General features: G+C 69.2%; 51 protein-coding genes (2 of these 51 cut by a window edge). 29 read left to right on the forward strand and 22 right to left on the reverse strand.

Annotation, left to right across the window (positions count from 1 at the left end; genetic code table 11):
* Positions 1–1,068, reverse strand: the 5' portion of a protein-coding gene (locus R8F63_01045; GenBank protein ID MDW3217170.1) for a serine hydrolase domain-containing protein. 123 nt of this gene lie to the left of the window's left edge; only the first 1,068 of its 1,191 coding nucleotides appear in the window; the start codon lies at positions 1,066–1,068; its stop codon lies off the left edge, out of view.
* 80 nt (positions 1,069–1,148) lie between these two features.
* The gene (locus R8F63_01050; protein MDW3217171.1) at positions 1,149–1,415 is read right to left on the reverse strand and encodes a DUF4404 family protein; all 267 of its coding nucleotides are present in this window, start codon (positions 1,413–1,415) and stop codon (positions 1,149–1,151) included.
* Positions 1,416–1,544: 129 nt separating this feature from the next.
* On the opposite strand from R8F63_01050, the gene R8F63_01055 reads away from it, so the two are divergent.
* A complete protein-coding gene (locus R8F63_01055; GenBank protein MDW3217172.1) occupies positions 1,545–2,552 on the forward strand; it encodes a hypothetical protein in 1,008 nt (335 codons plus the stop codon).
* Between the two features lie 9 nt (positions 2,553–2,561).
* Here the strand turns inward: R8F63_01055 and R8F63_01060 are convergent, their stop codons facing one another.
* Together R8F63_01060 and R8F63_01065 are read right to left on the reverse strand one after the other, a co-directional pair.
* The gene (locus tag R8F63_01060) at positions 2,562–2,990 is read right to left on the reverse strand and encodes a PilZ domain-containing protein (protein MDW3217173.1); all 429 of its coding nucleotides are present in this window, start codon (positions 2,988–2,990) and stop codon (positions 2,562–2,564) included.
* Between the two features lie 77 nt (positions 2,991–3,067).
* Entirely contained in the window at positions 3,068–4,159 is a 1,092-nt protein-coding gene (locus R8F63_01065) for a hypothetical protein (protein MDW3217174.1), read from the reverse strand.
* Positions 4,160–4,271: 112 nt separating this feature from the next.
* Between R8F63_01065 and R8F63_01070 the strand changes: the two genes are divergently transcribed.
* On the forward strand, positions 4,272–4,688 hold the full coding sequence (locus R8F63_01070; GenBank protein MDW3217175.1) for a MarR family transcriptional regulator: 417 nt from the start codon (positions 4,272–4,274) through the stop codon (positions 4,686–4,688).
* 59 nt (positions 4,689–4,747) lie between these two features.
* Positions 4,748–6,073, forward strand: a complete 1,326-nt coding sequence (locus R8F63_01075) for an oxygenase MpaB family protein (protein MDW3217176.1) — start codon at positions 4,748–4,750, stop codon at positions 6,071–6,073.
* A gap of 3 nt (positions 6,074–6,076) precedes the next feature.
* On the opposite strand, the gene heR is transcribed toward R8F63_01075, so the two are convergent.
* Positions 6,077–6,838 carry a heliorhodopsin HeR gene (gene heR, locus R8F63_01080; protein ID MDW3217177.1) on the reverse strand — a complete coding sequence of 254 codons (762 nt, stop codon included), beginning with the start codon at positions 6,836–6,838 and terminating at the stop codon, positions 6,077–6,079.
* Between the two features lie 81 nt (positions 6,839–6,919).
* Between heR and R8F63_01085 the strand changes: the two genes are divergently transcribed.
* Positions 6,920–7,993, forward strand: a complete 1,074-nt coding sequence (locus tag R8F63_01085; GenBank protein ID MDW3217178.1) for an adenylate/guanylate cyclase domain-containing protein — start codon at positions 6,920–6,922, stop codon at positions 7,991–7,993.
* 52 nt (positions 7,994–8,045) lie between these two features.
* Complete coding sequence (locus R8F63_01090) at positions 8,046–8,975, forward strand: aldo/keto reductase (protein ID MDW3217179.1); 930 nt, start codon at positions 8,046–8,048, stop codon at positions 8,973–8,975.
* Here the strand turns inward: R8F63_01090 and R8F63_01095 are convergent.
* Positions 8,964–9,344, reverse strand: coding sequence for a hypothetical protein (locus tag R8F63_01095; protein ID MDW3217180.1), 381 nt, complete (start codon positions 9,342–9,344; stop codon positions 8,964–8,966). The genes R8F63_01090 and R8F63_01095 overlap by 12 nt on opposite strands.
* A gap of 38 nt (positions 9,345–9,382) precedes the next feature.
* Between R8F63_01095 and R8F63_01100 the strand changes: the two genes are divergently transcribed.
* A complete protein-coding gene (locus R8F63_01100; protein ID MDW3217181.1) occupies positions 9,383–11,449 on the forward strand; it encodes a DEAD/DEAH box helicase in 2,067 nt (688 codons plus the stop codon).
* A 36-nt stretch (positions 11,450–11,485) separates the two neighbouring features.
* The gene (locus R8F63_01105; GenBank protein MDW3217182.1) at positions 11,486–12,271 is read left to right on the forward strand and encodes a hypothetical protein; all 786 of its coding nucleotides are present in this window, start codon (positions 11,486–11,488) and stop codon (positions 12,269–12,271) included.
* 23 nt (positions 12,272–12,294) lie between these two features.
* Here R8F63_01105 and R8F63_01110 read toward each other — a convergent pair whose 3' ends face one another.
* Positions 12,295–13,671, reverse strand: coding sequence for a hypothetical protein (locus R8F63_01110; protein MDW3217183.1), 1,377 nt, complete (start codon positions 13,669–13,671; stop codon positions 12,295–12,297).
* A 75-nt stretch (positions 13,672–13,746) separates the two neighbouring features.
* Complete coding sequence (locus R8F63_01115; protein ID MDW3217184.1) at positions 13,747–14,034, reverse strand: hypothetical protein; 288 nt, start codon at positions 14,032–14,034, stop codon at positions 13,747–13,749.
* Between the two features lie 248 nt (positions 14,035–14,282).
* On the opposite strand from R8F63_01115, the gene R8F63_01120 reads away from it, so the two are divergent.
* Positions 14,283–14,528 (forward strand): hypothetical protein, encoded by a 246-nt coding sequence (locus R8F63_01120; protein MDW3217185.1) that lies wholly within the window; start codon positions 14,283–14,285, stop codon positions 14,526–14,528.
* A gap of 45 nt (positions 14,529–14,573) precedes the next feature.
* Here R8F63_01120 and R8F63_01125 read toward each other — a convergent pair whose 3' ends face one another.
* Together R8F63_01125 and R8F63_01130 are read right to left on the reverse strand one after the other, a co-directional pair.
* On the reverse strand, positions 14,574–15,692 hold the full coding sequence (locus R8F63_01125; protein ID MDW3217186.1) for a PASTA domain-containing protein: 1,119 nt from the start codon (positions 15,690–15,692) through the stop codon (positions 14,574–14,576).
* Positions 15,689–19,450: a GDSL-type esterase/lipase family protein gene (locus R8F63_01130; protein MDW3217187.1), complete on the reverse strand. Its 3,762-nt coding sequence runs from the start codon at positions 19,448–19,450 to the stop codon at positions 15,689–15,691. Before R8F63_01130 ends, R8F63_01125 begins: the two co-directional genes overlap by 4 nt.
* 68 nt (positions 19,451–19,518) lie before the next feature.
* On the opposite strand from R8F63_01130, the gene R8F63_01135 reads away from it, so the two are divergent.
* Complete coding sequence (locus R8F63_01135) at positions 19,519–20,157, forward strand: hypothetical protein (protein ID MDW3217188.1); 639 nt, start codon at positions 19,519–19,521, stop codon at positions 20,155–20,157.
* Positions 20,158–20,182: 25 nt separating this feature from the next.
* Here the strand turns inward: R8F63_01135 and R8F63_01140 are convergent, their stop codons facing one another.
* Positions 20,183–20,824: a rhomboid family intramembrane serine protease gene (locus R8F63_01140; protein ID MDW3217189.1), complete on the reverse strand. Its 642-nt coding sequence runs from the start codon at positions 20,822–20,824 to the stop codon at positions 20,183–20,185.
* 66 nt (positions 20,825–20,890) lie between these two features.
* Between R8F63_01140 and R8F63_01145 the strand changes: the two genes are divergently transcribed.
* Complete coding sequence (locus R8F63_01145; GenBank protein MDW3217190.1) at positions 20,891–22,804, forward strand: hypothetical protein; 1,914 nt, start codon at positions 20,891–20,893, stop codon at positions 22,802–22,804.
* Positions 22,797–24,035 (forward strand): hypothetical protein, encoded by a 1,239-nt coding sequence (locus R8F63_01150; GenBank protein ID MDW3217191.1) that lies wholly within the window; start codon positions 22,797–22,799, stop codon positions 24,033–24,035. The genes R8F63_01145 and R8F63_01150 overlap by 8 nt, the downstream gene beginning before the upstream one ends.
* Before the next feature lie 18 nt (positions 24,036–24,053).
* Here the strand turns inward: R8F63_01150 and R8F63_01155 are convergent, their stop codons facing one another.
* From R8F63_01155 to R8F63_01175, 5 genes are all read right to left on the reverse strand, one after another.
* A complete protein-coding gene (locus tag R8F63_01155; protein MDW3217192.1) occupies positions 24,054–26,951 on the reverse strand; it encodes an Hsp70 family protein in 2,898 nt (965 codons plus the stop codon).
* A gap of 36 nt (positions 26,952–26,987) precedes the next feature.
* Entirely contained in the window at positions 26,988–28,184 is a 1,197-nt protein-coding gene (locus tag R8F63_01160; GenBank protein ID MDW3217193.1) for a hypothetical protein, read from the reverse strand.
* A 79-nt stretch (positions 28,185–28,263) separates the two neighbouring features.
* Positions 28,264–28,737, reverse strand: coding sequence for a YbjN domain-containing protein (locus R8F63_01165; GenBank protein ID MDW3217194.1), 474 nt, complete (start codon positions 28,735–28,737; stop codon positions 28,264–28,266).
* A gap of 76 nt (positions 28,738–28,813) precedes the next feature.
* Positions 28,814–30,646 (reverse strand): dynamin family protein, encoded by a 1,833-nt coding sequence (locus R8F63_01170; GenBank protein MDW3217195.1) that lies wholly within the window; start codon positions 30,644–30,646, stop codon positions 28,814–28,816.
* Positions 30,643–32,160, reverse strand: a complete 1,518-nt coding sequence (locus R8F63_01175) for a dynamin family protein (GenBank protein ID MDW3217196.1) — start codon at positions 32,158–32,160, stop codon at positions 30,643–30,645. The genes R8F63_01170 and R8F63_01175 overlap by 4 nt, the downstream gene beginning before the upstream one ends.
* A 112-nt stretch (positions 32,161–32,272) precedes the next feature.
* On the opposite strand from R8F63_01175, the gene R8F63_01180 reads away from it, so the two are divergent.
* Both R8F63_01180 and R8F63_01185 read left to right on the forward strand, forming a co-directional pair.
* Positions 32,273–32,809 (forward strand): RNA polymerase sigma factor, encoded by a 537-nt coding sequence (locus R8F63_01180; GenBank protein MDW3217197.1) that lies wholly within the window; start codon positions 32,273–32,275, stop codon positions 32,807–32,809.
* A 73-nt stretch (positions 32,810–32,882) separates the two neighbouring features.
* Positions 32,883–33,311, forward strand: a complete 429-nt coding sequence (locus R8F63_01185) for a hypothetical protein (GenBank protein MDW3217198.1) — start codon at positions 32,883–32,885, stop codon at positions 33,309–33,311.
* 20 nt (positions 33,312–33,331) lie between these two features.
* Here R8F63_01185 and R8F63_01190 read toward each other — a convergent pair whose 3' ends face one another.
* Complete coding sequence (locus R8F63_01190; GenBank protein MDW3217199.1) at positions 33,332–34,081, reverse strand: SDR family oxidoreductase; 750 nt, start codon at positions 34,079–34,081, stop codon at positions 33,332–33,334.
* 54 nt (positions 34,082–34,135) lie between these two features.
* On the opposite strand from R8F63_01190, the gene R8F63_01195 reads away from it, so the two are divergent.
* The 3 genes from R8F63_01195 (at position 34,136) to R8F63_01205 (ending at position 37,032) form a co-directional block, all read left to right on the forward strand.
* A complete protein-coding gene (locus R8F63_01195; GenBank protein MDW3217200.1) occupies positions 34,136–34,507 on the forward strand; it encodes a VOC family protein in 372 nt (123 codons plus the stop codon).
* A 151-nt stretch (positions 34,508–34,658) separates the two neighbouring features.
* Positions 34,659–35,939: a PASTA domain-containing protein gene (locus R8F63_01200; protein ID MDW3217201.1), complete on the forward strand. Its 1,281-nt coding sequence runs from the start codon at positions 34,659–34,661 to the stop codon at positions 35,937–35,939.
* A gap of 118 nt (positions 35,940–36,057) precedes the next feature.
* Positions 36,058–37,032, forward strand: a complete 975-nt coding sequence (locus tag R8F63_01205) for an IS481 family transposase (GenBank protein ID MDW3217202.1) — start codon at positions 36,058–36,060, stop codon at positions 37,030–37,032.
* A gap of 3 nt (positions 37,033–37,035) precedes the next feature.
* Here R8F63_01205 and R8F63_01210 read toward each other — a convergent pair whose 3' ends face one another.
* Complete coding sequence (locus tag R8F63_01210; GenBank protein MDW3217203.1) at positions 37,036–37,968, reverse strand: hypothetical protein; 933 nt, start codon at positions 37,966–37,968, stop codon at positions 37,036–37,038.
* An 88-nt stretch (positions 37,969–38,056) separates the two neighbouring features.
* Here R8F63_01210 and R8F63_01215 point away from each other — a divergent pair, with 88 nt between their 5' ends.
* From R8F63_01215 to R8F63_01225, 3 genes are all read left to right on the forward strand, one after another.
* On the forward strand, positions 38,057–38,971 hold the full coding sequence (locus R8F63_01215) for a hypothetical protein (protein MDW3217204.1): 915 nt from the start codon (positions 38,057–38,059) through the stop codon (positions 38,969–38,971).
* A 94-nt stretch (positions 38,972–39,065) separates the two neighbouring features.
* On the forward strand, positions 39,066–40,358 hold the full coding sequence (locus R8F63_01220; protein ID MDW3217205.1) for a DUF6777 domain-containing protein: 1,293 nt from the start codon (positions 39,066–39,068) through the stop codon (positions 40,356–40,358).
* A 73-nt stretch (positions 40,359–40,431) separates the two neighbouring features.
* On the forward strand, positions 40,432–41,787 hold the full coding sequence (locus R8F63_01225) for a sigma-70 family RNA polymerase sigma factor (protein ID MDW3217206.1): 1,356 nt from the start codon (positions 40,432–40,434) through the stop codon (positions 41,785–41,787).
* A gap of 3 nt (positions 41,788–41,790) precedes the next feature.
* On the opposite strand, the gene R8F63_01230 is transcribed toward R8F63_01225, so the two are convergent.
* Positions 41,791–42,084 carry a hypothetical protein gene (locus tag R8F63_01230; GenBank protein MDW3217207.1) on the reverse strand — a complete coding sequence of 98 codons (294 nt, stop codon included), beginning with the start codon at positions 42,082–42,084 and terminating at the stop codon, positions 41,791–41,793.
* 138 nt (positions 42,085–42,222) lie between these two features.
* Between R8F63_01230 and R8F63_01235 the strand changes: the two genes are divergently transcribed.
* Entirely contained in the window at positions 42,223–42,675 is a 453-nt protein-coding gene (locus R8F63_01235) for a nitroreductase family deazaflavin-dependent oxidoreductase (protein MDW3217208.1), read from the forward strand.
* A gap of 8 nt (positions 42,676–42,683) precedes the next feature.
* The gene (locus R8F63_01240; protein ID MDW3217209.1) at positions 42,684–43,973 is read left to right on the forward strand and encodes a hypothetical protein; all 1,290 of its coding nucleotides are present in this window, start codon (positions 42,684–42,686) and stop codon (positions 43,971–43,973) included.
* 26 nt (positions 43,974–43,999) lie between these two features.
* Here R8F63_01240 and R8F63_01245 read toward each other — a convergent pair whose 3' ends face one another.
* On the reverse strand, positions 44,000–44,857 hold the full coding sequence (locus R8F63_01245) for a hypothetical protein (GenBank protein MDW3217210.1): 858 nt from the start codon (positions 44,855–44,857) through the stop codon (positions 44,000–44,002).
* 123 nt (positions 44,858–44,980) lie between these two features.
* Here R8F63_01245 and R8F63_01250 point away from each other — a divergent pair, with 123 nt between their 5' ends.
* From R8F63_01250 to R8F63_01265, 4 genes are read left to right on the forward strand one after another with little or no spacing between them, the layout of a single operon-like run.
* Positions 44,981–45,433 (forward strand): hypothetical protein, encoded by a 453-nt coding sequence (locus tag R8F63_01250; GenBank protein MDW3217211.1) that lies wholly within the window; start codon positions 44,981–44,983, stop codon positions 45,431–45,433.
* The gene (locus R8F63_01255; GenBank protein ID MDW3217212.1) at positions 45,430–46,248 is read left to right on the forward strand and encodes a hypothetical protein; all 819 of its coding nucleotides are present in this window, start codon (positions 45,430–45,432) and stop codon (positions 46,246–46,248) included. Before R8F63_01250 ends, R8F63_01255 begins: the two co-directional genes overlap by 4 nt.
* A complete protein-coding gene (locus R8F63_01260) occupies positions 46,241–46,828 on the forward strand; it encodes a sigma-70 family RNA polymerase sigma factor (GenBank protein ID MDW3217213.1) in 588 nt (195 codons plus the stop codon). Before R8F63_01255 ends, R8F63_01260 begins: the two co-directional genes overlap by 8 nt.
* Positions 46,829–46,858: 30 nt before the next feature.
* Positions 46,859–47,671: a hypothetical protein gene (locus tag R8F63_01265; protein ID MDW3217214.1), complete on the forward strand. Its 813-nt coding sequence runs from the start codon at positions 46,859–46,861 to the stop codon at positions 47,669–47,671.
* Between the two features lie 45 nt (positions 47,672–47,716).
* On the opposite strand, the gene R8F63_01270 is transcribed toward R8F63_01265, so the two are convergent.
* Positions 47,717–50,284, reverse strand: coding sequence for a penicillin acylase family protein (locus tag R8F63_01270; protein MDW3217215.1), 2,568 nt, complete (start codon positions 50,282–50,284; stop codon positions 47,717–47,719).
* A gap of 91 nt (positions 50,285–50,375) precedes the next feature.
* Between R8F63_01270 and R8F63_01275 the strand changes: the two genes are divergently transcribed.
* Both R8F63_01275 and R8F63_01280 read left to right on the forward strand, forming a co-directional pair.
* Positions 50,376–51,653 carry an AAA family ATPase gene (locus R8F63_01275; GenBank protein MDW3217216.1) on the forward strand — a complete coding sequence of 426 codons (1,278 nt, stop codon included), beginning with the start codon at positions 50,376–50,378 and terminating at the stop codon, positions 51,651–51,653.
* Between the two features lie 40 nt (positions 51,654–51,693).
* Positions 51,694–53,304, forward strand: coding sequence for an ATP-binding cassette domain-containing protein (locus R8F63_01280; protein ID MDW3217217.1), 1,611 nt, complete (start codon positions 51,694–51,696; stop codon positions 53,302–53,304).
* Positions 53,305–53,313: 9 nt separating this feature from the next.
* Here the strand turns inward: R8F63_01280 and R8F63_01285 are convergent, their stop codons facing one another.
* Entirely contained in the window at positions 53,314–54,159 is an 846-nt protein-coding gene (locus tag R8F63_01285; GenBank protein ID MDW3217218.1) for a DUF3097 family protein, read from the reverse strand.
* A 103-nt stretch (positions 54,160–54,262) separates the two neighbouring features.
* Here R8F63_01285 and R8F63_01290 point away from each other — a divergent pair, with 103 nt between their 5' ends.
* Together R8F63_01290 and menD are read left to right on the forward strand one after the other, a co-directional pair.
* Positions 54,263–56,317, forward strand: coding sequence for an isochorismate synthase (locus R8F63_01290; protein MDW3217219.1), 2,055 nt, complete (start codon positions 54,263–54,265; stop codon positions 56,315–56,317).
* Positions 56,314–57,046: the beginning of a 2-succinyl-5-enolpyruvyl-6-hydroxy-3-cyclohexene-1-carboxylic-acid synthase gene (gene menD / locus R8F63_01295; GenBank protein ID MDW3217220.1), read on the forward strand. It continues 1,070 nt past the right edge of the window; the window shows 733 of its 1,803 coding nt (coding positions 1–733); it begins with the start codon at positions 56,314–56,316; its stop codon lies off the right edge, out of view. Before R8F63_01290 ends, menD begins: the two co-directional genes overlap by 4 nt.

The following is a 57,046-nucleotide window of genomic DNA, read 5'->3' on the forward strand; positions in this document are numbered from 1 at the left end:
CCAGGCGCCGGAGCCTCCGAAGCCGTAGTGGCCGAACGCCCGGGAGCCGGCCCGACCCGTGCCGAGCACGCGGTGGTAGCCGAGCCGCCACTGCATCGGCATGACGAGCACGAGGTCGCGACGGTTGTTCTGTTGCCGTTCGATCTGCCGCAGGAGATCGGGGGACAGCATCCGCACGCCATTCACCTCGCCCCGACCGGCGAGGACGCCGTACATCGTGGCGAGCGAGCGGGCGTCGAGGAATCCGTTCACCGCGGGGATCGAGGCATCCATGATCTCGGGTGAGACGAGCACGTCCTCCATGCCGCGGGGGAGGAGAGCATTGATCATCCGGCGGGTGTTGATCGGGGCGCGGGCGAGGCTGAGCGCGGTGTTCACCCCGCCCACTGCGAGCCGTTGGATCTGGCGGATCGGGGCCGGGCCTCGTTCGAGAATGCTCCCGAGCGGCGCGAGCGGAGCAACGCGATGGCGCTCCTCCGGTGGGCATCCCAGGAAGAGGCCGGCAAGGCCGAGCGGCGCGGCGATGTCGTCCCGCACGACGTCTGCCAGATCACGACCGGTGACCCGCCGGACCAATTCGCCGACCAACCAGCCGTAGGTGATCGCGTGATAGCCGGTCTTGGTGCCGGGTTTGTACGCAGGAGCTTGCCGGGCGAGGGCATCCACCATGTGGTCCCAGTCCAGCATCTCGGTGGCATCGTCGATCACGGTGCGGAGCCGGTGCAGGCCGGCGGAGTGGCTGAGCAGGTGGCGGACGGTGACGCTGCTCTTGCGGTTCTGTGCGAACTCGGGCCAGTACTCGGCGACCGGTTGGTCGTAGTCGATGAGACCCGCCTCGACCTGGAGGTGCAACGCCAGCGACACGACCCCCTTGGTCGTGCTGTAACACATCGCGATCGTGTCGGACTGCCACGGGTCGCCGTCCTCGGTGCGGTCTCCGCCCCACAGGTCGACGACCATCTCGCCGCGGTGCATGACGGCGAGTGACGCGCCGCCGCCGGCGCGGCGGATCTGGCGCTGGAACAGCGCCGCCACGTCGTCGAAGTCCGGATCGCATGTTCCGTCCACGTCGGTACTCTCCTCCACCGCGGGCATGAATCAGTGCACCGTCGAACCGGGGAGCCCGAACAAGGTGGCCCGCCGGGCGGTCAGATCCCGCCGGCGGAGAGGGCGTTGGCGATGCGGTTGATCGTGTTCACCAGGCCCACGTGTTCCGCCTCGAAGCGGGACAGCGCGTCGTCGAGATGGTCGAGGATGTTCGGGTCGTCGTCCTCGTCTTCGTCGGCCTGGACCTCGATGCGCCGCACCAGTGCGTCGAGTTGGCGACGGTCGTCAGCGGTCATGCCGTCCGTGGCGGCGATGGTGGATCGCAGCTCGTCGAGGAGCTCGGAGATGTCCTGGTCGTCGTTGCTCACGTGGGTGCGCTCCCGGTTCGGCCTGGCCAACGTTCTATCCGATCATGACGCAACTGGCTCCTGCCCGGCGCTGGCCCGCCCGTCGGCCCCCGCGTACGCTCGCCAGCCCACCGACGACCGGGAGCCGCCATGGGTGTGCCGCTGACGCCGATGGACGAGTACTTCGTCCACCAGATCCCCGAGCCGCTGCCCAACGTGCAGACGCACCACGACTTCTGGCGCGAGAGCCTCTTCTTCATCGCCCATCCGCGAGACCGGCTCGGCGACGTCCTCATCCTCACGATGGCGCACTTCCCGAAGGCCGAGGAGGTGGACGTGCTCCAACTCGGCCGGGTCGGTGGCGAGATGACGGCAGCTCGTCACCACCGTCCCTACGACGGGGACCCGCACACGCTCGTCGTACCGCCGGCGACGATCGAGATCGTCGAGCCGTACCGGGAGGTGCGCCTGACGGTCGACGACCATCCCGATGCGCCGGTGTCGCTCGACCTCACGTTCACCGCCCGCACCCGCGAGAACGGGTACCGGCGGGGCACGATGAAGGCCGGCCACGAGATCATCTGGGATCAGTCCCACATGATCCAGAGTGGGCGCTACGACGGCACCTACACGCACGACGGTGTCACCTACGAGGTCGAGAACTGGTGGGGACAGCGGGACCATTCGTGGGGGATCCGCGATCACGCCCGCTGCCCATTGTGGATGTGGTTCGCCATCCAGTTCGACGAGGGAATGCTCGGCATCTGGAACTGGGAGTACCCGAACGGCGCCCGCGTCTACACGGACGGCTGCTTCGCGCCGGCGGACATGAGCGACCCGATCCCCGTGGTCGACTTCCGCTACGACCTGCACTGGATCGACGATGCCGGCAACGAGGTGTCCTACGAGAAGCACGGCGAGACGGTCGACGGGTTGGCGGGCACGGCGTGGTTCACGCTCGAGGGTGGCCGCACGATCGAGGTGGAGACGCACGGGCGTTGGGCCCAGCGCTACGGGCCGGTCGGCGGCGGCCTCGTGGAGACCGAGGTGCGAACCACCGACGGTTGGACCGGCACGGCGATCTACGAGGTCACGGGCGCTCACCATCATCACTGGTTCCCGGTCGCCCGCGGCGAGCGCCTGCCTCCGCAGGGGTGAGGGCGGCCGTCAGTTCGGGCGGTGCCAGGCGGCGAGTACGTGGCCCCGGTCCCGGCGAAGCGCGCCGACGGCGCGGCTGACGTCGGCACAGAAGGCATCGGTGGGCTCGACGAACTCCACGCCGAGATCCTGCTGATCCGCGGTGATCATCGCCGTGTGCACGACCCGGCAGACCACCGTCGATGGCGGGTTGCCGAGCGTCACCGTCGCTCCCGGCTTCATCCGCAACTTCGCCGGGAACCGAACGAGCGCGCCGGTGATGGAGAGATTGATCACCTCGGCGGCGATCGGTCTGCTCCGTGACGCGTCGGCCCCGCCGAGGCGCAGATGGATGTGCAGCCGTCCGCCCGTGAGGAAGCGCCGCACGAGGCGGTCGTCGCGGCCGCTGCGGCCGTCCGGCCGATGAAGCGCGGAGTCGATGGGGTAGAAGAACGACATGGAGACTCGGTTCAGGGCTGGGACTCCTGGTCTCCTATCGGCGCGGACCGGCGCGGTCCTGAGGTCGCCGCCCGTGGTCAGCTCGGGGCCGGCGCGCCGCGATCGATGATCGCGGTGTTGTCGTCGGGCCCGGTGTGGCCGGTGGTCGGGATGATGTGGACGTCCATGCCCTGCAACACGGCCGACCAGATGGCGGCGTCCACGAGTCGCGCCTGCTCGCGGCACTCGGTGTTCTTGTCCTGCGACAGCTGGAAGGGAGCCTTGCCGATCCAGATCCGACGGTCGTCGGTCGGGTCATCGTGGACGAGGAGCACGCCGGGCACCCCGGAGACGAGGGCGGCGATCGTGTCGTCGGTCCCGTCGATGCCGGCGTCGTGGGTGGCGAGGAAGCGGAGTTCGCGCAGGTACCCGACGGTGGTGCGGGCGGCGGCATCGCTCACGTGACGGACGGTGGTGTCGGCGAGTTGGTCGACGTTCTCGTCGAGGCACGCAACCACATGGCACCACGGTGCGGTGACGGTGGTGAGTTCGTCGGCCAGCGACTGGGCCGTCGCGGGATCGCCGCCGACGACGACCAGACGGGCACCGATCGCCGTGGCCGTCGTGCTGACGATCGGGGCGATGATGGTGGCGTCGCCCTCGATCGTGTCGAGGTCGGAGAAGTGGTCGGCGCCGAAGGTCACGATGTCGGCGCCGAACCGGTCGGCGGTCACGACGAGATGGGGGACGCGGCGCTGTTGCCACTCGAGCATGGGTCCGACGTGGGGCAACGTGTCGATGACGCCGACGTCGACCCGGGGCGGTTCCATGCCGTACTCGACGACCGTGCTGCCGTCGGCCGCGGCGATGACGCACACGCCGGCGGTGTCGTCGGGATCGGGCAGCGCGAGACGGGCGTCGATGGCTTCGAGCGCATCGAGGGGCGCGCACTGGGTCTCGAGCTCGGCGCGCATCTCCTGCCAGCGTTCGGAGAGATCGCGCTCGGCGTGGGGGAGGAGCGGTCGGGTGGCCAGGTACACGGTCGTGTACGGGCCGGGGGAGCGGTAGATGGATCGGAGGCGATCCATCGCGGTGGGGGCGGGACGGGTGGCGGCGACGGGCGAAACGGCCCCGGGCGACGGTGCCTCATCGGTGGTGGGGTTCGGGTTCGTGCTCTGCAGCGCGGGCATCCATTCCTTTCGAAGCGGTCGGTCCGCTCTGGGTCCGAGTATGCCGGACGCATGCAATATTGTCAAACTATTGGACTATCTGAGAACGAGACGATCCGGTAGGCTCACGGGCATGACCGACGTCGACCGACTCGATACCGCCATCGCGGACCTCCAGACCGAGCTCAACCGCATCGACCGCGTCGATGCAGCCCGTCAAGGTGTCGGTTCGATGGAGGACCTCCAGGTGCTCCGGCTGTTGCACGCGCAGGGCCCACAACGCGTCGGCGCGATCGCCACGATGCGGGCCGCGGGGAAGGCGACGGTCAGCGCCCGGATCGACCGACTGGAACAGAAGGGCCTCGTGAGTCGCGACCGCATCCCCGGTGACCGGCGCGGCGTCGTCTGTGCGCTCACGCCCGAGGGCCGGACGGTCGCCACCCGGAGCCGCAAGTTACGCCGACGCCTGCTCGCCGCCGCCCCGCTCGGCGTCGAGCCCGGCCGCCTCGAGGAGCTGGTCGGCGTGCTGCGGGCCAGCCTCGCGCCGTGACCGCCGGCCTCATCCGCCCGAAGGCTGGTTCGACGCTGCCACCCCGACACGGTTGACTGGTGCTCGTGCAGACCCAGGCCTACGCCGACACCGTTGTCCGCCAGCGCGACGAGATCGCCGCGCTCTACGGCGACGTCGACTTCACCATCGTCCCGGAGCGTCTCGACGACACCGCGACCCGAGACGACGAGCGGTTCCGGCGCCACAAGGAGGCGACCGACCGCGTCTTCGACCGCCCGGACCTGATCGAGCGGGTCCGCAACTACACGATGACCGGCGACCGGGTGGCCGACGCCTACGCGGCGCTCATCCCCGTTCACGGCTTCCGGTCCCTCGTCGACATGCTGGACGCCGCGTGCGAGCGCGGCGTGGAGAACGTGGAGGACGCCCCGCCGGAGCTGGTGGCGTTCATCCGTTCGATGGAGGACACACCGGACTGGGTCGACATGGATCTCGTCGCCCGGGGCGCGGCGGCCGAACGGATCCCGATGGCGACGGCGACCCCGTTCGCGATCCGCGGCGCCTTCCTCGCCACGTTCCTCAACAAGTACGCCGCCCTGCCCATGACCATGACGGGGACGTTGTCCGACGAGGCCGCCCGCAAGCGGGTGTTCGAGACGGCGAGCTTCTTCACCGCGACCACCCTGCCCGGCGCCCTCGACCGCCACGGCAAGGGCTTCCAGGCCGCGGCGAAGGTGCGGCTGATGCACTCGATGGTGCGCTATCACCTGCTGTCGTCGGGCAGCTGGGACGTTGCCACCTACGGCATCCCGATCCCGCAGGTCGACCAGATGCCGGCGGGCACGATCGGCACGTTCTTCCTCTCCGCCCGCCTGCTCGCCAAGGGCCGCACCGAGTTCACCCCGGAGCAGAAGGCGACCGTCGAGCTCGCCCGGTACCGGTGCTTCCTGCTCGGGCTCCCCGAGGACCTGCTGGGCGACACGCCCCAAGAGATCGTCGACCTGCTGACGGCTCGCCACATCACTCTGCGCGAGGGATACGACGACGAGATCTGCGGGTCGCTGGTGCGGGGCACGATGGGGGTCGACCTCTTCGACCGGTCGACGGTGCAGGGCCGGATCCACTCGTGGCTCGAGGACGGGTTCTCCCGCTTCGTGCTCGTCAACAACTTCATGCGGGGGGAGACGGAGCGGGCGGCCGCGATCGGGATCACGTTCGAGGCCACGCACAAGGTGGCGGCGGCGATGGCCGCGGCGGCCGTGTTCGGGCGGACGATCTTCTACCGCATCGGGCTCCGGCTTCCCGGCGTGGGTGGACTCGTCGACCGGCGGCTCAACGCCCGGCTCGCCCACCTGCTCGACTCCTACGGCCACGCCGACTTCGTGACCGATCCGGGCCGGTACCGGCTCGCGGGCGCGGCCTGAGCGTCAGCCTTCGGGGGCCAGCGAGCCGCCGTAGATCTGCCACGCGAGGAGCGACTTCGCGACCAGGCTGAGCACCAGGTAGGTCTTCTCGCCGTGGAAGTAGTCCGCCCAGGGGCCGACCTGGCGGTACTGGAGCCACTGGGTCAGGCCGAAGCTGAAGAACAGCACGGTCTCCACGATGACGATGCCGTAGACGAAGCCGGGCACGGTGTCCGCGGTCAGGGTGTTGAACCAGATCGCGATCCACGGCGTGATCCCGGCGACGGTGCCGAACCAGAACGGTGTCATCGATGTGGTCGTGCGGTCGGGTGGGTTCGTCGTCTCCTGGAGCCAGCCGAAGAGGATCATGGCGACGTTGGCGCCGGCGATGGCGACGAGTGTCGTGATCCCGGTGATCCCCGAGTAGGCCGCGATGAGCAGCACCATGATCGTGGCGCTCACCGAGTACTCGACCCAGCGGAACCGGTTGATGCCCCGCCGGAGGTCGCGTTCGTAGGCGTCGCGCGCGACCGTCGCCGTCAGGAGGTGGTCCACGGCGGCGAGCACCAGGAAGAGCGCGACAACCGGGCCGATGACGACGTCGACCAGGCTGTCGGGTGCGGACGCGGGGGTGCCGGGCGGGCCGGTCGGCGGGGAGGTCGTGATCGTGATCGCGAAGGAGCTGGTCAACGCCAGGATCAACGCGGCCTGCGCGCCGTGCAGGAGCGTCAGGCCGAGATTCCAGCGGCGCAGGTTCGTGGCGCGGCTTGCCGTGAGTTCGATCAAGGCGTGGTCCTCCGGATCCGTGGCGTCATGTGATGCTCTACGTGGCGCGGGTCGCCGTTGGATGCACCGTACGCTCGTCCGATGGCCAGGTACCGGCGGCGTCGGCAGAAATCCGCGAGGCAGGTGCTCGAGAGCCTCGGCGTGCCGCCCGACGAGATCACCGACGCCGAGGAGTCGGGGACCGCCGAGCTGCTCGCGATCGACCGACTCGTGCTGCCCGAACGCGGGCGCTACACGGTGGCCGATCTCGCGCGGAAGGTGGATGCCGATCCCGATGTGCTGCGGGTGCTCTGGCGCAGTCTCGGCTTCGTCGAACCGATGGAGGACGAGCCCGCGTTCACCAAGTCCGACGTGCGGGTCCTGGAGACGATGGCGAGCCTCGCCGACGCCGAGGTGATCGATCCGGCGCTGTCGTTGCAGATCGCGCGCGTGCTCGGCCAGTCGATGTCGCAGATCGCCACGGCGGTGGTGGACGCGGTCGAGATGCAGGCGAACGCGGCGACCGAGGATCCCGGCGCTCGCGACTCGGTCGCGTTACGGGCCGGCGAACTGCTGCCGTTCCTCTCGCAGGTGGTCGACTACTCGTTCAAGCGTCATCTGCGGGCAGCTGCGCGACGCCGAGTCGATCTGGTGATGGACGCCGAATCCGGCGGCCAGGTCGTCGGGTTCGTCGACCTGGTGCGCTTCACCGAGCTCAGCCTCGAGCTGGACGATGCCGACCTCGCCGTCGTGGTCGGTCACTTCGACCTGCTGGTCCAGGGGCTCGTGGTCGAGCATGGTGGACGGGTCGTCAAGATGATCGGCGACGCTGCCATGTTCACCGTGGCCGACCCGGTCGCCGGTGCCGGGCTCGCGCTCGCGTTGCAGGCCGCCGTGGCCGAGGACCCGATGCTCAACGGGGTGCGCGTCGGCATGGCGTACGGACCGATCCTCACGCGGGACGGTGATCTCTACGGCCCGGTGGTGAACCTCGCGAATCGGCTGGTCGGGATCGGTCGGTCCGGCGCGATCAACGTGAGCCAGGATCTGCGCGACGCGCTGGCCGGCGATCGGCGGTTCTCCCTGCGGAGTCTCGGGACGCGTTCGTTGCGCCACATCGGTGAGGAGCGGGTCTACCGGCTCCGTCCCGGGTCCCAGTGGTCGCCGGCCGAGTGATCTTCGGGTTGTCGATCCGGTGACGATCGTGCCGGTGCGGCATGATCTGCGGATGGAGACACGACGGATCGGTCAGCTCGAGGTGTCGGTGGTGGGGCTGGGGTGCAACAACTTCGGCATGCGCATCGACGAGGCGCAGACGAAGGTGGTGGTCGACGCGGCGATCGAGGCCGGAATCACCTACTTCGACACGGCCGAGGGATACGGCGGGGGCACCTCCGAGCGCTATCTCGGCGCCGCGCTCGCCGGCCGTCGGGATCAGGTCGCCATCGCCACCAAGTGGGGGATGCTGCCGGCCGAGGACGGCGCACCGCCGAACGGGAGCCCCGAGGCCGTGCGTGCCGCGGTCGACGGATCGCTCGAGCGGCTCGGCACAGATCGCATCGACCACTACCAGATGCACAACCCCGACCCGTCGGTGCCGATCGGCGAGACACTCGGCGCGCTGGCCGACCTGGTTGCGGAGGGGAAGGTCCTCGAGCTCGGGTGCTCCAACTTCTCGGCCGACCAGCTCGACGAAGCGACGACAGCCGGGGCCGCTACGGGCGCGTCCTTCGTGACGGTTCAGAACCACTACAGCCTGCTGACCCGTCAGCCGGAGTCCAACGGCGTCCTGGAGGCGTGTGCCCGCCACGGCATCGGGTTCGTGCCGTATTTCCCGCTGGAGTCCGGCGTGTTGACCGGCAAGTACACGGCGGGTGCGGAGCTGCCCGCCGGCAGCCGACTCGAGGCGTGGGGCGAGCGGGCCGGGTTCTTCCTGTCGGACGAACGACTCGCCGTGGTCGAAGCCGTGTCCGCGTGGGCAGCCGAGCGGGGACGCACCGTGCTGGACGCGGCGATGAGCTGGCTGACGTCCAACCCGCAGGTGACAACGGTCATCTCCGGAGCCACCAAGGCCGAGCAGGCCGCCGGCAACGCCGCGGCCGGGTCGTGGGCCATGACCGCGGAGGAGCGGACGGAGCTCGAAGCGCTACTGGGCTGAGCGGAGGTCGGTGATCGCCGCGGCGAGTCCGTCGAGATCGTCCACGGTCACGGTGAGCGCCGAGTGGTCCTTGAATCCGATCACCCGCCGCACCCGCTCGTCGAAGTGCACGCACACGCCGCCGTGCGTGGCGGTGCCGAACGTGAGTCCGTCGTCCGCGAACGAGAGCCGCATTCCGATCGCCTTCCACCACTGGTAGTCCCGCGTCACGTGGGCCTCGGTGACGTTGGCGAGCGGCGTGCGCAGGCGAGCGCGACCGAAGGTGGCGGTGAGGTGCTCGTCGGCCAGCGTGACGCCGTCGTCGTCGCCGACACCGAACGGTTTCAGCAGCGGGCGGAAGCGGGAATCGATGCGGTACGGGAAGAACACCGCGTCAGCATCGCGCAGTGGTGGGGTAGACCGGGGTCGTGGACGACATCGAAGCCGAGGCGACCGGCCATCTCCGGGCCCTGACCGACCGTCACGACGTCACCTTTCGCGACGGGCAGCTGGCGGCGATCCGCGAACTGGTCGAGGACCGCCGCCGGGTGCTGGTCGTGCAGCGCACCGGCTGGGGAAAGTCGGCGGTCTACTTCATCGCGACCCGCATGCTCCGTGATCGGGGCGCGGGGCCGACGTTGCTCGTCTCACCGCTGATCGCGCTGATGGACAATCAGGTGGAGGCGGCGGCCCGCATGGGGCTTCGTGCCGCGGTGGTCAACTCGACGAACCGCGACCGGTGGGACGAGATCAAGGACCGGCTCGACGCCGACGAGGTCGACCTCGTCCTCATCAGCGAGCAACGGCTCGCCAATCCGGTGTTCCGCGACGAGTGGTTGCCGCAGGTTGGGAGCCGGGTGGGGCTCGTGGTCGTCGACGAGGTGCACTGCATCAGTGACTGGGGTCATGACTTCCGTCCCCACTATCGCCGCATCGGGCGTTTCCTGGCCCGACTCCCGGCGAGCGTGCCGGTGATCGGTTGCACCGCCACCGCCAACGACCGGGTCGTGGCCGACGTCGCCTCCCAACTCGGCGACGACATCCTCACCATCCGCGGCGCGCTCGCCCGCGACGGCCTGCGGCTCGAGGTGCACACCGACAAGCGGCGCGCCGATGCGCGTCTCGGCTGGCTCGCCGCCAACATCCCCCGCCTCCCCGGCTCCGGCATCGTCTATTGCCTGACCGTGAGCGACGTCTTCCTGGTGGCCGCCTTCCTCCGAGATCACGGGATCGACTGTGGCGAGTACGTGGGCGGGGGCCGTGAGGACGAGGTCGCCGAGAAGAAGGCGACGCTCGATGCCTTCGTCCGCAACGAGATGAAGTGCATCGTCGCCACATCCGCGCTCGGCATGGGCTACGACAAGCCCGACGTCGGCTTCGTCATCCACTACCAGATGCCCCAGAGCCCGATCGCCTACTACCAGCAGGTGGGGCGGGCTGGGCGAGCGCTCGACGAGAGCTACGGCGTCCTGCTCAGCGGGTCGGAGGACCGCGACATCCAGGACTGGTTCATCTCCCAGGCGTTCCCGGCCGAGGAGGAGGTGGACGCCATCCTCGGTGCGCTCGGCGACGGTGAGGATCCGGTGAGTCGGGGCAAGCTCGCCGTCGCGGTCAACATCGGCACGAGCCGGCTCGACAACCTGATGGTGCAGCTCGAAGTGGAGGAGATCGTGGCGAAGGTCGGGTCGGCCTGGATCCGCACCGCCAAGCCGTGGGTCTATCCGCGCGAACGGGTCGGTCAGGTCAACGCGTGGCGCCGTGAAGAGCAGGCGGCCATGGAGGAGTACCAACGCATCGACGGCTGTCGCATGGCCTACCTGCGGCGTCTGCTCGACGACCCGCAGTCCCCGCCGTGCGGTGTGTGTGACAACTGCCGCGGCGACACGTTCGGCACCGACCCGGATTCGGCGGTGATGGCCGAGGCCGACGAGCGTCTGCGCCGCGACTTCGTCGCGATCGGCCGGCGAAAGCAGTGGCCGGCCGGTCTGGAGGAGGTCTCCGGGCGCATCGCCGCCGACGAGCAGGCCGACGACGGGTGGTGTCTCACCCGCCTGGGCGGGGCCGGGTGGGGTCCGGTGGTTCGGCAGGGAAGGGACGCGGGCGGACCCTTCGAGGACGCCCTCGTCGATGCGCTCGCCGAGATGTGCGTGGCGTCGATCACGCCGATGCCCGACTGGATCGGCTTCATCCCGTCGGAGCGACATCCCGGACTCGTGTCCGGGCTGGCGCACCGCCTCGGGGACCGTCTCGGGCTACCGGTGCACGACACGGTCACCAAGACGCGGTCGACGGAGCTCCAGGTGGGCATGCGCAACTCCCACGCCCAGCTCCGCAACGTCTGGAACGCCTTCGCGGTGCAGACGCCGATCGTGGGCTCGTGCCTGCTCGTCGACGATGTGATCGACAGCAAGTGGACCGTCACCGTCGCGGCGCGCGAGCTGCGCCGGGCCGGATGCGAGCGCGTCGTTCCCGTTGGCCTCGCGTCGGGGCAATGACCTTGACGGCGCCCATCGTTGGGGTAGACCGACACGATGGCCGACCGCCCCCTACCGCCCGAAGTCGCGGAACGGCTCGGACCGTTCTATGTCTACGCCCTCGTGGACCCTCGGGACGGGTCGACGTTCTACATCGGCAAGGGGACCGGTCAACGGCTTCTCGCCCACGGCTTCGAGGCCGACATCGAGGGCGACGACCGCCGCAACCGGGCCAAGCTGGCTCGCATCCGCTCGATCCGAGAAGCGGGGCTCGAGCCGCGCCTCGACATCGTCCGCCACGGGCTGACCGAGCCGGAGTCGTTCCTGGTCGAAGCGGCGCTCATCGACAGCCTCGACGGGCTCACGAACGCCGTCGCCGGACACGGCACCAGCGTGGGTCGTCGCCCACTGAGCGAGTACGCGTCGGCCTACGGTGCCGAATCGGTTCCCGCCGACGCGCCCCCGGCCGTTCTCATCCGTCTCAGTCGCTGGACCGACATGCCCGAGGAGATGGAGGCGGGTGTCCGGCGGGCGGGCAACGGATATCGGCCCGGCATGACGCTCGAGGAGCTGGTCGACGCCACGCGGGCATGGTGGAAGATCAGCCGTGATTCGGTGGAGCGGCGCGGGTGCGAGCATGCGGTCGCGGTGCACGAGGGCGTGACGAGAGCGGTCATGCGGATCGGCTCGTGGACACAGCGGGCCGATGGTCGTCGGTGCTTCGCCGCCGAGCCCGTGCGCCACGGCCCGGTTTTCGAGGCGTGGGTCGGGCCGTTCGGTCGGCGCGTCGACTTCGCGTCGAACTCGCAGAACCCGATCGCCTACTGGCCGAGTCGCTCCTGAGGACCGGCTCCGGAAGCGCCCCGCTAGCCCTCGGCCGTGTTCACGATCTCGGTGAGGGGAATGAAGCTGCCCTCCTCGCCGTCGTGGGGATCGAACGCCACGAGCCTGAAGCCGTCTTCCCCGTCGTGCTTCCCCGGACCGAACGACGAGAACGCCTGCCCCGGGAGGTCGATCGACCCGAGCGATTCGAGTCCGGCCTCGAACGTCTCGTTGGTGAGGTCGGTGCCGGCTGCAGTGGCCGCGGCGACGAATACAGCGAGCGACGAGCAGGCGTCGCGGATCCCGGCGAACCAGTCCTCGGGCCCGACGAGTTCGGCGGTGGGCACCACGGTGAGGCCGGGAACGGCTTCCTCCACCGTCGTGATGCACTCCTGGAGCAGGGGTTCCTCGAACTGTTCGGTGTTGGTGGAGGACAATCCGGCGACGGTCAACACCCCGTCGAAGCCGTCCCGCTCCGCCTCCGTCGCAGCCCCGAAGATCTGCTGGAAGGTCTCGGCGTCGAGCACGGCGACGTCGATGTCACCCATCACGTCGCGGATGTCCGCGATCGAGCCGACCCCGCTGGTGCCGACGACCAGGACGAAATCGACCCCGTCGAGCTTCCAGTTCTCGGTGAACCGCAGGATCTCGCGGTCGACGGCGATCTGGTCGCCCTGGGTGTCGGTGATCACGCCGACGGTTCCCAGGTCCAACTCGTTCGCCTCGACGAACGGTCGCACCACGGTGTCCACGGATGACGCCGCCGAGGTGTTGGTCAGGACGCCGATCGTTCGTCCATCGAGACGGTCGGTGAGCAACAGGACGTCCAGGAGCACCTGGAGCTCTCGCTCCTCGGCCATGTCCGGCGATGCGAGGGTGGCGATCGACCGGTCGATCCACTCCTGACGCATGAGGTGACCCACATGGATGGTCTGGTGGGTCTCGGTGAGACACAGCACCGAATCGCCGATCCACAGGCCGAGCACGGCGAAGACCTCATTGTCCTCGGTGAAGTAGAGACAGGATTCCTCCGCCTCGACGTTGCCGACGGGGAGGTACGAGTCATGAATGGCCGTGAGCCGTCGGCCGTGGATTCCGCCGTCGTCGTTGACCGCGGCGATCAGCGCATCCCAGATGGCGATCTCGTCGCCGTGGTTGAAGTCGATGAAGCCGAGGTCGAGCAGCTGATTGAAATCGACACCCGCGATGCCGAGCTCGATCGTGTCCTCCGACACGCCGCGAAACGACGCCGTCAAGGGCGGCACCGTGGTGGATGTCGCCGCCGGCTCAGACGTCGACGTCGATATCGGTGCGGTGTCGGTAGTGGTGTCGCCCGCGCTTCCGTCGTCGTCTCCGCACGCCGCGGCGAAGACGACGAACGTCACGATCACACAGGACCACCGAGCACGTCGACGGATCATGACCGCAGTCTGACGGATCAGTCGGCGCGAGTCGAGCGCTCGCCTGCTCGCGACTGTCCGTCGCGCCGCCGTCTGTCAGGTGACGGTGACCTTGCCGGAGCTGGTCACCAGTATCGGCGCCTTGTAGGAGAGCGTGGTCTCCGAACCGTCCGCCAGGTCGAGCGTGGTGGACGACTTGCCCACGGCCCGGCCGAAGTACTGGAACGAGACATCGACCTGATGCGAGCCCGGTTCGAGCGTACGGGTCTCGCTTCCCCAGCCGATCCGCTCCTCGACCCCATCGATCGTGAGGTTGATCTTGGTCATGTAGAGAAAGATCGAGAGGGGGTTGTGCTTCGTGTTGATCGTCAGCGTTGCCGCCATGGAACGTCCTTGTCTTGTTGGTCGGGAGCACCGTAGGCCAGATCCGCTCGCTTGGCGGTGGTCCGAACGGATGACACACTCGTCGATGCTCGCGACACGACTCGGAGAGGGAGAGCACATTGGCTGACACATCACAGGGTGAGGGTTGGTGGGTTGCCGCCGACGGCAAGTGGTATCCGCCCCAGTCTGCCCCGGCCCCCACTTCGGCGCCGGTGCCCAGCGCACCGGCTCCGACAGCAGCCCCGACGATGAGAGCCGCACCGACCTCTCAAGCAGGCAACAGTGGCGGCCTCATCAGCATGATCGGCTGGCTGGTCGCCATTGCCGGAGTGTGTGTGATCTTTGCGACGCTGATCGAACTCAGCAGCGACGAGAACCAGTATCTCGAACTCAACGTCGCGGACTACCTCACCGCGATGTCGCCAGGATTCATGGTGCTCGGCATCGGCGCCGCGGCCGCCGCGCTCGGCGGCATCCTCAGCCGAACCGGTTGACCTCGACGGTCCCTCGCAGGACTGCCGGCGGGACGGACGACCCGTTCATGGGCTCGGCTGGTTGCGCATGGCGTCGACCGCTTCGATCGAGCCGAGCAGGACCGGGCTGCCCCACCCGACGGTGACGCCGCCGCCGTCGTCCAACGCTGCAGCCCGGGTGACTTCGAGGCGCACCCGCAGCACGCCCGTCAGGTCGATGCTGATCTCCTGCGACTCGCCGTAGCCGAGCGTCCACTCCTCCGACCGGTCGTCGGCGAGGACCCGGAACGTCACCCGTGCCGTGTCGTCCGCCAGGTCGGAGACACCGATGGTCGCGTCGAGGCTGGAGAGTTGCCGGTTGAGGGCGTACTCCAGATAGTCCACGTTGGTGCGATCCGGCGTGCACGTCAGCGAGTCGTCGAAGATCGTGCCGTTGATCTGCACATCGCGGCGCTGGCAGCCGCCGCCGCTCTCGGCGGAACGCAGCTCGGTGAGGAACAGTGCGGCGGGCGGCTCGGCCACGAGCAGTTCGACTTCGTGATCGAGCGGCTCGCCGGCCGCCGGGGTGGTCTCGACGACGGTCTCCGGCGTGGCTCCCTCGACATAGGTGCGGACGATCACGCCGCGGGCGCCGAAGTCGGCCAGCTCCTCCCGGGCATCGGCAGTCGCCATGCCGACGAGGTCCGGCGTCTCGGCCTGACGCGAGACGAAGAGGACGACGTCGCCGATCAGCGGCTCCGCCGGTCGTGGGTCCTGATCGATGACCAGGCCGGCCTCGCCCGCGGTGTCGATGCGTTCGATGCGGACGTCGTCGTCGCCGAGTCCGGCATCGACGAACACCGCCCGAGCCTGGTCCTGGGTCAGCCCGACCACGGACGGGGTGACGCTCACGCCCGTCTCGACCGGCGTGTCGACGACCTCCACGGGACGGATCACGGCGATGCCGACCTCCGTGACGGCCGGCTCGGCGACCTCGTCGTCGAGCGCGCCCTTGAGCCACCAGCCGCCGGCGGCGCCGAGCAGAAGCGGGACCAGGACGAGACTGACCCGGCTGATCGTCCGTGCCGAAGGTCGACGACGGCGGGACGGCTTCTCGGCTGCTACCGGTGGACGACTGTCCTCCGGTTCCGGCTGGGGCTCCGAGTCCGGCGGGGGTGGAGGCAGCGGCGGTGGCATGTCGGTCATGGGCGGACAGCCCTCCGTCTCTCGATGAACAGCGCCACCAGGCCCACGATCAGGAAGAGCGCGGCGACGCCGAGGAACACGAACTCCCGGGGAAGCGTGTCAGGTTCGGACACCGTGATGGCGATCTCGACGACACGGGGCTCGGCGTCGTCGCCCACACCCGTGAGGATCACCGTGTGGTCGCCGACCGGGAGGCTCGGGAGGATCACGTCGACCGAGACGTTGCCGTCCGTGTCCACGAATCCCTGGCCGAGCGCAACGGGCGTCGACTCGACTCGGAGGTCCACCGACGAGGACGGAAGGAACCCGCCGCCTTGCACGGTGACACCGGTCGGGCCCTGGATCTGCAGCGCCTGCGGCCCGGAACCCGGCCCGAGAACGACCTCACTCGCGTCCCACGTCCGGACGATCTCCGGGTTCGCTGGCGTGGCGTCGATCAGGAACTGCTCGGCCGCTGCTGCCTCGTCGGTCAACGTCCATCTCACGATGCCGCGGGATATTGCGTCGTAGCCGAGGTCATTGGGGTGGAACAGTTCCTGGAGTGCCCGCTGGGCGGCTTCGACGGTTGCCGCGGCGGGCGACAGGAACGCGAGGCGAAGGTCGAGGCCGGACCCGTTGAACGACTCGAGTCCTCGGGCCCAGGGCTCGCGGTCACAGATGCTGTGGTTGGGCTGAAACACGTCCTCCGTCGTGCTGACGAACCATACGGGCACGTCGAAGTGCTCCCGGGCGATCGCCGTAGCGGCCTCGACTCGGGCGTTCAGACCGGTGGCGAACTTCTGTACATAGTTCAGCTCGCTCTGATCGATGGTCAGCAGCGAGAGGCAGGGCTGATCGGTGCGGGGCACGGCGAGGGGGTAGGCGGGAATGAGGATGGGTGCGGTCGTTCCCCGCTCGCCGACGGCCGCTCGGGAGTTGAGCACGCCGTCGATCGCGCGATACGCGTGGACGAGGGCCGCGATGAGATTCTGCGGGTCGTCCTGATTCGTCTCGGTGATACCGACCTCGAGGGCGCCGAGTCGGGTGTCGAAGAACTCCTGCGACGACACCTTGTCCACGTTCTCGCTGCAGGGGTCCGTGGCCAGGATGCATGCCTTGATGAGGGCGCCGAAGCCCGCATCGTTGCCGCCCATGGTCATCACCACCGCGTTGGGCGGTCCGGCCGGTCGCGACGAGTAGTCGCGCAGCTGCTGGAGTTGGCTGTCGACGAGGTTTCCGCTCTGCGAGTAGTAGAGGTCACGGGTGACGGCGCCGGAGCAGGCGAGGATCTGCGTCGCGTCCAACTCCCACTCGTCGACCAGATAGGTGTCGAGGCTTCGATGACACCCGTTCAGGGCATCGTTGGTTCCTGGGAGGTAGTCGTCAGCGCCCTCGCCGGCCGTGTAGCTGTCGCCCATGATGACGACGTTGGACCAGTCGAGGATGTCGCCGGCGTCATCACGGGTCGACGCGTCGATGATCTGTATCGCGCCCGCCTGAACGGACTGCTCGTCGGTGTTCGCGGCGCCGGCGATGACGTCGAACTCGACGGTGCGTCCGGCGAGGTCGAGTGACGCGGGGAAGCGCCAGGTGACGGACGCCTCCTCGCCGGGACCGAGGTTGCCCAGGGCTCGCACCGGGCTGATCGTCGCGGTGATCGTGGTCGCGAAATCCAACCGTACGATCACGTTGCGGGCGTCGGTCTCGGACGTGTTGTGTACGGTCGCGGTGATCTCTGCCGCGCCGGCACCCACCCCGACGTCGGCGACCAAGGAACGCTCGAAATCGAGTTCGACCGACAGCGTCGGTCGCGAGGCGGAGTCGACGGCTCTCGCGAGCGCTTCCTCGTCGCCGGCGTAGATCGATGCGCCGTTGGTCACCTCGCTGAGGCAGTCCAGCTCGGTTCTCGCCTCGGTCGTTGCGTAGGCGATCCCCTTCACCTCGAGGAGAAACCCCGTGGCCAGGATGTCCCGAGCCGCCTGACACGGATCGTCGCACTTCGACTCGCCGTCGGTGATCAGGAGGAGTGTGCCCCGGTCGTAGCCCGCCTGCTGGTAGTCCGCGACGACCGCGCGGATCGCCTCGGCAGTAGGTGTGCTGCCGTCGGCCGACAGGGTGTCGGACACGGCGATGATCTGGGAGAAGTCGCGTGTGCCCAACGGCACGCGGGAGTAGCCCGGGTTGCAGTTCCCACCAACCGGCGCCGGGTAGGTCCACAGGCCGGTCGGCTGGTCGGGCTCGATCAGGCCGGCGAAGTCTCGTACGACGCCCTTGGCGGTCTCGAGTTTGACGCTGCCGTCATCGCCCGGGTCGGCCATCGAACCCGACGTGTCGAGCACGAAGTAGATCGGCTGCGGTCCCGCACCGATGGCCACGCCGCCGAGATCGATGTCGAAGTCGCCCGGCTGGGGATCGGTGACCTCGGTGCCGAGCATGGTGAGTACAGCGGGCTGGAACGTGAAACCGGCGTTGTCGACGATCTTGTCGTAGACGTCGAAGCCGACGGTGGCGAAGGCGATCGCCTTGTTGATCTTCGAGAGGGCGGCCCCGAGCGACCGAGAGCCCTTGGTGATGCTGTCGAGGGCCTCCTGGCGGCCGGTCGCCGTGAATTCGACCACGCCGTTCGCCTCGAGATCGCCCAGGAAGTCCGCTGCGAAACCTGCGTCGGTGAGGGTCGGCACGAGGTCGAAGACACAGTCGAGCAACGCCCCGAAGATCGTGCGCAGGTCGAACTCCGGAGTGAGATCGAACGAGTAGATGTCGATCCCGGCCACGCTGCCGAGGCATTTCGCGATGCCGAACAGGCTGGTGAACCACTCCTCTGGGCTCGCCCCCACCAGTCCGAGCACGGAGAACACGCCATCCAGGATGATCGTGCCCGGCGTCGGCAGGATGACGATGTGCACGTCCTGGTTGAACTCGGGCTGCTCGAACCCGAACGAGTACTGGTCGCCGCCGGGGAGGAGTACATGACGGTCGGAATCCTCGCCGGTGAACCAGGCGAGAATCGGCCGGAGCCAGTCCGACTGGTCCTCGACCCACGCATAGTCCACGCCGTGGGGGATGTCCGCGGCGAGGAAGCTGCGCCGATTCGACTTGAAGAGGACCTCGACCCGGACATCCCCGGTCTCGGCGTCCACGTTCGACTGCAGGCATGTGTGCGCGGTGCTGCCGGCGGGCGAGATCGAGGCCCACGGCGGAGGATCGTTGTTGCAGTGGGGCGGATCGGTCCGTCCGGTCACGAAGTCGGCGATGCCGTCGATCAGACCTGCCACCCAGTTCACCGGGTTCAGCCACGACGGGAACCAACTCGAGAACTCCTCGACGTTGACCGTGAGCGTGCCGGCGTCTGGGTCCCAGCGGCCGACGACGGTCTCCCACGAACCCTCGTCGCTCCGTCGGAGCGCGATCGGGAGCGCATCGTCCGTGGGGCGGGGCGGAAGGGTGAGCTCGACCTCGAACGAGCCTTCGGGATCACCGGTCAGGTCGACGTCCAGTCCCTCACCCACGGCGAGGACGTCGAACGGCAGCGAGATCTCGTCGAGAGAGGGCGCCGGCGCACGTTCGACGACGAGTTGTCCTGCTCCCGCGAAGCCGCTGTCCGCGATGTCGATTCGGCCGACGTCGCCGACGAGGAGTGACGTCGGCGCGTCGGTCGACAACGGGCCTGCGTCCGTGCCCGCTTCGTTCGACGACGAACATGTTGCCGCCACCAGCGCGACCACGACGAATGCCAGCACCGCCCGCACTCCGTCCGCCCCGCGCCGATTCGCCGTCACCGCGTGCGACTCTACTCAGGCGCCGCGCAGGCGCACAGCCGATCGCCCGCAGCGCCTACGGTCGGCCGATGGACAACGAACTGTGGGTCGAGCTCATCGGCTACGTCGCCTCCGGGCTGATCGTCCTTTCGATCACCCAGAAGTCGATCCTCCGGCTACGGCTGCTCGGCCTCGTCGGCGGTCTGACGTTCCTCGTGTACTCCCTGATCATCGAGGCGTACCCGATCGCGGCCGTGAACGTGATCGCCTCGAGCATCCACCTCTGGTATCTGCGCCAGCTCCTGAGGCACAAGGACGAGGTCTTCCGTGTGTTGAACGTGGCGCCCGAGTCGCGCTACCTGAACGACTTCCTCGAGTTCTACCGCGACGAGATCCAGGGGCACTTCCAACCCGAGTTCGAGTATGCGCCGACCCCCGACCTGGTCACCGCGTTCGTTCTGCGCGACATGGTCCCGGCCGGACTGCTGATCGGCGAGCGGCAGGCCGACGACACGTTCGAGGTGCAGCTGGACTTCGTGATTCCGCAGTACCGCGACTTCAAGATCGGCACCTACGTGTACAGCCGGGAGTCGACCTTGTTCGGTGAGCACACGCCGTCGTGCGTCTGGGCGACCGCGTCCAACAAGGACCACGCGGACTATCTCCGGCGCATGGGGTTCACCCGATGCGCCACGGACGACCACCGCTACGAGATCTTCCTCAACTGATCGCTCGGGAGCGGTCGAGCCTTCGTCAGGCGAGCCAGGGCTCGTCGAGCTCCCACGGCTCGGGATCGTCGGGTCGTTCCTCGGGGACGACGCGTGGTTCGGCCAGGGCCTTGGCGGCCAGCACGCCGCCGACCAATCCGAAGAGATGCCCCTCCCACGAGACGGCGTCCTGCGGGACCAACCCGGCGATGAGGCTGCTGTAGAAGCCGAGCGCGATCAGGGCCGCGCCGAGCGCCCGGAGGCGACGCTCGAACACCGCCGCACCGAGGATCGCCCCGAAGTAGCCGAACACGATGCCGCTCGCGCCGATGTGGTTCCCGCTGCCGCCGAGCAGCCATGTGAAGCCGCCGCCGATGACGATCGCCGCGATCGTGACCCACGCCCAGTAGCGCATTCCTCTCGCGGCCACGAGACCTCCCAGCGCGAGGAACGGGATCGAGTTCGACGCGATGTGCCCGTAGTCGGCGTGGAGGAACGGTGCCCACACGATGCCGTCGAGCCCGGCCCGGCGTCGCGGTTGCAGACCGTTGGTCTGGAGTTCGCTGTCCAACGCGACCGTGTCGACGATCTCGACCGTCCACATCGCCACGAGGGCGACGACCATCAATCCGACCGGCGTCCACAGGAGACGCCACGGCGAAGGTGTCGGTTCGACGACCGCGGGCATGGGTTCAACGGTAGGGCACGGGCACCGGAGAACGGGTTGGGGTACCGTCGACCAGGAGGTGAGGCCATGCGGCGACTCCTGTTCGCGGCAGTCCTCGGGTTGTGGACCCTCGGGCTTGCCGCGCCCGCCTCGGCGCAGGACGACCCGACCATCGGCTCCACCGGGCCCGCGTCGGGTGAGTTCGCCCAGACCGACGAGGCCTGCGGCTTCGGCGACTTCACGGACGGCTCGTACACCGCGACGATCGGTGAGGATGCCGACGGCGTCTACATCGAGTTCACCCAGGGATCGACGGGTGACAGCGGCCGGTTCCGCAGCGACGGGGACGGCAACATCAGCTTCGAGACCGACGGCGACGAGGAGTACAACGACATCCGCGTCGACGGGAATCGGCTGATCGCTCAATATCTCTACGGCACCGACTGCGTCCAGGAATGGTCCGCGACCGTGGAGATGCCCGAGGGCTTCATCGACTTCCTCGTCGCGGCGAGCGCCGCGCCGGAACCCCAACCCGAGCCGGCGCCAGAGCCCGAACCCGAGCCCGAGCCCGAAGTCGAGGATCCGCCTTCCGAGACCGAGGATCCGGAGGCCGACGCCGCGGCAGAGCCCGACGACGGCGGGGCCGCGGCGCCCACGGATGCCGCCGATGGTGAGTCCACCGAGGTCGACGGGTCGAGCGACGACGGCGGCATCGACTGGGAGTCGCTCACCTTCCTCGCCTTGCTGCTGTTGTTCCTGATCGCCCTGTTCCTGTTGTACCGGAGACGTCAGCAGCGCCTCTACCGCGCCGATCCGGGGGATTTCGGCGAGTTCATCCCCGTCCCGCCGGGAGGCGACGAGAGCGATGACGACGACGAGCCGGAGGCCACCAGCTCCGGTCCGCCCGGCGTGATCGTCGACGACGGCGAAGGGCCGTCCGGGTCGGTCCCGCCGCCGACGGGCGACTGCATCCCGGAGCGGGAGGAGTTCGAGCTCGCTCGGGAGGCGAAGGATGCGGCGTTCGCGGCGGGGGAGCAGGCCGACCGGGAGCTGGCCGCGGCGAAGGACGCCCACGGCCGTCTCGAGGCCGCCACCCGCAATCCTCTCGGTGAGCAGCCGCCGCAGGTCGAGGTCGACCCGAACGCGTCGGAATCCGAGCAGGCGCAGGCCGCCCGCGTGCACGCCCTGCAGCTCGCGGAGTGGGAGGCGTTCGAGCAGGAGGCCGCCGATGCGGCCGCGGCCCTGCCCGAGGCCAAGGCGGCGCTGGACAAGGCTCGCGCCGACCGTGCCGAGGCGTGGGAGGACTTCCAGCGGATGCGGCGCCGGCTCGAGGCCGCCCGGGTTGCGCTCAACAACTGCGACGGGTCCGCCGGCCCGCCCGATGACGAAGACGAGCCGCCGGCCCCGGAGCCGGGCGCCGAGCCCGAGCCGGACCCCACCGGCGGCACCACGACCGGCGGAGGCCGACCCGGCGTGATCACCGACCCGCCGACGATCGACCCGCCACCCGTGGACGAGGACACCTGCCCGGAGGGCGCCGAGAAGGACGGCGAGGTCGTGTCGAGCCAGGAGTTCCGGGTGCCGGGCGGACCGATCACCGTTGAGGTCGGCACCAGTGCGTGGGCCCGCCACGGGCGGACGTTCAACCCCGAGGCGTTCGAAGAACTGGACACTGATCTCGTTGAGGAGCTGTCCGCCGGCATCGAACAGGAGCGCACGGCCGTGCGCATCTCGGTGCGTATCCCCACGACGATCGTCACCGTGCAGTGCGTGGCGATCCTCGTGTGTCGCAGCAACGCCTGGATCGACAGCGGTCGCCGCAAGCGGGTCGAATCACGAGCTCCCGGGCCGGACCTCCAGGTGCTGCCGACGGGTGCGGCCGGCGGTGTGGCTCGGTCCAAGGACCGTCGCGATGCCGGCCGAATGGTGGAGAAGGCCCAAGCGCTGCTCGCCGAGCTCCGCGAGAACGAAGAAGACGCTGCGGAGGTCGACTGTGACTGACTCCCCACCCGATCCGCCGAGGCCGAACGGCCCGAAGAAGGATGACGACGACGAGGAGCAGGAGCTCGAGGACTGGATCGGCACCGAGTGGGAGGAGAACCTGCCGGAGTCGGTGATCCCCGATCTCGAGATCAGCAAGCGGGTCATCACCGGCGGGCACTACCCGCCCGACCCCGAGGCGGAGACCACCGAGCCGGATGAGGCCGATGCCGATGCCGGATCCGAGTTGCCCGACGGCGAGCTCGAGTTCTCCGATCTGATCGGTGACAAGATCCGCGACTTCGAGGAGGCGATCGAGGCCGGCGACGCCGCCGACGCGCAGGCCGAGACGGACCGCAAGGTGAAGGAGGTCCTCGACGAGCAGCGCGAGCTGCTCGACAAGATCGAAGCCGACAAGCGGCGTCAGAACCAGCTCGAAGAGGATCGGCGCACCGAGCCGGAACGGGAACGGCAGTACCAGATCGGCCTTTGGTGGCGCCGGATCGTGGTGACGATCGGGATCCTCGCGGGGCTGGGCTACGGCTGTTCGCAGGTGCTCGGCGATGATGGCGAGACCACGGTCGCCGGCGGCGGTGATCCCACCGCTGACGACACCGCGGCGGAAGACTCCGCGACGGACGGCGGCACGCCCTCCGAGCCGGTCGAGGATCCGACCGGCGATGGCGAGGTTGCGACCGATCCGTCCGGATCCCGGCCACCGTTGGCGTGCGCCGTCGGTGACGCATCGCCGGACGCCGCGGCCCTCGCCGCGGAGGAAGCCGCGATCCGGGAGCGTGCCGACCAGGAGTTCGTCGAGGAACGGCTCGGCTCGACCGCCGGCGCGGTGGTCTTCGAGAACGGTTCCTACGTCTTCACCATGACGGTGCTCGGGGACGGGGAGTCGGTGGCCATGGGGCCGTCGACGCGCTGGTACAACCCCCGCTTCGTCGTGAACAACGATCCCGCGACGAACACCTACGACCCGGGCGGCGGCTTCGCCGTGGATGTCAACTTCAGCGGCGGCGACGTCAGGAGCAATGTCTTCGACGAGGACTTCGCGGCCCTACCCGCTGAGCAGGCCACGGTCGACGCCGTGTGGTTGGATCCGTCCACGCTCCAGGTCACGGCCACGATCGACGGACCCCAACTCGAGGTCACCAGGATGCGAGTGGAGATGTCCGTCCGACTCCAGGACGCCGACGGCAACGAGACCGCCACCTTCGGCAACGACGCCTGTTGGACCGCGAGCTGAGCGGCGGTTCGGCGGTCGTCAGTTCGCCACGCACGAGAACAGCTTCACGGCTCGGCCGACGTAGGACTGGTCGGGGTTCCACACGTCCAGGTAGAGCGTGAACAGCTCGGTCACGGTGCCGCCGCACGTCATCGTGACGCACGGGCTGGTGAAGGTGCCCAGGCTTCCCTGGAGTGCGCTCTCGAGGGTCCACTCGTGGCTGTGGTAGTCGTCGAGGTCGAGGCTGGAGCAGAGGTTCTCGGAGCCGGCCCCGGTCACCACGTTCGCTCCGGTGATCGACGGGAGCGGCAGGCTGACCGCGACCACGGTGACCGTCTTGGTGGCGGTGGCGGACCGACCGGCGCCGTCGGTGACGGTGGCACGCACGGTGTAGGTGCCGGCAGCCGCCCAGGAGTAGTTGGCGGGGTCCTGGACCGTCGTGACGCCGTTGTCCCAGTCCCAGCTGATGGTCCATCCGTCGACGGCACCGCTCACGGTCGCGTCGTACGAGCCGCTCTGGCCGACGTCGAGTGTGGAGGGCCCGCTGAACGAGACGCTGAGGTCCGGGAGGGGCGCAGGCGTGATCGTGACGGCTTTCGTCGCGGTGGCGGATCGGCCGGCGCCGTCCGTGACGGTGGCGCGGACCGTATAGGCACCGGCGGTCGACCAGGAGTGGTTGACCGTCTGCGTCGACGCGTTCGAACTGTCCCCGAACGTCCAGGAAATCGACCAGCTGCCGCTGTTACCGCTGACGCCACCGCCGAAGGTGCCGCTCTCACCCTCCTCCAGTGACGACGGCCCGGTGATGAAGACCGAGAGGTCGGGAAGCGTCGGTTCCTGCGGCGTCGGCGGCTCCTGTGGCGTCGGCGGGTCGGGGGTGGTGGGTTCCGCAGGTGTCGGGACGATCGGCGGGTCGACCGGCTCCACCTCGTCGTCGCAGTCCTCCAGGTTGGGTGGGCAGAGCTCGCCCAACAGTGTCGTGTCTTCTCCGTCGTCTCCGTCTCCGTCTCCGTCGTCGCCCTCGTCGCCGTCTCCGTCTCCGTCGTCGGCGTCGCCATCCGGGTCGTCGTTCGCCTCGCCGTCATCGCCGTCTCCGTCGTCGGCGTCTCCGCCGTCGCCCTCGCCGTCATCGTCGCCGAGGTCGTTTCCGGATGCGCCGTCCGATGCGGCGGCGAACTCGTCTCCGGGTTCGAGCGCAGCGTTCGCGGCACTCCACTCCTCGGCCGCAGCCTCGAGGTCGAAGTCGTCGCCGACCGCGGCGGTGTAGGTGATCTGGACGAGCTCCTGTGCTGCCAGCTCGACGCTCCAGGCAACGATCGGATCCGGGTCGATCACCTCGTCCGGCGCGACACTGAACACGAGATCGTCGACATGGGCGGCGATGGACTTCGGAATCCACTCCACATGGCGCACCGTGATCGTCTCGTCGGTCGGATTGTCGATGACGATTCGACCCACGAGTTCGCCGCCGTCGGGATCCCAGATCCTCTCGACCGTGCCCCCCGACGCCGTCGGCGCGGCGTCGAAGCGCACGCTTCCGTCGGTGAGCGTCCAACCGACCTCGTCGTCGCCCCCGCCCCCACCGACGGTGAACGCCAGGCCGAGGACGACGAGCAGGAACGCGGCGACGCCGGCGAGCAGGCGACGAGGGCCGATCCGGTCGACCAGGGACGGCCCGTGATCCCCACTCGCGGTCTGCTGCTCCGGTTTCGGTTCCTCTGTGGGGTCCGTCTGCTGCGGAGGCTCCATCTGTTGGGGAAGCACGGTGGCGGCGGTGCTGATGATCGTCGCCGGATCCGGTGGCGGTCCGATGAGCGGCGGCGGAGGCAACTGCATGGCCTTGGCGCCGCCGATGGCGACGGCGACCTTGGGGTCGTCGTAGGTGTCGGGCGTATCGTCGAACGCCTCCGTCAGGAGTCGGTTGATCAGCGGGATGCGGCTGGATCCGCCGGTGAGATAGCGGGCCGCAAGATCGGTGGGTTCGAGTCCGGCTCGTTCGATCGTGTGGCTGAACTCGTCGATCGATCGCTGGACGTCGGCGCGGATGAGTGCCTCGAATTCGGGTCGGGTGACGCGGACTTCGTGGTTGATCGGCGCGGGAAGGAGGGCGCGGTAGGTCGTCTGCCGGCTCAGCGCCTCCTTGGCGTCGCGAGCGACGCGAAGGACCTGAGCGGCCGCTGTCGTCCATTCGGGATCGTCCGACTCCGTCAGTTGCGCGGCCATGTCGGGTTCGTCGCCGGCGAGGTGGGCGATCATGAAGTTGGCCAGCCGGTGATCGAAGTCCTCGCCGCCGAGTCGATCATCACCGCCCGGAGGTCCGGCGAGCTCGAAGCCGCCCGGCGTCCGACGCAGGACCGCGGTGTCGAAGGTGCCGCCCCCGAGGTCGTAGACGGCGACATGGTCGCCCGGTGCCACATTGTCGGTGGCGAAGTGCAGGGCCGCGGCGACCGGCTCGGGCATGAGTTGCGCGTCGGTGATGCCGGCCCGTTCGGCGGCGTCGACGAGTGCGTCGAGGCGTGCTTGGGGCCAGCGGGCCGGGTGCGTCAGCAGGGCGCCGTTCGGAGGGACGCCGTTGTGACGCCGCATGGCCTCGTCGAGAACGGCGGTGAGCACGGCGGCAACGGCGTCGACCGTCGGGATCGCCTCGCCGTCGAGCGCGAGATGTGAGCGGAGGCCGAGAAGACGCTTCGGGTTGCGTTCGGTGGCTCCGGGGAACATCGTCCCCTGTGCATCTGCGGGGTTGCCGACCACCAGCTCGTCGGCGAGCAGAGCGACCGTCGAGGGCATGCGGCGTACGCCGTCGACCTCGAGTACTTCGACCCGTCCTTCGACCGAGAGCATCGCGGCGGACGTGTACGTGGTGCCGAAATCAACCGCCAACCACCACACGGAACCGCCGTTCTGGCCCATCTTCTCCCCCGTGAAACGTTGCACCATCGTCGTGCCCCTCTGCAAGCGTGCGGCGGGTCGGCGTCAGATCCAGCTCGGCAGCGTGAAGCCGAGTCCGGTGGTGTCGAGCGCGGCGAAGAGGGCGTCGTCGGCGCCGAGGATCTGATCCCGCACACGGATCTCCGTGGCCAGCTGCGTCTGGTTGATCTCGTTGAGGATGAGTCCGTCGAACCCTCCGGCTCCCGGTCGCCAGGCCCCCGACGCTCGGGCGCTCGCTTCGAGGTCGGCGAGCCACGTGTCCAGACCCTGCAGCCCCGGTTGCGTGGACAGCGACGGGAAGCTGAACTGGCCGACCAGGCCGGTGCCGTTGAGATGGTCCTGGAACGCCCGGTCCGCCGCGCCGAACGTGGTCTGCCAGACCAGATCGTCGAGCGTGGTGCTCGAAGAGCTCGGGAGGCCGATGACGTCGGCGATCGCGGCAGGGCCGGCGATCCGGTCGAGGGCCGGGCCGAAGTCCTGGAAACTCTCGAGCGCCGGGTGGGCGAAGGGGTCGGCCACGAGCTGGTCGGCGAAGGCGAATGCGGCGTCCAGGTCGTCGGCCGGCGCCGTCTCCCAGATCGGAGCGGCAACCGCCGGCGCGGGCTCGATGAAGTCGTTGAGCCAGCTGAGGTCCATCGGTGCGGCCGGTGCGACGTCGGTGAAGGTCGGCTCGCTGACGAAGACCGGCTCGGCGACGGGGGCGAGGATGGTCTCGAAGACGTCCACACCCGGCGCTTCCAGGGTCGGCACGGCCTCGACCACCGGAACCTCAGCAACGGTGTGCACCGCGGGAACCTCGAGCGCATCGTCGATGCCGTTGTAGTTCCAGTCGTTGGTGGCGTCGATGTAGTCGTCGATGCCGTTGTAGTCCCAGTCGTTGGTGGCTTCGACATAGTCGTCGATGCCGTTGTAGTTCCAGTCGTTGGTGGCGTCGATGTAGTCGTCGATGCCGTTGTAGTCCCAGTCGTTGGTGGCTTCGACATAGTCGTCGATGCCGTTGTAGTTCCAGTCGTTGGTGGCGTCGATGTAGTCGTCGATGCCGTTGTAGTCCCAGTCGTTGGTGGCTTCGACATAGTCGTCGATGCCGTTGTAGTTCCAGTCGTTGGTGGCGTCGATGTAGTCGTCGATGCCGTTGTAGTCCCAGTCGTTGGTGGCTTCGACATAGTCGTCGATGCCGTTGTAGTTCCAGTCGTTGGTGGCCTCGACGTAGTCGTCGATCCCGTTGAAGTTCAAGTCAGCCATCTCGGCTTCCCTCCGCTTTGTCGAGTCATGGAGTCAGATGCGAGCCATGCCCTCGATGTTCCAATGAAACTCGAAAATCTCAGTCCTCGTCGGTCGGGTCGTTCTGCTCGCGGGTGCGCCAGAACGCGACCGACGAGCGCAGAAGCAGCTCGAGGTGGACGTCGATGACCTCGGCGGGGAGGTCGCCGACGAGCGGGGTCCAGGATTCCAGGACGAGTGCGGCCACGTCGTCGGCGGTTGCGAGGCGAGCCGTCGGCAGGAATGCGCCCCGATTCCACTGGTTGCACGCCGCGGCGAGATTGCCCCAGTGTTCCTTTTCGTACGTCGCCTCGCCCGTCGCCCGGAACAGCAAGGCAGGCTGCTCACCGCCGTTCTGACGGACTTCGAGCCGGATGGGGACACGCAGACGCTCGGCCGAGAGGCCGGCGCGGATCGCATGGGACGAACGGGTCGACGAGATGCCGCGGCGGTCGAGCCAATCCGCCACATGATCGAGCCTGGATGGGCGTTCGGGTTCGGTACCGGACGTCGTATCGGCCGTGGGGTCACTCATGCGATGTCTCCTCTGCTTGGTCGTACGACGTGAGAGTGCGCCGCAACGACGAATGTTCCCGCGGCGAGGCGCATTCTCAGTCCGCTCCCGATCGAAGCGCCTCGGCCCGTACGACGAGCGCCGCCCGCGTCCGATCCAGTTCCTGGAGCTCGCCCACGCGACGCCGGCGGGCTTCGACGTCCGACCGTGCGAGCTCCCGCGTCTCCCGCAGGGCGCGGTCGGTCTCGCGCCGGCGGATGGCGATCCGTTCGCTGATCTCGTGTTCGAGTTCTCGGCGAAGGGAGGCGGTCTCCTGTGCCAGTTGCCGACTGAGCGTCCGGCGGACATCGGCGAGGGTCGATCGAACGAGATCCAATGCCTGGCGTTGGGTCGACGCCGCGGAGCTCTGGCGCTGCCGAACCCGGATCATCACTCCACCGGCGACGACGCCGACGCCGACGAGCACGGGTGCCAGTGCGGCACTCACGGCTCCGCCGAATGCGCCCATCCCGAGCGTTGCCATGGACGAGGGGAGCGACGCCGCAAGCACTCCGGGATACGCGGCCATCGTCTTCTCGCCGATCGTCGTTCTGGCGCCTTCGATCGCTTGCGCGGCCGACGCCGCGATCGAATCGGACAGCGACGCCGGGACCTCGAGTGCGCCGAACGGGATGTCGAGATCGTCGCCGTCGATGAGTTCCTCCGTGGCGGCGACGAGCGTCTCGATGAACCAGTCGTCGAGGAACTGCGTGAGTTCGAGCCAGAGGGCGGCGAGCGACTCGGTCATGTCCTGCTCGATGCGGGAGATCAGATCGGTGTGGCCCTCGCGCGCGAAGGCCGAATAGCGGGTGTCGAGGGCCTTGATACGAGCCTCTGCTTGCGCGTCGAAGTCGGCGGTCAGGTTGCGCAACCAGTAGTCCATGTCGACGCGCCAGCGTGCCGACGTGCTGGCGAGGTCGTGGAGGCGCTGCTGCATCGCCTCCAGGCGCTGCACGGTCTCCGGCTCGGCCCTGGCCTCGCTCAGCCGCTCGGCGATCCTGATCTCGAGCTGGGCAAGAGCGGCGAGCGTCTCGCTCGCCGCGTTGGCTTCCTTGACTCGCCGGCGGCCGATTCCGTGCGGTCGGAGTTCCTCTCGCAGCTCGAGCAGGTTGGAGCGTTGCATCGCCGCTTCGGCCAGCTGCGTCTTGCCCTCGCCCATCGCAGCCCGAGCCTGTTCGGCGAGATGCGCGCTCACGGCAACGAACGGGATCTCGCTGAGCGACGGATGACCGGCGAGCACCTTCCGGTTGGCCGAGATGATTTCGTCGACCGAGGAATACACGTCCGTCTTCGTCGCCGCGATGACCACCGTGTCGACCCGATCCTTGATCTCGAGGAGCAGTTCGACCTCGGTCCGGCTCAGCGGAGCGGCCGCGCTGGTGACGAAGAGGACGGCGTCAGCGGTGTGGAGCGTGGCCAGCGTGAGCGCCAGAGTCGGTGGGCCCGCCGCCCCCGAGCCGGGCGTGTCGATGATTCCGACACCGTCACGAAGGAAGTCGCAGGGATACTGCACCGAGACTCCCCGGACCCCTTTCTCGTTGGCGGGATTACCTTCGGCCGTCGCGTACTCGGCAAGGTCGGCGGGAAGGATCGACGCGGGATCATCACTGTCGACCACGTACACCGACGCGGATTCCGTCGGTCCACCAGTGACCGCAACGTGATGGCGGGTGGACGCGCCGGGCCCGGCGGGAAGGAGGTCCCCGCCGAGGAGGGCGTTGACGAGGCTGCTCTTTCCCTCACCGGTCAGACCGACCACCACGATGCCGAAGGTCTGCTTGGTGAGTCGGGCCCGCGCCGCTTCGAGACGAGAGACGGTGAGCTCGGCATCGAGACGACCTGCGAGCTTGGCCGACTCGGTGAGCAGCGACGACGTCTCCCCGCCCGTCATTCCCGATCTCGTCCTGCTCGTGCCGGCTCAGCCTGCGTCTCTGCCGTTGCTCGCTCCCAGATGATCATCAAGGACTGCCGCAGCGTCGCCGCCGCTTCTCGGACGTCCCGGTCGGAACGCGGGTCGTTCTCGAGCGCCTGCCAGCGAGTCGTCGCGGCCAGAGCGGTCTCGGCCACGGTCGCCGGCTCGCTCGTTGCGGGCACGCCGAGCCGTTCGTGGGGCGTACGACTCGTCACGAGCCGCTCGGCGGCGGCCAGATCCGCCGACGGCAGACGCAGCCCGTCGCGCCGGATCATCCGGAGGACACTCAGCTCCGCGAGCAGATGGAGATCAGGGTGCAGGGACAACTCGCCCACGCCTCGGCGCAGCTGCTCCAGGGCCGAGCGCTCCGGGTCCGGAACCCGTGCGTAGGAGAGACGCTCGAGTTCATCGAGGCTCTGTCGTGCCTTCACGGCGTGGGCACGCTCGGCGAGGACCTCGCCGAGCGTGCGGTCGAGCTCGGCGAATCCCGACGCCTGTGCGAGATGGGCGAGAAGACCGGCGGTCCCGGTGGCATCGGCACCGAGCTTTCGGACTGCCCGCCGAACACCCTGCAGACCCAGCAGCTGGAGCAGCCGCTCACGGGCGGCCGGCGTGGCGGGCAACTCGCTCTCCCGAAAGTCGCTCGGCGAGAGAAGCGCGATCTCGAGCACCTCGGTGTCGGTCGCGGCGATCGTCCGCAGGGCACGCGCGTCGGCCTCGGTGAATGCCTCCGCCGCCGCCGTCTCCGCGATCAAACCGTTGACCGGCAGCACATCGAACGCACACCGTCGAAGCTCCTCGGACAGGGTTGCCGCGGTGCGCCGGGCGTGGGGCCAGGGATCGGGTTCGTCGGTGAGCTCGTCGATTCGCGACAGCACGGCGAGCGTCGTGATCGGGGAGGAGGCGGTGTTGCCGAGGGCGGACGCGACACGGTGGAGTCGGTCGGTGTCCTGTTCGAGGAGGTGGGGGAGCAGGAATATCAGCGCGTCCGCGGCCCGTATCGGACCGACCGAGTCGCCGAGGCCGAGGAGGTCCTCGGTAGCGCTCGCCGACGGGATGTCCGAAGAGTCGAGCCCTGGTGTGTCGATCAGGGTCATCTGTTCGAGGCGAGCGTTCGACAGCCAGACGGTCACATGATGGATGCTCGCCGCCGGCGCCCCGAGGTCCTCGGGCAGGCGACCGTTCTCGCTCAGCGAGACCGTCCACTCCGCACCCTCGTGGGGCGTGACCGTGACCCGCTCTCGCGATCCGTAGCGGAACCAGGTGACGACGCGGGTGCACTCGCCGGCCGCGACGGGGGCGACGCGTTGGCCGAGCAGCGCGTTCACGAGCGTCGACTTGCCCGACTTCAGTCGCCCGGCAACGGCGACGGTGAGTGGCTCGGTGACCCGCTCCGCCGCGGTCGCGAGCGGGTCGCGCAGGCGCGATCCGCTCGGGAGGTCGGCGATGATGTGCTTGCAGAGAGCTGCAATGTCGGCCGTGAGATCTTGCATGACACCCTTGGTGGAGCGTCCGCTGATGGTACTCCTCGGTTGAGCGGGGCTGTACTCTCGCCTCTGTCTTGGAGGTGGTGTGAGCGGACCGTCGCGGAACCGTCTGGCGCGAATGGACGACGGTGATCTCGTGCGTCGAGTGCGCGACGGCGATGCTGCCGCAGTCGAGACACTTCTGGATCGGCACTTCGACTTCGTGCACAACGTGTGTCGCACCATCCTGTGGCGGCGAGAGGACGAGGATCGGCTCGCGACCGCCCGTCAGGTGGCGCTGACCCAGATCGCCCGGCACCTCGCCGGGTTCGAGGGACGCTCGAAGCTGACCACCTGGATGTATCCGATCGCTCGAAATGCGGCCCTCGCGGAGGCCCGGCGCCGCAGGATCGACCCGACGGATGCCGTCGCCGTCGAAGCCGAGACCACGCCGGGGCCGGAGGCGCGGGTGGTCTTGCGCGACGCTCTCGACGACTGCCTCGACCGTCTGCCCGCGGCGTATCGCGACGTGTTGACGCTGCGGCTCATCGGTGAGCTCGACTATCAGGAGATCGCCGACCGACTGGGCGTGGTCATGGGCACGGTCAAGCAGCGGATCTCGCGGGGTCGCGAAGCGCTCCGCCGATGTCTGACCGGAAAGGACATCGAGCCGTGATTCTCGGAACATTTCCACTCCTGGGCGCATCGGACATGGCGCGGGAACCACGTCGCTGGAGAGGGCAAGACGAATGAGTGACAACGGAAACGCCGAGATCCCGGTGGACGACGACGAATTCGACGCGTTCGTGGTGCGCGCCATGCTCGACGCCGGCCCCGCCTCCGTCGATGCGAACGTGCGAGCCGCGGAGATCAGCGCGGCGGTGGCTGCCGCGGAGGTGCCACTCGGCGAGGACGCCGCAGAGTCCGGCGTCGGCGACGAAGAGCCTGACGACATGGATCCCGACGACATGGGGGAGGCACTCGAGGCCGCCCGCGAGCGGGAGATCGACGCGCTCCTCGATGACGACCTCGATCTGCCCGCGGTGGACGCCGACTTCGAGCTACCGCCGGACTTCTCCGAGCCGGTCTCCACGCTCGCCGACGCCGTGGACGACGGGTTCGCCGAGCCGGAGCTGGACGACGTCGATGTCGATGACGACGACCCGGACGGACTCTGAGGTTCGGTCGATCCGCCTGCTCAACGGAAGCTGATCAACCCGCCGCCGTCGAGCACGATCGTCTGGCCGGTGATCCAGCTGCCCGTCTCGGCGGCCAGATAGAGCGCGGCACCGGCGATGTCCTCGACCTCACCGAGCCGCTTCAACGGGTACGCCTGGGCGACCTCGTCGCCGCGGCCGTCGTCCCACAGGGCGCGGGCGAAGTCGGTCTTGATCAGGCCGGGGCAGATCGCGTTCACCCGCACGGCCGGCCCCATCTCCGCCGCGAGCTGCTTCGTCGCGTGGATGAGCGCCGCCTTGGTGACGTCGTAGACGCCGAGGATCGGGTTCGTCGACAGCCCGCCCACCGAGGAGATGTTGATGACGACACCCCCGCCGGCCTTCATCGACCGCTGCCACACCTCCTGCGTCCACACCAACGGGGCGGTGAGGTTCACGTCGAGCGTCTTCTGCCAGCGCGGCAGGTCCACGTCGATCATGGGCCCCGCGTAGGGGTTGGTGGCCGCATTGTTGACGAGCACATCGACCGCGCCGAACGCGTCGATCGTCTCCTGGACCACCCGCGCCGCACCGTCGGGCTCGCCGACGTTGCTTGCCGTCCACCGGCACCCGTGGCCGATCTCGGCCGCGGCGACCTCGCACGCCTCGGCCTTGCGACTCGTGATCATGACGTTGGCGCCGGCTTGCGCGAACGAGGTCGCGATCGCCTTGCCGATGCCCCGTGAACCACCGGTCACGAGGGCGGTCTTGTTGTCGAGTCGAAGTTCCATTGCCTGATCCTGCCTCAGCGGGCGCCCCGCGGCGAAGTGCGCGAACGTTGCCGGATGATCGCCACGCTGCGCCTCGCCGCTCTCGACTGTCCCGATGCGCCGGCCCTCGCCGCCTTCTACGGGGAGATCACCGGATGGCCGATCGCCGACGATTCCGACGGCGATTGGTTCGAGCTGGCCGCGCCGGAAGGCGTGACGCTCGCGTTCCAGGAGGTCGCCGATCACCAGCCGCCGGCGTGGCCGAGCGGCGTGCCGCCGCAACAGGCCCATCTCGACTTCGCGGTGGGGAGTCTCGATGAGGCCGAAATCCAGGTTCTGGCGCTCGGCGCGGTGAAGGCCGACGTGCAGCCGGAGCCCGATCAGTGGCGCGTCTACATCGATCCGGCCGGTCACCCGTTCTGCTTCGTGCTGGCCGCAGCCGACTGACGCATCCGGCGCGGGTTCGATCTCCGGAACGCTGGTCAGTTCGGTGTCGCTCCCGAAAGGCTGATAGACCACTCAGTCGGCGGATGTGGGGGCGTCACCCTCATCCTCGCCAGTGAGTAGTGGCTCTCTCATTGCGGGAACTGGAGCGTCCATGAGTGATCAGAATCCGGCGCCTGGATGGTACGAGGATCCGAGCGATCCAGCCCAGATCCGTTATTGGAACGGCGAGACGTGGACGCAGCAGGTGGCGCCCCGATCGAAGTCCGACGATCCCACGCCCGCCATTCCGACGACCGAGGTGTTCGTCGAGGACGGAAGCGACGAGCAACCCGAGGAACAAACGATGTCCCGCGAGACATCGCCCGACCCCGATCCGGCCGAGGGGGACCTCCAGCGCGAGATGGGCATCCACGATGAGCCCCGGAAGAAGCGGCCGTGGATTCTCGTGCCGGTTCTGCTCCTCGTCATCGGCGCCGCCGCGGCCGCGTTCCTGCTGCTGCGTGATGATGGCGATCCCGACGACGGTGACGTCGCAGTGCTCGACGGCGAGGAAACGCCATCCACCACGACCACCACGACCACGACGACCACCACGACGACGACCGAGCCGCCGACAACGACGGAGCCCGAACCCGAGCCGGTAGCAACGGTCGAGGTCGACGTGGTGAAGGGAATGACAGAAGCCGACGCCGAGGCCCTGCTCGCCGACGCCGGTCTCGAGGTCACGGTCGTGTACCGCGAGAGCACTGAGTTCCCGCCCGGGACCGCGATGCGCACCAACCCGTCGACGGGCTCGGTCGTCGAGGTCGGCTCGGAGATCAAGCTCGTGGTCGCGTCCGAACCCACCTGCAATGACATCGTGCGGCCACTTCCGGCGGTGACGTTCGACGACTACGCGTCGTCGTTCCTGACGCCGGGCCCGGAGGTGCTCGACGCCATCGCCTGGGCCCAGGACATCGAACTCGCGTCCGGCAACGGCGACGGCAACAACTTTGGTCGTCAGGACGAGCTGACCCGAGAGGTTGCTGCGCTCCTTATTCATCGCTACTTCTGTACTCCCATCCCAGATGGGCCCCCGTCCCAGGCCGATGTGGAGCCGACAGGATCGTTCGCCGATGCGATCGCCTGGGTCACCGAGCAGGGCATCATGGGCCAGCCTGGTACTGACTTCGAGCCGGAGAACCCGACACTTCGCCAGGTTTGGTACACCGCTCTCTGGCGCGCGTTCGGCAGTCCGGAAACCGACTTCGAGATCCCCTACAGCGACGTCGACCCGGGGGCGTGGTACGCCGACGGCATCCGGTGGGCGAGCGAGGAGGGCATCGTCCCGGTGGTCGGCACCACGTTCGATCGCCAGGGCTGGGTGTTCAAGCAGCAGGCGGTCGTGGATCTGTTCCGCATCGAGCAGATCGTCGCGGCCAACGAGGACTAGCTGTGACGACCGGGGACGTTGTCCCTGGGTTGATGGGGTGGGGTGATCCACCGATGGGTTGAGCCCTCCGAGTGAGGCTGTGGGTGTTCCACCACTCACATCTCAACCGGAGGGCTCTATGAGTCACGCTAGAACCCAGCACCCGAACGCGGTGATGACCCCGAATGGTCGGCGCCGAATGGTCGGCTGTGTGCTTGAAGAGGGCTGGTCGATCGAGGCGACTGCGCAGCGGTTCCAGGTCGACGCGAAGACGGTGCGCAAATGGCGCGACCGGTTCCTGACCGAAGGACCCGGTGGTCTGCGGGACCGTTCATCGCGACCTCACCGATCACCGAACAAAACGTCCCCGCGGGGACGTCGTGAAGTGATCCGTCTTCGCAAGAAGCGGCGGTGGGGCGCCGATCACATAGCGCATGAGACGGGTCTGGCCGCGTCAACGGTGCAGAACATCCTGCGAGCTGAGGGGCTGGGCCGACTCGATCGAGGCGACCGAGCCAGCGCCGAACCGGTCATTCGCTATCAACGCGACCGGCCAGGCGAGCTCATCCACGTCGACATCAAGAAGATCGCCGCGATCCCCGACGGCGGCGGCTGGCGCATCCACGGCCGAGGCAACGACACCACTCGCGGCCATTCCGGCGTCGGTTACCGCTACATCCACTCCGCCATCGATGACCGCACCCGGCTCGTCTACTCCGAGATCCACGACGACGAACAAGCCCTCACCGCCGCCGAGTTCTGGCTGCGCGCCAACCACTGGTTCAACCGCGCCGGCATCGAATGCGAACGCGTCATCACCGACAACGGACCCTGCTACCGCTCACAGCTCTGGCACACCGCATGCGACACCACCGGCACCACGGTGAAGAAGACGCGCCCAAGGCGACCGCAAACCAACGGCAAGATCGAACGCTTCCACCGCATCCTGCTCGAGGAATGGGCCTACATCCGGCCCTGGACCTCAGAGACCCAACGCGCCACCTACTACCGCGGGTTCATCCACTTCTACAATCACCACCGATCCCACGGAGCACTCGGCTGGGCAACCCCAGCCTCAAACCTCAGGGACAACCTCCCCGCGGAGCACAACTAGCGCTCATCGGTCGTCCGGGTGGGTGTGCGGCAGCTCGCACGTGGGACCGTTCGCCCAGCCGTCGTAGGTCTGCAGGATCCAGAACCGGGCGAAGAGCGCGATCTCGATCGCCTCGAGCCAGAAGACGCGTTGGTCCCACTCGATGGACTGGGTCACCCCGATGACGATGGCGGTGCCGGCCATCCCGATCGCGACCCACACGTACTTCCGCCGGAGCGCGGGCTCGGGCACCGGCGGCGGAGGCTCGCCGAGCCACGCGTACAGCTTCTCCATGAGTCCGCGCGGCGCCCCGATGTTGACGAGCACGGCACACCAGATGAAGAAGAACATCGCGATCGCGGACGTGCCGTGGGCCCACTTCGCGAAGTTCTCGCTCCACCGGAAGTACCAGAGCACACCACCGAGGAGCATCGCCACGAGCGCCACGCCGCCGAGCCGGGCCGCCTTGGTGCCGGTGACGGCGGTCACGAGATCGCGCGCCTTCACGTTGAGCAGCTCCCGGGTGGACGGTTTCGCGAAGCCGACGGCGATGGCGAGCACGAGGCCGACCAGGAACGACGGCACATTGTTCCGCACGAGCCCCGTGGTGGAGATGATGAAGGTCTCGTCCGCCTCGATGCCATCCTTCGGCGCCGTGGTGGGGACGAGCGCCACCACCGGTGCGAGCACGCCCGCGATGTTGAAGAACATGTCCTCGATGGAGTCGCGCCCCTTCAGCGCGATCAGTGAGACGCCGATCGCGACGAGCATCCCGATGAAGACCGAGTGCACCGGGGTGTAGTAGTACGCGCTGATCGAGCCGAGCCATCCGGTGCCCCAGATGATCTCGCCGGTCAGTGACGCACCCAGCGTGAGCACCAGCACCACCATCGCCATCCGGAGGTACCGGTAGGACAGGCTGATGTAGCCGTGTTGACTCTTCGGATAGTTGACCATGGGACCGCCTCCCGTCGTCTGTGGTCGCGACATTAGCCCGACCTGCCGATGGCCGCCCCGGGTCCGACCAGCCGGTACCGTTCGCCTCGTGCGGCTCCGTCTCCTCCTCGTCGCTGTGACGCTCGCGCTCGCCGCGTGCAGCTCCGGCGATGACACGGCCGGTGAGCCCTCGACGACCACCACGACGGTGCCCGCGACGACGAACCCGACCACCACGGCGGTGCCCGCGACATCGACGACCACGACCACCACTCCGACGACGAGCACGACGAGCACCACCACGACCACGACGCTCGCCCCGCTTCCGGACCGCGGTCTCGCCGCCCCGGGCACGCGCACCGTGTGGTCCGGCACGATCGACGGCGACATCGAGTTCTCCCTGTGGCTCGCCCAGCAGGATGCGTACCTTCGCGGTGAGCTCACCTACACCCGCGTGGGGGAGCCGATCACGATCGTCGGCCTGGTCCGCGAGACCGGCCTGGTCGTCCTCCATGAGTTCGACCCGGGCGGCAACATCACGGGCACGCTCGGTTTCGACCATGCGGCCGGGGAGACGGACATCACCGACGGCTTCTGGGACGAGCTCCCGCTGACCCTCACCTACGCGGGGGCGAGCGACGAGCCGTACTTCTTCGATCCGCTCGTGCGGCCCGGCGACTATCGGTTCCAGTTCGCGCCGTTCGACGAGGAGGACGATCGCTGCTGTGGCTCGGCCGGCCTGCTCCGGATCAGTGACGTGACCGAGAGCGAGGTCACGGTCGAGTTCAACAACCATCGGGGCGCACCCAGCTACAACATCGCCTACGTCGAGCCGGTCACGCTGGCGCTCGACGGCAACCGGGCGCGCTACGAGCGGGTGGACGAGTTCGACGACTGTGCGTTCGAGATCGTCGTCTTCGACGGTTTCGCCTACGTCGACCATGTCGATGACCGCTGGCAGTGCGGGTTCGGCAACGGCGCCACCGTCACCGGGGTGTACGTGCTGGAGGGCCGTTTCCCCTGACGGCACGACCGTCCCGGAACAATTCTTCGAAAAAGTCTCAGACATCGGGGCGCACGGCGTCTCCTCCTCACACCCCCAACGAGGAGACCCCGAAATGTCCACCCCCACCACATCCCTGCGAGCAACCCGCGTCGGCTTCATCGTCGTGCTGTTCCTGTTGCTCACCGCCTGTCGACCCGGCACCGCCGACGACACCCAGCCCGCATCGGTCGAGACCGACGAGATCACGCTCACGTCACGCGACACGGCGCAACGTCAGCCCCGGCCCCGCTTCGTCACCACCCAGATCCACTTCGCCGCCGCGGAGACCCGTGGCGACGACCCGTTCGTCGCCGATGCGGAGATCGTCGAGTGTCACCCCGAGGATCTCATCGCGTTCCTCGCCGATTCCCCGGCGATCGCGGCCGCCTGGGCCGACGCATCCGGCGTCGAGGTCGAGCGGATCGCCGAAACGATCCGGTCGTGGGAACCCACGGTCCTGACCGTCGACACCCGTGTCACGAACCATGCCTACCGCAGCGGTACCGCCCGCGGCTTCCAGGCGACGCTCGAGGCCGGCACCGCCGTGCTCGTCGACGACGCCGGCGTTCCCCGAGTGCGCTGCGCCTGCGGCAACCCGCTGCTGCCGCCCCAGCCGGTCGGCGAGGAGACGCCGGAGGAGACGCCCACCCAGGTCCCGGTCACGACGACCACGACCGTGCCGACCCCGACCGTGCCGACCCAGCGCCCGACCGACTTCTGCACCACGTGGGATGCCGTGCGGCCGTCGATGGTCGGCGGTCCGTCGGCTCCCGGGCCGGAGGCCATGACCGAATACTTCCACCGCCTCGTCGACGGCTTCGATCAGCTCATCGCCGCAGCGACCGCCACGCCCGGTTTCCCGGCCGATGCCCTCACCGACCTCACGAACTACCGGAACGCGATCGCGGCGGCCGACCCGGCAAGCCCCGGTCCCGGCCCCGAGGACGCACTGCTCGGCGCTCGGGTGGAGGACTTCGTGACCGACTACTGCGGCGACGAGGACGCGGCGGACACCGCCGACGCCGATGACACCGTGGAGGCCGATGACACCGTGGACGCCGAGGACATCGACGAGCCGACACCGACCGACGGCAGCAGCGGCAACTGCGGCAGCATGCAGTTCGCTCTGCTCATCATGCTCGCCGAGGACCTCGGCATCGACCACGCAGCGACGTCGCAGCCCTACATCGACGCCATGAATGCACTGGTCAACGGGTTCGATCCGGGCCCCGAGTTCGACGTGTCGGACCTCTCGATCATGCTCGCCAACGAGGAGATCGGGTGCCAGGGAGCCCAGGCGATGCAGGCGCTCGTGATCGCCCACGGCTACGGGCCGCTCATCGACGGCACCGAGCTCGGCGCCTGATCGACCACCGAGCTCCAACCCCCACCCTTGGTTCGGCCTCCGGGCCGCCGACGGGTGGGGTGAGGGCGTTCCCATGACCGATTCCACCCCGACCTCCACCCCGACCCAGCCGGACGATGCCGCGCTGGTGGCGACCATCCGAGACGGCGACCCGGCCGCCTGGGGTCCCGTCTTCGACCGCCATCGCGACCCGGTCTGGCGCCTCGCCCACGGGATCGTGCGAAGCCGGGCCGACGCCGAGGATGTGGTCCAGGCCACCTTCCTCAAGGCCGTCGAGTCGCTCGATCAGCTCCGCGATCCGAGCGCCCTGCGTCCGTGGTTGCTCTCGATCGCTCGCCGCCGGGCGCTCGACACGGTGCGTCGGGGTCGGGAGGTCGCCCACGACCCCGGTGACGGCGACTGGGTCGATGCGGGATCGAGCGGCGCCCCGGACCTCGTGGAAGGAATCCGGCAGGATGAACTCAGCCGGCTCGTCACCGCCGCGTTCGACGGGCTCGAGCCGCGTGACCGGGCCGCCCTCGAACTCGCCGAGCGACAGGAACTGTCGGGCGAGGAGCTCGCGGAGGCGCTCGACGTCACCCGCGACAACGCCTATCAACTGCTCCACGCGGCGAGGGGTCGGTTCGAGGCCTCGGTGGCCTCGCTGGTGGTCGCTCGTCAGGGCCGGGCCGACTGCGAGGACCTGGATCTGCTGCTCGACGGTTGGAACGGGGAACTCACGCCGCTGCTTCGCAAGCGCGTGGCCCGCCACCTCAAGTCCTGCTCGACCTGCGCGGAGACCAAGCGACTTCGGGTCTCGCCTGCAGCCCTGCTGGCAACGCTCCCGATCGTGGCCATGTCGACGCTGGCCGTCGACCAGAGCCGGGCCGCAGCCATGGACGCGGCCATGAGCCCACCGACGGGAACCGCCCCGGCGCCGGCCGCGACGGGCGGTGTGTCGCTGGGCGCCAAGGTCGCGGCAGTGCTCGCGGTGCTGGCGATCGGCATCGGCACCGCCCTCGTGCTCGCCGCGGAGGACACCGAGCCGCCGGCCGCCGCCGCTCGCGAGGTGCTGCCGGACCCGACGGTCGACGCCGTGCCGGTGACGGCGCCGACGACGACCACGACGATCGCGGCGGCGCCCACCACGACCAATGCGCCCGCCGACTTCTGCACCGTCGCCGACGAACTCATCGAGGTGGCCGCCGGCGGGCCGGAGACAGCTTCGCCGGAGGGCGTGGTCGCCTATGTGGAACTCGTCGACGAACATCTCCAGCGGCTCCTCCTCGCCGCGGGCGACGAGGCGTCACCCGAGATGGAGAAGTACGCGGCGGCCTACGGACAGCTCGTCGGTCTGTCCGCGGACGAAGTCGCCGCCGCCGGTGACGACGACGAACTGCGGGCTCTGCGCGACGCGTTCGAGGACCAGCTCAGCGCCAAATGCCCCTGAGGGTCAGGTCTTCGCGTCGACGTCTTCGGCCGCGTCGTCGAGCACGATCGTGTCGGTCAGGTCGACGCCCTCGATCGGGTCGTCCGCCAGCACACCCTTCTCCTGCATCTTGGTCACGATCTTGTCCGTCACCATGTCGCGCGTGTCGGGGGGTACTCGGTCGGGGAAACGGTCGTTGATCCGATCGCGGGCCTCGCTCGCGGTCAGATCCTGCCAATCGGTGCGATCGGACGACCGCTTCTTGATGATCAGGGCGATGAGCCCGATGACGCCGACGGCGAGTAGCAGTTTCTTCATGGGGGAACCTCCGGGTTGGTGTCCTCCAACCTAGGCGTCACCCAGTGGCCAAGAAAGGGGCAGAGGTCCCGTTCCCGAGCCGCCGCGCCTCCTCGGGGTGTGACACGATCAGGGACGCAGCCGAACAGGGAGACGACCATGAGTGACGAGCGCGAGTACGAGCCGAGTACCTGGGACTGGGTGGCCGATCAGGTGGCCGCCTACGAGGCGTCGGGTGGCACCGAGGCGAACACGCTGATGGACACGGGCATCCCGATCATCGTGACCACCATGGTCGGTCACAAGTCCGGCAAGATCCGCAAGGTGCCGCTGATGCGGGTCGAGCACGAGGGCGAGTACGCCCTGATCGCGTCGAAGGCCGGCATGCCGAGCCATCCGGGCTGGTACCACAACCTGGTCGGCGCCACCCACGTGCAGGTGCAGGACGGTCCCGAACCGCGCAACTACACCGTCCGCGAGGTCACCGGTGACGAGCGCGACGAGTGGTACGCGCGGGGCGTCGCCGTCTACCCGGACTATGCCGACTACGCGGTGTCGGCCGCCGAGCACGGGCGCACCATCCCGGTTTTCGTCGCCACACCCGCAGACTGAGGCCGGCGATGTCGAGATCCCTGACGTGGACGGCGCGGCTCGTCGCGCTCGCCCTGACGGCGGCGGCCTGCGGGTCCCACGGTTCGGACGTCGAGGAGGTCGTGGGGTCCTTCGCCGACCCTCCCACGGCGACCGGTGACGATCTCGCCGCCACCCCGACCTCCACGACGAGCTCGACGACGACAACGACAACGACCGCATCACCGTCCTCATCGACGAGCTCGACCACGCTCGCACCGACGACGACGGCGACCAGCGGGCCGACCGGAGCCGTCGGCGACCCGTTCGCGTACGACGCGCCGGCGGCCGTGCAGATGGACAGCTTCGGTGACGCCGACGATTCGGTCTGGAACGTCGTGGTGTCACCGCCGGCCGATGTGACCGCCGCGGTGCTCGCCGCCAATCAGTTCAACGATCCGCCGCCCGACGGGGTCGTCTTCGCCGGGTTCCGCGTCGAAATGACACTGGCGTCGGCTGGGAAGGAACCGCTGTCTCCCTCGTTCAACTTCTCCTGGGAGATCCTCGGCGGCGCGACGGCGACGGCGTACGACGCCTTCACGGTCGAGCTGGAGGGCTTCGGCTGCGGGGTCACACCGGACGACTTCGACGACTTCAGCGAGGTCTTTGTCGGCGGCACGCTCGACGGGCTCGTCTGCATCCCACTGCCGAGCGAGGACCTGAGCGATCCGGGCACGGCGGTCGCCGTCCACCACATCTCGGACAGTCGCACGGTGTTCGCGGCGGACGGGTCCCCCGGTGTTGCCGCGCCGGTGCCGGCGCCTCGCGACGACATCAACTCGGGGTCGGGCGACGGCACCCGCGTGGCCCCTCACCCGTACGGCGGGCCGGTCGAGATCACCCTGGACACGTTCGGCGACGCGGACGGGTCGGTCTGGTCCGTCCAGGTCGAACGGCCCGAGGACATCACCGACGCGGTCCTCGCCGACAACCAGTTCATCGAGCCGCCGCCCGCCGGCGTTCGCTACATCGGCTTCGAAGTGCGCATGCGCCTGCTCGAGGCGGGCAAGGAACCGCTCGCACCCGGCTTCAACTTCACCTGGGAACTGCTCGGGGGCGAGACGCGGGCCGTCTATCGGGCCGGCACGATCGAGACCGGGAACTTCGGCTGTGGGCCCGTGCCGCAGGAGTTCGACGACTTCACCGAGGTCTTCGTCGACGGGCTCCTCGAGGGGTGGGTCTGTGTGCCGCTCCCGGTCGGGGACGTCGACCACCCGTCGACCCAGGTGGCCATCCACCACAGCGCCGATTCACGGTCGATCTTCGGCGAGGTCGCCTGAGCGGCGACCCGGCCGAGCCGGCCGTGTCAGTTGATCGCGGCTTCGAGCTCGGCGACCGCGAACGTGACGGCCGTCGTCAACGCGACCTCACCCCAGACCTCCCAGCCGGTGGGATCCTGATCGGTCTGTTGCCAGATCGTCCAGATGACGGTCGCGGATCCGGGGAACGGACCGGCGGCCGCGGACTCGAAGGTGTACGCACACTCGGTTGTCTGCCGCTCGCCCCGGTCGGGTTGCCAGACGGCCGTGGCATCCCCGACGCAGACGTGCCGATCACCGTTCCCGAGGTCCCACACGACGTGACGGAACACCGGCCGCACCGTGGCCCACACGGGGCCGGCCTGGGCGGAGACGGCGTCGTAGTCGAGGCGGTTCGTGACCGCGAGCCAGGTCGGCACGCCGACGACATGGTGCGTCGCGGGCGCCGTCGCGATCACCGGCGACTCGAACGCGATGTGCTCGACGGCATACGCCGCAACGGTCTGCGTGGTGATCGCCGGGCCGGGTTGCGCGGCGGTCGGGTCGTGGACGACGACGACCGGATAGGTCGGATCGTACGGTTCCAGATACGGATGATTCCCATGCTCCCAGCAGGACCACAGGTACGACTGCCCGACAACGGGGTCGGCGAGCACGAAGTCGATCACCTGGAGGCCGCCGAGATCCACGGCGAAGTACGCGCACCGAAGTCGGGGACCGTCGTACGGCGTGCCGGGACCGGTCGTGACCTCGATCCCGCCCGGGTAGGACGCATGGACCGTCAGGACGTGGTCGTCGAGATCGACGCCGGTGCCGCCGAGTTCGGTCTCCTGGGCGCCGACCCTGGGGGTGACGGCGAGCACCAGGAGACAGCATGCGACCGTGACGAGTGGGTGCGAGGTCATGTGACAGAAACTAGATGAAATCCATTGAAAAGCAAGGAAAGCTCGATAGGGCGGACCATGGCTCGACCCGCCCAGGTCCGAGAAATAGGTCAACTGGCCCACGAAGCGTGACGAAGGAGCGCCATGCCGCTCGTGCTCGCCGTGGAGGATCCGTCCGTTGCCGGCGCGCGCGCCGGGGACGCCTTGGCGTGGGCCGATCTGTACGAGCGGTTCCAGCCGGTCCTCGTGCGCTATCTCGAAGTCGTGGCCCCCGACGACGTGCAGGACATGGACTCCGTCTGGGAACGGGCCGGCCGAGCCCTGGCGGGTCAGCCCGAGGGGGTGGACCCCCTCGTCTGGCTTCTCCGGGTGGCCCGGGATGGTCGGGTCCTCTGTCCGTCGCCTGACGACGCCGACGATCCGACGATCAAGTGCATCCGTCGTCTCCGCCCCCTGGAGATGGATGTCATCGCGCTACGCGTGATCGCCTCGCTCTCCGACGAGGACGTGGCCGTCGTGACCGGTCGACCGATCGAGCGCATACGCATGGCGGGGCACCTCGCGGTCGCGAAGCTCATCGATGAAGGAGCCGCATGACGGCCAGCCCGTATTCCGACGCGGCGTCGATCCTCGACGCAGCCGCAGCCGGCGAACGTGCGCTCGGCTTCGAGGCCGTCGGCGACCTGCTCATCGATCTTGGTCGGACCACCCCGGTCACCAACGGCGAGGCGATGCGGAGTTCGGCGGTCGCCGCCGCGGCCGCAGCGTCCGCGCCGGGTGCCATTGCGGGGATCACGGCGTTCGCCAAGCCGCTGGTGGTCATGCTCGGCCTCAGCGTTCTCGCGTTCGCGATCGGGATCTCGTTGCGCTCGCCGGGCGGGGCGGGGACCATCACGGTTCGTCCCGCGGCCGCCGACCGGGTCGGCGTGGAGCGGGTCGTCGACCCGTCTTCGACCGACCCCGGAGGGGCCGCGGTCGCCGCCGAGGTCGACGCTGCGGTGGAGCCCGATGCGTCCCGCGATGGCTCGTCGATCGAGTCGCCGGATCCGGGCTCGAACGATGCGCCGACGCCGCCCTCGGCCACCGCAGCAACCGGCCCACCGGCGACCGCGGCCCCCACGACCGACGCCCCCACGACCGCGGCCCCCACGACCGACGCCCCCACGACCGCGGCCCCCACGACCGACGCCCCCACGACCGCGGCGCCGACGACGGCGCCGGAACCGGTCGACACGACTTCATCCACCAGCACGACGACGGTGGCACCGACGACCACCGTGCCGACGACCACGTCCGAGGCTCATGGGAACAACGGCAACGGCAACGGCAACGGCGTCGGCAACGGCAAGGGCAACCAGGGGAGCGGCAACGGAAATGGTGGCAACGGGAACGGAGAACCGCCCGGTGAGTGACGTCCGCCCGTCTTCGGCCCCGACCCGCGTCATCCACGACGCCCAACGGGGCGATCAGGCAGCCTTCGACACGATCTTCCGGATCCATCAACCCGGCCTGCTGCGGTATCTGCGCGCGGTCGCTCCGGACCTCGCGGCCGACGTCGCGTCGGCGACCTGGGAGTCTGTGGCCCGGTCACTCCACCGATTCTCGGGCGACGGCGACGACCTGCGCGCCTGGTTGTTCACGATCGCTCGCCGTCGCCTCACCGACGAGGTGCGCCGCGCGAGCCGGCGGCCACTACGGGTCGCGAGCCCGCCGGAGGATGTCGACGAGCGGACTGCTGCCGACGCGGCCTGGGGCGAACCGGATTGGGCGGAGGCGGTGTTGCGGAAGATCCCGACCCGCCAGGCCGACGCAGTCGCCCTCCGGGTCATCGGCGGCCTGTCCGTGGCCGAGACCGCGGACCTTCTCGGCGTGACCCAGCAGAACGTGCGGGTCCTCTGCCATCGGGGGCTCGGCGCGATCGCCGAGGTCCTCGGCGTGGACCGGGCGGGCACGCGCTCGGAGAACGCCGAAACTCTTCTCTCCGTCGTGTAACGCCCGAGCGGGCGCGAACGATCTCCAAGCATGAACGAGATCACACTCCCGAAGTCCGAGGCCATCATCGACGCAGGTGCGACGGGTGCGACCGTCCCGGGCCACGAAGAACTCGGCCAGGTGTTCGCGGCGTTGCACGCGCCCGGCGAGGAGACGGTGGCCGCTCCGGATGTCGCGGTTCGAACGGGTGCGGTCCGGCGGGTTGCACGGCGAACGGCTGTCGCTGCGACCGCGGCGGTCCTCGGCGTTGCCGGCATGGCGGCGGCGGAGTCCGGCGTGCTCGATTCGGTACTGCCCGGGCCGGATCCTGTGGTCGAGATCGCCGACGGGGCGCAGCAGGAGGGTGGCGAACCCGAGGCCGTGGCCACCGCGGATGACGACGACCACGACGCCCCGGCCGAGGGTGCGCCAGCGTCAGCCGAGCCGAAGGGGCACGAGGTCGAGATCGAAGGTGTGGACACCAGCGATGGTGTGGACGACGAGGAACTGGCCATCGCCTGCGACGGCGTCGGTAACCACGGGGAGTACGTCCGTCTCGTCGCCCGCGACAAGCTGACCGAACACGACGGTACCCATGGCGACCGCGTCAGTGAGGCGGCCAGCTCCGATTGCGGCAAGCCCGAGTCCGGCGACACCGACGACGGTGACGAGAACGAGGCAGAGACCGACGACGACGAGGCCGACGAGGCCGACGACGAAGCCGACGAGGCCGACGAGGCCGACGAGGTCGCCCCGGGGAACGGGAAGGCAAAGGGCCACTCCAACGGCAATGGCAATGGCAATGGCAACGGTCACGGGCGCGGAAACGGTAACGGCCACGCTCACGATGTCACCGACGAGTGACAAGCCGGGTCGACCGGGGCGCGCCACGTGGCGCGCCCCGGTCGCTCAGCCGGCCTGGACGAACTCGATGACCTGCTGATAGGTCGGCCGGTTGGTCGAGCGGAAACGATCCGGGATCAGGCCCGGGACGAATCCCGACGTTCGACCCTCGCGGCGCCAGGCGCTCGGATCGTCGCCGTGCTCGGCGGCCAACTCGGCGACGCGGTCGTCGATGGCGGCCCACAGGTCGGCTCGGCACCGGTCGAGATCGCCGGCGCCGCAGTACTGGAGATTGAAGGTGCCCTCGACGGGCTGACCGAGCAGGGTCCGCAGGTCCTTGTCGATGATCGACGACTCGTCGATGCCACGCAGGCCGATGTCGTCGTTGCGCAACGGTTCGAACACCGGGTCGAGCGCCGCGACCTGCACCGGGCCCCACAGCTCGGCGGCGATCATCGCCCCCGGCTCGTCGTAGTCGCCGTCCTCGTCCGCGTCGAGGAGGGGGGCGTCGTCGGCGAGCCAGGCGTCGAGGATCGAGATGACCTCGGCGGAGAGCTCGGAGGGAGCGTCCCTGCCGGCGAGCACCTCGCTGATCACGGCCCAGACCGGGGACAATGTGTCCTCCGTCGCGGCGCGGTTCATGATCGACACGACATCGGACAGCACGGCCTCGTCGGGCCACTGGTCGAAGAGTTCGACGCGATGATGCGAGCCGAAGTTCGTGGTGTCGCCGTGCATGAACCCAGGCGCCGACTGGTTGTTCCAGTTGAGCAGCCGGCCGTCTGAGTGGCTCGTACCGTGCGGGTGTTCGTCCTGCTCGAGGAAGCCCTGCCACTCGTACTCGCCGGTTCCGAGGGTCGGGAGGCGCCGGTCGAGGCCCTCGGCCCGTTCGGGAAGGTAGCCGGACGCGAAGTAGGCGATCCCGTCGCGGTTGGCGTAGCCCCAGTTGAAGGTGAAGCCGAACTTGTTCGCGGCCTCGAAGAACGCCTCGGGCGTGTCGGCGTCGCCCTCGGTCATGTCCTTCAGGGCGGCGAGGTTGAAGCCGTCGCGGCCGAACGTCGATCGGGCCCGCGTGAGCGCGATCGGTTCGCCGTCGACGAGAGCGGTTCCGATGACCGGGCCGTGCACGGAGGTCGGGTACGCGATCGGCACGCCGCCGAGGGTGCCCGCCTCGAAGATCTCGAACGGCACGCACTCGCCGTCGTGCATGTACGAGCCCGACTCGCGGGTCGGGGTGGACCCGTCCGGCTCGCACAGCACCTCCGCGAAGACGTCTCGCACGTCCTGGTTGGCCGAGGTCAGGCTCCACGCGTAGTCATCGCTGCGCCCGATCAGGATGTAGTGGGCGAGGCCCGGAACCGCCGCGCCCTGGGCCTCCCACTCCGGCGTCTTCAGATGGATCTGGAGCACGATCTCCGGGTAGTAGTAGCCGAGTTGCGGGCCCATGACGGCGAGCGTGTTCCCGGTCGCGGAGGCCTCGGGGGAGACCGTCAGCCAGTTCGATGCGTTGCGGCTCGGCGGGTCGCCTGCAGCGTCGACGAGACCGATGTTGATGACGCCGCCCGGGGTCGAGCCGGGCTGGGGGTCGGTCGGGTCGAGCGAGATGATCGACCCCTCGTCGATGACGACCGAGCCGGTGACCTCGCCGCCGGTGAGCGCCGGATAGTCGAAGCGCGCCTCGAGGGTCGTCGGCGCTTCGGGGTCGTCGGTCTGGAGCAGGTCCTCCCAGGCGGCGCGACCGGTCTCGTCGCCGAGCCGGTTCTGGAGCTGCGACAGGAACTCGGCGTTCGAGGCCTCGCCGCCGCCACCGGCGCCGAAGATCGATCCGATGAACGCGGTGGTGGCGATGATGTCATTGACCGTGAAGGGCTCGACAGCCACCTCGGGGTGGGCGGCCAGGTACGCGTTCGCGCCGTCGGCGTACGCCTGGGCGTCGGCGATGATCTCCTCACCCTCGGGAAGCGTCGTGCGGATCAACTCGACCTGGTCGGTGACGAGCTGTTCAGCCGCCTCGCTGGGCACGAAGGGGGTTGCGCTCGTCACGAGGGAGAAGGCGTCGATGCCGGGGATGTCGGCCACCGCAGCCCGCGACGGGCCGCGGCCGAAGTTGATGAGCAGCTCGCGATCGCGCAGCGTCACCCAACCGGCACCGAAGGCGACGTCCTCGCGGGTCTCGCCGGTGACGTGGGCGATGCCCCACTCGTCGTATTCGAGGGTCAGGCCCTCGCGTCCCGTCTCGATCACGGTCGTCTCGCCGATCGGCGCGAAGTCCTGGGGCAGGAAGAACTCCTCGATGTCGGCGTCCGTCACGTTCCCCCGCAATGGGGTCAGGCCGTCGTACAGCGCGAGCTGGTCGAGGGAGTTCTCACCGGTGGGAACGCCGCCGAAGTTGCCGGGCGGCAGCACGTAGTACGCCCGGTCCTCCGTGGGCGCCTCGACCACGACCTCGCCGTCGTCGTCGCCGTCGTCGGCGGTCGTGGAGTCGTCGGACCCGTCGTCGCCGGTGCCGTCGTCGGTGGTCTCCCCGGACGGGTCGGGCGGGTCGGCCGCGGGGTCGTCCTCGCCGCACGCGGCGGCGATCAGGGCGAAGGCGAGTGCGGTCGCGAGCAGGCGGCGAACGAAGCGTGCGGTCATGTGGGTCCCCTCCGTGACGCGGCGAGCCTAGGCCGGGTCGGGGAGGGAGCGTCCAGACGAGTTACGCCCGCCGCGGCGTACCATCGGGCCGATGCCGACACAGGAGCGGGTCGACCGCGCCATGGACGCCTTTGCGAAGAAGGTGGCGCACGAGCTCGCGTGGGCCGGACGCGGCGAGCGTGGCCTGTCCACCGAGGAGGCCCGTCGGGTGGCCCGGCTCGAGGCCCGCCGGCTCCTGACGGCGATGGCGCTCGTGGACGGTCGGCACTCGCCGGGTGAGCCGGCATGGACGGGGATCGGGATCGAGACGCGCGAGGAGGCCCGAACCTTCCTCGCGAAGCCGTCGGACGTCCTGGAGCTCCTCCTGTCGACCGAGGGCCGCAACGGGGCCGCCGTGATCGTCTACGCCCACCACGCCCGCCACCTGATGCGCACCGCGGCCGCGGTCGATGGCGTCACGGGCGACCACGAGCTGGTCGGCCTCCGCATGCTCGACGAGGTGTTGCGGGATCCCGAGCACGAAGCGGTGGTGGCCGCCGAGACGGACGCGGACCGCGACGAGCCGAACGAGACGGTCGACGACGTGCTGGCGGAGCTCGACGGGCTCATCGGTCTCGACGCGGTGAAGACGGCTGTCCGCGAGCTGGTCAACGTGACGATCGTGGAGAAGATGCGCGTCGACGTGGGACTCCCGGTGCCGGAGCGCACGCACCATCTCGTGTTCACCGGGAACCCCGGCACGGGCAAGACCACCGTGGCCCGGCTGCTCGCTCGCGTCTTCGCCGCCCTCGACATCTTCGATCGCGGTCATCTCGTCGAGGTGCACCGAGCGGACCTCGTCGCCGGCTACGTCGGCCAGACCGCGACCAAGACCGAGGACGCGGTGAACGAGGCGCTCGGCGGCGTGCTGTTCATCGACGAGGCCTACGCGCTCGTGGGGGAGGGGCGGGACTTCGGCGACGAGGCCATCACGACGCTCGTGAAGCTGATGGAGGACCATCGCGACGACTTCATGCTGGTCGCGGCCGGCTACCCGGTCGAGATGCGGGCCTTCGTCGACGCCAACCCGGGCCTGGCGAGCCGGATCCGGGCCGAGGTCGACTTCCCCGACTACACGCCGGACGAGCTCGTCGCCATCACCCGGGTGATCTGCGACGCGAACGGCTACGACGCCGCGGTCACCGACGAGCAGCTCGTCGCCCATTTCACGTCGGAGGCCATCGAGCTGAGCAAGGGGAACGCCCGCCATGCCCGTCGCGCGTTCGAGGAAGCCACCGTGCGGCAGGCCACCCGCCTCGTCGCCGCGACACCGGATCGGGACGCGCTGCGGGAGCTGACGGCCGCCGACTTCGGGCTCGGCGCGCTCTAAACGCTCCCGTCCGGTCCGTCCCCGCTTGTACCGTCACGGCGTGGGATCGATCCAGGTCAGCCATCTCGGATGGTCGCTGCCGGGCGGCCGGATGCTGCTCGACGACGTGGGCTTTCGCGTGGGCGAGGGCGAGCACGCGGCGCTTGTCGGCGCGAACGGCGCCGGGAAGTCCACGATCATGCGTCTCGTCGCCGGCACCGAGACGGCGGCCGAGGGCACCATCTCCGTCCAGGGTTCGATGGGCGTGATGACCCAGCTGGTGGGCTCGCTCGACGAGGCGGTCACCGCGCGGGACCTCTATGTCTCCCTGGCCTCCACCGAGATCCGCGAAGCGGCGACGCGGCTCGCCGACGCCGAGTCCCAGATGGTCGCGGGCACCGACGACGGCATGAAGTACGCGAAGGCGCTCGACCGGTGGGGCGGCATCGGCGGCTACGACGAGGAGGTTCGCTGGGAGGAGTGTGCCCACCGCGTGACCGGTCGGTCGTGGACGGAGGTCGCCGACCGCTCGATGGCGACGTTCTCGGGAGGCGAACAGAAGCGCATGGCGCTCGAGTACCTGCTCCGCTCCGAGCACGAGGTGCTGCTGCTCGACGAGCCCGACAACTTCCTCGACGTCCCCGGCAAGGAGTGGCTCGCCGAGCGGCTCCGCGAGAGCGCCAAGACGATCCTCTACGTCAGCCACGACCGCGAGTTGCTCGCCGCGACCTCCGACAAGGTCATCACGATCGAAGCCCACGGCGCCTGGACCCACGGGGGATCGTTCGCGACCTGGCGTGAAGCCCGGGAGCATCGGCTGGAGCTCGCGAACGACGAACAGCGCCGGTGGGCCGAGGAGCGCAAGCGGCTCGTCCGTCACATGCGCGAGCAGAAACGGCGCGCCGCGATGAGCGACGCGAACGCGAGCCGCGCCCGCGCCGCGGAGACGCGGCTGCGCCATTTCGACGACGAGGGTCCCCCTCCGGAGGCGGCGAAGGACCAGCGCATCGAGATGCGGCTCGCCGGGGGTCGCACCGGCAAGCGGGTGGTCGTCGCGGAGCAACTCGAACTGACCGACCTGACGTTCCCCTTCGACCTGGAGATCTGGTTCGGCGAGCGGGTTGCCGTCGTCGGTCGCAACGGCACCGGAAAGTCGCACTTCCTGCGCCTGCTCGGCCAGTGGACGGGCGAGGAGGTCGACCCGGCCTGCCCCGTCGCGCACGAGGGATCGTGGAAGCTCGGCGCGCGGGTCGTGCCCGGCCTGTTCAACCAGACCCACGACCAGCCGGAGCTCGTCGGCCGCACGGTCCTCGAGATCCTCGCGGACCGTCACCTCGCTCGCGGCCCGGCCATGAGCCGGCTCCGGCGCTACGAACTCCAGGGGCAGGCCGACCAGGCGTGGGAGACGCTGTCCGGTGGGCAGCAGGCGCGGTTCCAGATCCTCCTGCTCGAGATCGACGGAGCGAACCTGCTCCTGCTCGACGAGCCGACCGACAACCTCGACGTCGCCTCGGCCGAGGCACTCGAAGCCGGCCTGGAGGTGTTCGAGGGCACGGTGGTCTGTGTGACCCACGATCGCTGGTTCCTGCGCTCCTTCGACCGGTTCGTGGCCTTCACCGGCGACAACGAGGTCGTGGAGCTCGATGATCCGGCCGACGCCTGGGCGTCGTGACGGGCCCGTCTACGGCTCGGGCGGGGCGACGAAGTCGATGAGCTCCTCGACGGCGCGCAGCATCGGGGCCTCGAGGTCCTGCCACGAGTCGACCTGGCCCAACACCTGCTTCCAGAACTCGCCGGGCGACGCGTTGCTCCCGAGCGCGGCGATCACGCCTTCCTTCCACGGTTGACCCTTCGGAATCGTCGGCCAGGCGTCGATGCCGAGCACGGTCGGCTTCACCGCCTGCCAGACGTCGACGTACGGATGGCCGGTGATCAGCACGTTCGGGTCGTCGATCTCGGCGGCGATGCGGGTCTCCTTCGATCCGTCGACGAGATGGTCGAGCAGGATGCCGAGGCGGCGGCCGGGCGTCGGCCGGAAACCGCGGACCCGCTCGGCGAGGTCGTCCGCACCTTCGAGCTGTTCGACCACCACCCCTTCGACCCGCAGGTCGTCACCCCACACCTTCTCCACGAGTTCGGCGTCGTGGATACCCTCGACCCAGATGCGGCTGGCCCGCGCGACGCGGGCCGGGACGGCGCCGAGATCGATCGACCCCGATGCGGTCAGCGTCGGCTCACCCGCGGTCGGGTCCGGGGGCACGAGTTTCACCGGCACGCCCTTGCCGTCGATCGCGGCGCGTACGGACCCGTCGGCGTAGCGAACCGTGTGGTCCTTGCCGTGGCGGTCGCGCAGCACGAGTCGGGGCGGACGGAACTCGACGAGCGCACCGACGATCCCCGAGCCCCGGTCCTCCAGGACGAGCCCCCGGTTCGCCGTCATCACCGGGCGTTGCCTGGCGCGCGCCGCGCGCGACCCGCTCGGGTCGTCCAGGTCGATCATCTCGAGGCGGCGCTCGTCGGAAGCCATGGCCGAGAACCTACGGCCCGCCTCATGGGCGCGGGTGGAGGGCCGATGATGCGAGTGTGCACTCCGTGAGTACTCACTCGCATCGTCGTCTAGGGTGGTGGGCGTGACCGAGCCTGTTCGCTACCGCGTCGAGGACCTGGCCGAGGCCGCCGACGTCGCCGTCGACACCGTCCGCTACTACCAGCGCCGCCGCCTCCTGGCCCCGCCGGTCAAGGAAGGGCGTGTCGCCTGGTACGACGAGGCGCACCTCGCCCGACTGCGCGAGGTCCGCCAACTCGCCGAACGCGGCTTCACGCTCGCCCAGATCAAGGAGTTGTCGACCCAGGACGCCTCGGGCCTGCTCGCCGATCTGGCGGCCCAGCACGCCGCGGACCCCGACCTCGACAAGGCCGAGCTCGCCCGCCGGGCCGAGGTGCCGGAGTTCATCGTCGACCTCGTCGTCGGCGCCGGGCTGCTGGTGCCCTCGGGTGGTGACGGCGACACCGCCCGCTTCCCGGCCGACGCCGTCGACATGCTCGTCGCCGCCCGCACGCTCGTGAGCGAGGGTGTGTCGCTCGAGGAGCTGACCGCGTTGGCGATGCGCCACGCAACCCATGTCGAGGACGTGATCGACGATGCCATCGAGCTCTTCAAGCGCCACAGCGATCGTCGCGGTGGCGACCGCGCCGAGCTCATCGGGCTCATGCATCGTCTCGTGCCGGTCGCCAGCGATCTCGTCGGTCGCCATTTCGAACGCACCCTGTTGACCCGCGCCCTGGCGCGTATGGGCGACGACCCTTCGTTGGCCGACGCATTGAGCGGTGGTCTGGTCGTCCTCGCTCGGCGGCTCGACGAACGGGTCGACCCGCTGGCGGTGTTCGCCGCGGCGGGGGACGAGCATCGCACCGTCTGGATCCGCCCGGATCGTGCGTTCTCCGTGGTGGGCCTCGGCGCCGTCGAGACCATCGCGCCGGTCGGTGACGGGCGCTTCTCCGCGGCGTCCGCGGCGCGGGCCGCGCTGGCCGCTCGGGTGCGCCGCACCGGCCCCTCCGAGGCGCCGGCGCCGATGCTCGTCGGCGGGTTCTCGTTCTCGTCGTCGGGGTGGGGTGGCCCCGTGGGCGGGACCGGCCGCGGCCCGGACTGGTCGGGCTTCCCCGAGACGCACTGGGTCCTGCCGGAACTCACATTCGTCGATCGGGTCGACGGTTCCTGGATCCTGGCCGCGGCGCGCATCGTCGCGGGGGAGCAGGAGAGCGATGCGATCGATTCGCTGGACCGCCGCATCGATGCCATCTGCGCCGACCTGCCGGCGCCGCTCGAGGTCGAGCTCGACTATGACGACGGCGACGTCTCGTCCGAGGGAGCGACGGCGGCGGCGTACGAAGCGATCGTCGCCGACGCCGTGCAGTCGATTGCCGCGGGTGAACTCGGCAAGGTCGTGCTCGCTCGCACCCACGACGAGGTCGGGGTCGAGCCGGTGACCGTGCTCGCCCGCCTACGTGAGCGCTATCCCGGGTGCGCGATCTTCTCGTTCGCGGTCGGTGATCGGCACTTCCTGGGTGCGTCGCCCGAGGAACTCGTCAGTCTCGACGGCCGCCAGGTCCGCACCGCGGCGCTGGCCGGCACGACCGGGGTCGGTTGGGACGAGACCAGCGACCAGGGCCTCGCCTCCGAGATGCTCACCTCGGCCAAGATCCGCGCCGAGCACCAGTTCGTCGTCGACGACATCACCGGCCGCCTCGCCGCGCTCGGACTCGTCGGCGACACCCCGGTCGAACCCGAGGTGCTTCGCCTGGCCCGACTCCAGCACTTGCGCACGCCCATCACCGCCCGCATCGAACGGCGAGCGGGCGGGGTGAGCGACATGGACGTCCTGCGGGTGGCCGGCGTGCTCCATCCGACGCCGGCCGTCGCTGGCACGCCGACGGCCGCGGCGGTCAACTGGCTCGAGGCCCGCGAGGCCTTCGACCGGGGTTGGTACGCGTCGCCGGTCGGCTGGTGTGATCTCGACGGCAACGGCGAGCTGCGCGTTGCCCTGCGCACCGCGCTCGTCGATGCGTCCTCCGGCCACGCGACCCTGTTCTCGGGCGCCGGGATCGTCGCCGAGTCGGACCCGGCCGAGGAGCTCGCCGAGACCGGCGTCAAGCTCCGTGCCCTCCTGGATGTGATGGACAAGTGAGCCCCGATCCGACCCCCGATCCGACCTATGACGTCATCGCCGCGTTTGCCGCGGGGCTCGTCGAGCACGGGGTCGCCGATGTCGTCATCAGCCCGGGGTCACGGTCGACGCCGCTCGCCGTCACGCTCCACGCCCAGCCGGCGCTCACGACCTGGATCCAGCTCGACGAGCGGTCCGCGGGCTTCTTCGCCCTCGGCCAGGCCAAGGCGACCGGTCGCCCCTCGGTGCTGGTCTGCACGTCGGGAACGGCAGCCGCCAACTATCTGCCCGCCGTGGTCGAGGCCCATCACGGCGGCATCCCGCTCATCGTCTGCACCGCCGACCGGCCCCCCGAGCTGCGGGACTGGGGTGCCGGCCAGACCATCGATCAGATCGGCATCTTCGGGTCGTGCACCCGATGGGCCCCGGAGCTCCCCGTCGCGGGCGAGTGGCGCCCGGCGCAGGCCCGCATGGCCGCCCACCGGGCCGTCGACGCCGCCACCGGATCTGCACCCGGGCCCGTTCATCTCAACTGGCCCCTCCGGGAGCCGCTCGAGCCGCTCGGCGCCGTTCCCGTCGTTGCGGTTCCGAACAGTGCTGCGACGGAGCGTCCGCCCGTGGTCTCCCTCGCGCCGCGGGTCGCGCCGATCGACCTCCCCGGGCGCGGGGTGATCGTGATCGGTCCCGACGCCGGCCTCGGCATCGCCGCCCAACGCGACATCGCCGCCGCGGCACTCGCCGCCTCCGCCC

The sequence above is a fragment of the Acidimicrobiales bacterium genome (assembly GCA_033344915.1).
Lineage (GTDB): Bacteria > Actinomycetota > Acidimicrobiia > Acidimicrobiales > Aldehydirespiratoraceae > JAJRXC01.

What these genes read in the sequence shown, in the direction of transcription:
- R8F63_01145 (MDW3217190.1), top strand. Translation starts at nt 20,891, where the DNA reads ATGCGGCGACTCCTGTTCGCGGCAGTCCTCGGGTTGTGGACCCTCGGG.
- R8F63_01265 (MDW3217214.1), top strand. Translation starts at nt 46,859, where the DNA reads ATGAACGAGATCACACTCCCGAAGTCCGAGGCCATCATCGACGCAGGT.
- R8F63_01240 (MDW3217209.1), top strand. Translation starts at nt 42,684, where the DNA reads ATGTCGAGATCCCTGACGTGGACGGCGCGGCTCGTCGCGCTCGCCCTG.
- R8F63_01270 (MDW3217215.1), bottom strand. Translation starts at nt 50,284, where the DNA reads ATGACCGCACGCTTCGTTCGCCGCCTGCTCGCGACCGCACTCGCCTTC.
- R8F63_01250 (MDW3217211.1), top strand. Translation starts at nt 44,981, where the DNA reads ATGCCGCTCGTGCTCGCCGTGGAGGATCCGTCCGTTGCCGGCGCGCGC.
- R8F63_01090 (MDW3217179.1), top strand. Translation starts at nt 8,046, where the DNA reads ATGGAGACACGACGGATCGGTCAGCTCGAGGTGTCGGTGGTGGGGCTG.
- R8F63_01105 (MDW3217182.1), top strand. Translation starts at nt 11,486, where the DNA reads ATGGCCGACCGCCCCCTACCGCCCGAAGTCGCGGAACGGCTCGGACCG.
- R8F63_01165 (MDW3217194.1), bottom strand. Translation starts at nt 28,737, where the DNA reads ATGAGTGACCCCACGGCCGATACGACGTCCGGTACCGAACCCGAACGC.
- R8F63_01055 (MDW3217172.1), top strand. Translation starts at nt 1,545, where the DNA reads ATGGGTGTGCCGCTGACGCCGATGGACGAGTACTTCGTCCACCAGATC.
- R8F63_01230 (MDW3217207.1), bottom strand. Translation starts at nt 42,084, where the DNA reads ATGAAGAAACTGCTACTCGCCGTCGGCGTCATCGGGCTCATCGCCCTG.
- R8F63_01275 (MDW3217216.1), top strand. Translation starts at nt 50,376, where the DNA reads ATGCCGACACAGGAGCGGGTCGACCGCGCCATGGACGCCTTTGCGAAG.
- R8F63_01220 (MDW3217205.1), top strand. Translation starts at nt 39,066, where the DNA reads ATGTCCACCCCCACCACATCCCTGCGAGCAACCCGCGTCGGCTTCATC.
- R8F63_01180 (MDW3217197.1), top strand. Translation starts at nt 32,273, where the DNA reads ATGGACGACGGTGATCTCGTGCGTCGAGTGCGCGACGGCGATGCTGCC.
- R8F63_01205 (MDW3217202.1), top strand. Translation starts at nt 36,058, where the DNA reads ATGAGTCACGCTAGAACCCAGCACCCGAACGCGGTGATGACCCCGAAT.
- R8F63_01065 (MDW3217174.1), bottom strand. Translation starts at nt 4,159, where the DNA reads ATGCCCGCGCTGCAGAGCACGAACCCGAACCCCACCACCGATGAGGCA.
- R8F63_01155 (MDW3217192.1), bottom strand. Translation starts at nt 26,951, where the DNA reads ATGGTGCAACGTTTCACGGGGGAGAAGATGGGCCAGAACGGCGGTTCC.
- R8F63_01110 (MDW3217183.1), bottom strand. Translation starts at nt 13,671, where the DNA reads ATGATCCGTCGACGTGCTCGGTGGTCCTGTGTGATCGTGACGTTCGTC.
- R8F63_01200 (MDW3217201.1), top strand. Translation starts at nt 34,659, where the DNA reads ATGAGTGATCAGAATCCGGCGCCTGGATGGTACGAGGATCCGAGCGAT.
- R8F63_01175 (MDW3217196.1), bottom strand. Translation starts at nt 32,160, where the DNA reads ATGCAAGATCTCACGGCCGACATTGCAGCTCTCTGCAAGCACATCATC.
- R8F63_01225 (MDW3217206.1), top strand. Translation starts at nt 40,432, where the DNA reads ATGACCGATTCCACCCCGACCTCCACCCCGACCCAGCCGGACGATGCC.
- R8F63_01210 (MDW3217203.1), bottom strand. Translation starts at nt 37,968, where the DNA reads ATGGTCAACTATCCGAAGAGTCAACACGGCTACATCAGCCTGTCCTAC.
- R8F63_01135 (MDW3217188.1), top strand. Translation starts at nt 19,519, where the DNA reads ATGGACAACGAACTGTGGGTCGAGCTCATCGGCTACGTCGCCTCCGGG.
- R8F63_01245 (MDW3217210.1), bottom strand. Translation starts at nt 44,857, where the DNA reads ATGACCTCGCACCCACTCGTCACGGTCGCATGCTGTCTCCTGGTGCTC.
- R8F63_01235 (MDW3217208.1), top strand. Translation starts at nt 42,223, where the DNA reads ATGAGTGACGAGCGCGAGTACGAGCCGAGTACCTGGGACTGGGTGGCC.
- R8F63_01060 (MDW3217173.1), bottom strand. Translation starts at nt 2,990, where the DNA reads ATGTCGTTCTTCTACCCCATCGACTCCGCGCTTCATCGGCCGGACGGC.
- R8F63_01125 (MDW3217186.1), bottom strand. Translation starts at nt 15,692, where the DNA reads ATGACCGACATGCCACCGCCGCTGCCTCCACCCCCGCCGGACTCGGAG.
- R8F63_01070 (MDW3217175.1), top strand. Translation starts at nt 4,272, where the DNA reads ATGACCGACGTCGACCGACTCGATACCGCCATCGCGGACCTCCAGACC.
- R8F63_01085 (MDW3217178.1), top strand. Translation starts at nt 6,920, where the DNA reads ATGGCCAGGTACCGGCGGCGTCGGCAGAAATCCGCGAGGCAGGTGCTC.
- R8F63_01115 (MDW3217184.1), bottom strand. Translation starts at nt 14,034, where the DNA reads ATGGCGGCAACGCTGACGATCAACACGAAGCACAACCCCCTCTCGATC.
- R8F63_01170 (MDW3217195.1), bottom strand. Translation starts at nt 30,646, where the DNA reads ATGACGGGCGGGGAGACGTCGTCGCTGCTCACCGAGTCGGCCAAGCTC.
- R8F63_01285 (MDW3217218.1), bottom strand. Translation starts at nt 54,159, where the DNA reads ATGGCTTCCGACGAGCGCCGCCTCGAGATGATCGACCTGGACGACCCG.
- R8F63_01140 (MDW3217189.1), bottom strand. Translation starts at nt 20,824, where the DNA reads ATGCCCGCGGTCGTCGAACCGACACCTTCGCCGTGGCGTCTCCTGTGG.
- R8F63_01190 (MDW3217199.1), bottom strand. Translation starts at nt 34,081, where the DNA reads ATGGAACTTCGACTCGACAACAAGACCGCCCTCGTGACCGGTGGTTCA.
- R8F63_01160 (MDW3217193.1), bottom strand. Translation starts at nt 28,184, where the DNA reads ATGGCTGACTTGAACTTCAACGGGATCGACGACTACGTCGAGGCCACC.
- R8F63_01255 (MDW3217212.1), top strand. Translation starts at nt 45,430, where the DNA reads ATGACGGCCAGCCCGTATTCCGACGCGGCGTCGATCCTCGACGCAGCC.
- R8F63_01195 (MDW3217200.1), top strand. Translation starts at nt 34,136, where the DNA reads ATGATCGCCACGCTGCGCCTCGCCGCTCTCGACTGTCCCGATGCGCCG.
- R8F63_01185 (MDW3217198.1), top strand. Translation starts at nt 32,883, where the DNA reads ATGAGTGACAACGGAAACGCCGAGATCCCGGTGGACGACGACGAATTC.
- R8F63_01120 (MDW3217185.1), top strand. Translation starts at nt 14,283, where the DNA reads ATGAGAGCCGCACCGACCTCTCAAGCAGGCAACAGTGGCGGCCTCATC.